This window comes from Martelella alba (genome assembly GCF_005217455.1).
Taxonomy (GTDB): Bacteria; Pseudomonadota; Gammaproteobacteria; order Enterobacterales; family Enterobacteriaceae; genus Acerihabitans.
Map to the genome: position 1 here is coordinate 1 of NZ_SZPQ01000028.1, position 56,993 is coordinate 56,993.

The window sequence follows — 56,993 nt, forward strand, 5'->3', positions numbered from 1 at the left end:
CTCTTCAAGACTTGATTTTGTGAATCTATAGGTCTTGCGAGTGCCCACACAGATTGTCTGATAACTTGTTAAAGAGCTGTGCCGGAACCCGTGAAATCACGACCGGCGCGGGTGGCGTATATTACGTTTTCCCGCTAAAGAGTCAAGAGCTAATTTCAACCTACGGGACATTAACATCATCCGTAGTAGCGCCTCAACGCATTGTTTACCGATCCGGTCCTTTGTACAACGCCGGTCGGTGGAGGCGCATTATAGGGACTTATCACGGCCTGACAAGTTTTTCCCGGTAAAAAAAAACTGATCGCTTCATTTTTCGACAAACAATGCGAAAAATCATGGATCACCGCAGCAATTACAACATTTGTTCCGCCGTCAAGACTGACGAAAGCATAATATGAAGTGAATGAAATCAGCACAGGACAGGCCGCGATGCACTTAACAGCGCAACAACAAGCCGCACAACGCAATCTCTCATACCTTCTTGCTGAGAAACTGGGGCAACGGATATTGGCCGGCGAATACACGGCCGGTGATATTCTGCCCGGCGAAATCGAACTGGGCGATCTCTTCGGCGTAAGCCGAACGGCGGTCAGGGAAGCGGTCAAAATACTTGCCGCAAAGGGCATGCTGTTGCCCAGGCCGCGTATCGGCACTCGGGTGTTGCCTCGGCACCAATGGAATTTCCTTGACCAGGAGTTACTCAGTTGGTGGATCACCCGGGAGAATTTCGATGAGGTACTGGGGCATTTCCTGATTATGCGCACCAGCCTGGAACCCCAGGCCTGCGCGCTGGCCGCGGTCAATGCGGCGGAAGATGAGAAATACCATCTGGTACTGTTAATGGAGGAAATGAGCGCGCTGCGCAAGCGCTTCGATCGGGAGCGCTGGATCAATGTCGACACCAAATTTCACCGACAAATATATGAGATGAGCGGCAACCCATTCCTGTCGTCGTTCGCTAATCTCTTCGGCTCGCTTTACCAAAGCTATTTCCGCGCCATTGTCAGCGATGAAGTCGTCCGACTGGATTTCCATCAAGCCATTGTCGATGCCATCCTTGCCAGCAATCCCGCGACAGCCATGAATGCTTGTCGGAAATTGCTGGCCGAAAATGATTGACGCCACGCATTGGCGGCGCTTTGTCATCCCTGAAATCGTCCGGCATTGAATCAATGATTGCCGGTACATACTCTCGTACTTCAAGTTGCATCGCGACGGCAAACGAGTACAGCCAATAAACAGGCAACGCGAAGCGTGAAGTATGACGAGTATAGTTAAATTTCCACCTGCGTACCGAGTTCAATAACTCGGTTGGGCGGGATGAGATACTGGTCGGGCGCACGGAGGGCATTGCGGCTGAGCGCAATAAACAGCTTGCCGCGAACAAGCAGATACCAAGGCCGTTTGCCCAGGATCAAAGATTCATGGGACATGAAAAACGACGTTTCCATCATTCGGCAAGACAAGCCCTCCAAGCCGCAGCGATGGAAAATTTCCTCCATATCGGGTGTTTCCTTGAAACCGTAACTGGCCACCACCCGCCAGAAAGTCGGTGACAGCTGTTCGATAGTCACCCGGCGGACATTATGCACAAAAGGCGCATCCTCAGTACGTAGGGTCAATAAGACCACCCGTTCGTGAAGCACTTTGTTGTGCTTCAGATTATGCAATAAAGCGAAAGGGATAACGTTCATGGCTCGCGACATGAATACCGCTGTACCCGGCACCCTGACCGGCGGCGATTTTTCCAGCGAGGCGATCATGGCTTCCAAGGAGTTGCCATGTTCATGTAGTCGACGCAATAAACGGAAACGTTCGCTCTTCCAGGTTGTCATCACAATAAACATCAAAAAGCCCAGCAAGAGGGGCAACCAGCCGCCAGAAAAGATCTTCATGGCATTAGCGGAAAACATCGGGACATCCATACACAGTAAAATCGCCAGCAGAACCATCACCAGAAAACGGTTCCAGTGCCAATTTTTTACCGCGACGGTACACGACAGTATGCTGGTCAACACCATAGTGCCAGTGACGGCGATGCCATAAGCCGCCGCCAGGTTGCTTGAATGCTCAAAACTGAGGATAACCAACACCACGGCGCTATAAAGCAGCCAATTAATAAAGGGAATATAGATTTGTCCCGCTTCCATTTCCGAGGTATGGATAATCCGCATGGGCGGCAGATACCCCAGACGAACAGCCTGGCGGGTAAGGGAAAAAACCCCGGAAATGACGGCCTGCGACGCAATAACCGTCGCGAGCGTCGCCAGAATCAGTAAAGGGATTACCGCCCAGTCAGGCGCCAGCAAAAAGAAGGGATTTTTTATCGCCGCCGGATTTTTCAGCAACAACGCGCCCTGACCAAAATAATTCAGCACCAGCGAGGGTAAAACCGTGCTGAACCAGGCGATGCGAATCGGCAATTTGCCGAAGTGCCCCATGTCGGCATACAGGGCCTCAACACCCGTTATCGCCAGCACCACCGCACCCAGAGCGAAAAACGACACTAATTTATATTGGAAAAAAAAGTTGATCGCCCATTTGGGATTCAGGGCATACAACACTTCCGGGTTCAGGATCACCCCTCTAAGACCAAGAACGCCAAGCGAAACAAACCATAGTACCATGACTGGCGCGAACATTTTCCCGATACCGCCGGTGCCCTTTTTCTGTAAAACGAACAATAGGGTCAAAACAGCGACCGACAATGGCATGATATAGGTATCAAGGGCGGGCGCGGCGATCTGCAACCCCTCAATGGCTGAAAGCACCGAGATGGCAGGGGTAATCACCACCTCGCCGTAAAAAAAACTGCCGCCGATCAATCCCAGAATCACCAGGGTCGATGTCAGGCGAGCCGATGTATTACGACCGGCCAACGACATTAGCGTCAAAATGCCGCCTTCACCGGAGTTATCCGCTTTCATTACAAAAGTCAGATACTTAAATGAGACGATCAGTATCAATAACCAAAAAATCAGCGAGAGGAAACCGAATACGGCATCCCGCTCCACGCCGAAGCCATAATGACCCGACAGACATTCCCTGAGGGTATAGAGAGGGCTAGTACCGATATCTCCGTAAACCACACCGATAGCGGCAAGTGTCACTGCCGGCAAGGACTGTTTAATCTCTCTGCTCATAAACTCTTCGCGCTGTTATGTTTCCGTAAGCGTTAGGTGGGCTTGATCCTTAGCTCATCAAAAGGCGCACAGTATGCATGAAACTGGCAAAATACCTAATTTAATCTCATCTTTGAAGACATAAAAATCGTCGGAGCGTTTTCAACACTGCTCGCGGTGGCCTGAAAGGAAAGACGGGGAAGGCTGACGAAAAAACCATCGGCTCCGAACAGCCGCGGCCAAGACCCAGAACCGCCGAAACTATCATTATAAAAATAAGTGGTTTATTGTTTTAAGATTATTATCTGATGGGTTATGCATCTATTATGGCTCATTCCCCTTTGTTGGTTGATAGAATTTACCGCTTAAGCAATGCATTGGAAAGCGGACTGTATGAGCGGCAGCATATCATCCGTCTTTGCCTGCTGGCGGCGTTGTGCGGCGAAAGCGTATTTTTGCTGGGGCCGCCCGGCATAGCTAAAAGCTTGATAGCCCGCCGCATCAAACTGGCTTTTAGTCATGCCAGGGCCTTTGATTATCTTATGACCCGCTTCTCAACCCCCGAAGAAGTGTTCGGTCCGCTATCCTTGCAAGCGTTAAAGGAAGATGGACGCTATCAACGCCTGACCAAAGGCTACTTGCCGGAAGCGGAGATTGTTTTCCTGGATGAAATTTGGAAAGCGGGTCCCGCCATACTTAACACGTTATTAACCGCCATTAACGAACGGCGTTTTCGTAACGGCGATACCGAACAGCAGTTACCGATGCGTTTATTGATCACAGCGTCCAATGAATTGCCGGACGCCGAAAGCGGTCTTGAGGCCCTCTATGATCGTATGCTCATCCGTCTTTGGCTGCAAAAGGTCAAGGACAAATCTAATTTTCACGCTTTGCTGACCAACTCGCGGGAACCCGGAGCGCAAGTGATCCCCGAGGCGATAAAAATCAGTGACGAAGAGTATCTGGCTTGGCAGGCGAAAATCGACCAGGTGGTGCTGTCATCTGACGGCTTTGAGTTGATTTACCAGCTACGGCAACGGCTGGATGCGTTATCCGATGCGCCCTATGTTTCCGACCGGCGATGGAAAAAGGCGCTGCGCTTGTTACAGGCCTGTGCTTTTTTCAGCGATCGGCAAACAATAGCGCCGGTGGATATCATCCTGCTCAGCGAATGCCTTTGGCATGATCCCGACGACCGCAACCTGGTGGAGCGGCAAGTTGAGGGGGTCATCCTCGAAAACGGCTATCAGCAACAGGAGATGTTGCTTAAAATTCAGGATGTTTTAAGAAAAAAACGAGAAATCGACCATTCGAATTATGCCAGAGAAGCGCTGACCGTTACCGTCCATCGCGGTCTGATGACGCGCAAACCACTCTATGCCCTGCCAGAATCAATAAATGATCGATCCCTTCGACTGATATTGTTTTCGCCGCTGGTGTTACATGATATTTCAGTGACCGAGATCGCTATTGAGCGGGATACGCTGCAGCAGTGGTTGGTAAAAGGCGGTATATTAAAGGCGAAGCTGAACGATATCGGCTTTGCCCAGCCGATAGAAGCGCGGATAAACAATCAAGGCCAATTGGAAGTCCTGGATATCAGCCGACAATCTTCGCTGGTATCAGTGAACCGCCCGACGCACCCGGAGGACATGCCCAAAGAACTCAAACAGGTCCTTGATGACATCGAGCGGCAATATCACCAGCAGCGCACTCGTTTCAGTGAGCATCAATCGTGTTTGTTCATCACCAAAGAATGGGTGGCGAAAATCGAGGCCAGTCTACTGGAGGTCTCGCAACAATTACAGAACGCCCGACAGAGCTGAGGCATCATGCTGGCTTTAACGACAATGGAAATGTTCTTGTCGATCAACGACAGCGAGATACTGGATAATTTTATCCTGACGTTGCTCGCCAGTCCGCAGTTGGCCATTTTCATCGAACGATATCCGTCTTTGAGAAAAGCGCTGAACCAACATGCCTCCACCATTAAACGGCAACTGCAACTGACCCTGAAACACACCCGCGTACCTCCGATTCTGGCTGAAGAATTCCATCTTTATCAAGCTTGTCTGTTGTTATCGCCGGAGGAATTCAATGATACGCTGCCGCGGACTTTGGTTGAGCTTGAGCGATTGGCATCGGCGTTTCATGAACAAGCCCGAACGCTCATACGCAATGCCACCTTAAACGATACCCGGCCGGAACACAGTTTCCGGCTACTGTTCCAACAACGCTGGCGGCTAAGCCTGACATTACAGACAACCATGCTGCATCGCCGTATGTTAGAGCAGGAACGGGAAATGCTGTTGGATGAATTGCAGCGGCAGTTAACCGCCAGCGGCGCTCTGGTTCCGTTACTGGCGGAAAACGAGGACTCGGCAATCAGGCTTTGGGATATGGCCGCCGGACAATGGCGACAACAGGATTTAAAGCAACTCGTGCGGTATGGCGAATTTCTAAGCCAGCAGCCTGAATTACAGGCATTGGCCGAGCAACTGGGCCGTAGCCGCCAGGCGACATCGCAAACCGTGGGGGAAACGACTCGACAGTGGGTACGGCTAAAAATTCGCGAACCTGCGGTGCAACCTGAAGAAATCAGCGGCATTCATCAAAGCGATGATCTGTTGCGATTGTTACCTTCGGAACTGGTGGCGCTGGGGATAAACGAACTGGAATTCGATTTTTATCGACGGCTTCTGGAGAAACGGCTGCTTACCTATCGCCTGCAAGGCGATGCCTGGCGGGAACGGGCCAGCCTGCTTCCGGCGCGCGGTGAACGACATGAAACGCAACCCCGTGGACCGTTTATCGTATGTGTGGATACTTCCGGTTCCATGAGCGGTCTCAACGAAGATTACGCCAAGGCCTTATGTTTGGCCTTGATGCGGGTTGCCCTGGCGGACAATCGGCGCTGCTATGTCACGCTTTTTTCCACTGGTATGGTCAGCTATGAGCTAACAGCGCGTTCCGGCTTGGAACAGGCGGTTCGTTTTCTCGGCCAGGGATTTAAGGGCGGGACGGATTTGTCGGCCTGTTTAGGCGCGCTGGCGGATAAACTGGCGACGCCGGACTGGCGGGATGCCGACGCGGTGGTGATTTCCGATTTTATCGCTCAGCGGTTGCCCGAAGATCTGATAGCCAGGATTAAACGCCATCAGCAACGGCAGCAGCAACGTTTTCATGCCGTGGCCCTGTCCGACATGGGAAAACCGGGTATCCTGAAGATCTTTGACCATATCTGGCGATTCGATACCGGTTTGAAAAGCCGGATGGTGCGTTTTTGGCGTCGCCAGTCATGAATAGCCGTTCGCCGGTGACTGCCCGCGGAAGGCCATCGAGAGGAAACCATGCCGGATAACTATCAAATTGACGATCTCGATCGCGCCATTTTGAAAGCCTTAATGGGCAATGCCCGTACTGCCTACGCTGAGCTGGCCAAACAGCTGGCGGTTAGCGCCGGTACGATTCATGTACGGGTTGAAAAGATGAAGCAAGCGGGGATTATCATCGGCGCCAGGGTGGATGTCAGCGCCAAGCAGTTGGGATATGACGTTTGTTGTTTTATCGGCATAATCCTGAAAAGCGCCAAGGATTATCCTTCGGCGTTGAAAAAACTTGAGGCCCTGGAAGAAGTGGTGGAAGCATACTACACCACCGGCCATTACAGCATTTTCATTAAAGTCATGTGCCGTTCCATTGATGCGCTGCAATCAGTGCTGATCAACAAGATTCAAACCATAGACGAGATCCAGTCCACCGAGACGTTGATCTCTTTGCAAAACCCTATCAGTCGAACGATCGTACCCTGAAAATTTGTCGATGGACACGCCATCTCTTTAAATACACCAGTAAATACCCCTATTATCCACAGGTAGATCCCAGGTCATCCACAGCGTACAATAGCGGCTGAATCCACAAGCGGTAAACATATGGCCGAAATTACGATCATTTCCGGTAGTACGTTAGGCGGCGCCGAATATGTCGCCGAACACCTTGGCGATCTTTTGCAGCAACAGGGGCACACTATTGCAATACTGCATGGCCCCGAATTGGACGAACTGACACCGCGGGGCATCTGGCTGATAGTTACCTCTACGCATGGCGCCGGGGATTTACCGGACAATCTGCAACCGCTTTACGAAAACCTTGCGCAACAGCAGCCGACATTGACCGCGGTGACATACGGGGCCATTGGTATCGGCAGCAGTGAATACGATACCTTCTGCGGAGCCATAGATCGCGTTGATCGTTTGCTAAAGGAAAGAGGCGCGCAACGGATTGGCGACATCTTGAAGATCGACATTACCCAACATGAAATACCCGAGGATCCGGCCGGCGAGTGGCTGATGTCCTGGATCAAAAAAATCTCCCACTAAACGGATCTTTTTATGTGGATAAATTAGCGGATAACCCGGTGATATCAGGTATTTATCCACTGAATAACCCTTGCTCAACCTTTAGCCTGTGGGTAACCAGCAAGGTTGATCCCAGTTTATACCGAAGGGGATCACGCTTAATGCACAAGCTATGATCATTTATAATATTCTGTTTTATAAAATGAAACTGATTTTATCCACAGGGATCGCGATCCTAGTAGTTAACATAATAAAAAGATCTTTAAATAAAAAGATCTTTCTTTAATTATCCGCGGATCCTCCAGGTCTTGTATCACAGGCAAAGTCGAGTAGAATCCTCATTCCCGGAAGCGACAGATGATTTTTTGCCCCAACGCGAGGTATCAGCAACATGTTTTATCCCGATCATTTTGACGTCATTATTATCGGCGGCGGCCATGCTGGAACTGAAGCGGCCATGGCGTCAGCGCGCATGGGATGTAAAACGCTGCTGCTAACCCATAACATCGATACATTGGGACAAATGTCCTGCAATCCGGCAATCGGCGGCATCGGCAAGGGTCATTTGGTTAAAGAAATCGACGCCATGGGCGGGTTGATGGCCAGCGCTATTGATCGGGCAGGGATACAGTTTAGGATACTAAACGCCAGCAAAGGGCCCGCCGTTCGGGCTACCCGCGCTCAGGCGGATCGTTTGCTTTACCGCTTGGCGATAAGAACCGCTCTGGAAAACCAGCCGAATCTGACGATCTTTCAGCAACCGGTGGAAGATTTGATTGTTGAAAACGACTGCGTTGCCGGGGCCGTTACCCGAATGGGGCTGAAATTTCGCGCGCGCTCCGTAGTGTTGACGGTTGGGACTTTCCTGGACGGCAAAATACATATCGGCATGGAACACTATAGCGGTGGCCGCGCCGGCGATCCGCCGTCTATCGGCTTGGCCAAACGCTTGCGGGAGCTGCCTTTTCGCGTCAAGCGTCTGAAGACCGGCACACCGCCGCGCATTGACGCCCGCACCATTGATTTTAGTGTCCTGGCCAAGCAACAGGGGGATACGCCGGTACCGGTCTTTTCTTTTCTGGGGTCGGCGGATCAGCACCCACGGCAAGTGCCTTGCCATATTACTTATACCAATGAGCAAACACACGAGACGATCCGCCGAAATCTTGATCGTAGCCCCATGTACGCCGGGATCATTGAAGGTGTGGGTCCACGCTATTGCCCATCCATAGAGGACAAGGTCATGCGATTCGCCGATCGCGATTCACATCAGATCTTCCTTGAACCGGAAGGGTTGAACAGTAATGAAATCTATCCAAACGGGATTTCAACCAGCCTGCCTTTCGATGTGCAGATGCAAATCGTAAATTCGATGAAGGGGCTGGAAAACGCGTTGATCGTCCGTCCGGGATATGCTATCGAATATGATTTCTTCGATCCCCGCGATCTGCATCCTACCCTGGAAAGCAAATATATCGGCGGTTTGTTCTTCGCCGGTCAGATCAACGGCACCACCGGCTATGAAGAAGCCGCTGCGCAGGGGATGCTCGCCGGGATCAACGCCGGCCGATCCGCCAGGGATCTCGAAGGGTGGTTCCCGCGCCGCGATCAGGCCTATCTGGGCGTGCTGGTTGACGATCTGTGTACGCTTGGCACCAAAGAGCCCTACCGGATGTTTACCTCCCGGGCGGAATATCGCCTGCTGCTGCGTGAAGACAACGCCGATATCCGCTTAACTGAAACGGGCCGGAAATTGGGGCTGGTGGATGACAAGCGCTGGGGACGGTTTGCTGAAAAATGCGAGCATATTGAGCAGGAACGGCAACGCCTGCGCGATACCTGGGTTCATCCCCGCGATGATCATGAGACGGAGAAAGTCAATGCGCTATTGAAAGCGCCGTTATCGCGTGAGGCTAACGGCGAGGAATTATTGCGCCGCCCCGAAATGAACTATGATCTGCTGACGGCGTTGCCGATGTTTTCTCCGTCAATGGATGATCGCCAAGCCACCGAGCAGGTGGAAATCCAAATCAAGTACGAAGGGTATATCACCCGTCAGCAGGATGAAGTGGAACGCCAATCGCGCCATGAAAATACGTTGCTGCCAGCGGATATGGATTATGTGGCCGTGTCCGGACTGTCCAACGAAGTGATAGCCAAACTCAATGATCATAAGCCTGGTTCCATAGGGCAGGCGTCGCGGATCTCCGGCGTTACGCCCGCTGCCATTTCTATTTTGCTAATATGGCTGAAAAAACAGGGTTTGTTGCGCCGTAGCGCCTAAGCCGCTGTAAAACCGAGATAAACAATGATTACCCCTTGGGTGAGGACGGATGTATGTTGCGTAAACTGGACGCTTTGTTGAGTCAGGCCGGCATCATGCTGTCCGATCAGCAAAAAGGGCAATTGCTGCTTTATGTCCAATTGCTTGATAAATGGAATAAAGCTTACAACCTCACTTCAGTGCGCGATCCTGAACAAATGCTGGTAAGGCATATTCTGGACAGTATCGTGGTCAATCCTTATCTGTCCGGGAAGCGGTTTATCGATGTGGGGACGGGTGCCGGCTTGCCGGGGATCCCTTTGGCTATTATCCGTCCAGATTCGCACTTTACCTTGTTGGACAGTCTGGGCAAACGTATCCGGTTTTTACGCCAGATACAGCACGAGCTGTCTTTGACCCATATCGAAATTGTTCAATGCCGTGTTGAGGAGTACGCCCCTTCCGTGCCTTACGATGGCGTTTTAAGCCGCGCGTTCGCGTCCGTTAACGATATGCTGTCTTGGTGTAAACATTTGGCGACGCCTGGCCTAGGTCGTTTCTATGCCTTGAAGGGCGCGGTTCCGGAGCCGGAATTGGCCGCGTTGGCAGGGCGGGTTGCCGTGGACGCCGTGATTAAGTTGCAGGTGCCGTCCCTAGCCGAGGAGCGGCACTTGATCATTCTTCGGCTTCAATAAAATTTGTTTTTTATCAATAAAAAGTTGAATAGTATGGATGCGAATTTTCTCTATGACACGGAAGGGTGAGAGTAAGACATTTCAAATACCATTCACTGATATTTCACATTTTCTTAGCATGTCCATGACCAATAATCTCGTTCATGAGCTAATAGTCACTAAGGAAAATATATGTGTCTAAAAATGTCTGCGATATTCCCGAAGTGGCGTGAAAAAATTTTCTTGCTGAATCGCACATTTGAGATGGACTTCGCCCATAAAGCCTGTTTTTTTTAGATTTAAATCTAACTTACTGAAATTTTTCGTTTAATATCATCAATCTTTGTAAAAGACAGCCAACCTTTTTCAATGGGTTAGCGTGAAAATCGGGATTTAATGTGATCATGCGCACAGTTTGATATGTAATAATTGCTCAAGCACTCTCATGTTATGCATGGTATGATTCCCGCGTTTTGCTAAGAAAACGGGACGAAATGAAGGTATTTAATTTATTGTTCACCTTTACGCTACTTATGGATTGAATTCATAGTATTGACCCGTATAATTTGCACGTTTTTAGCTGCTTGACTCATGACGCTAAAGGCAGTTTTATACTCCTTCAGTTTGACCTGAGCGGGTGCGGAGAAAAGCAAAGTCATGTCCTTATCCCTCTACAGCGGGAAAGTTGCCGGAAAGTTGTTGTTTGTCCAGCTCATGACTTTCGTTTTGGTAAGCGCGCTGTTCGCTTTGTGGGATAGGTATTGGGGCATTTCCGCCATTGGCGGAGGACTGGCCGCCTGGTTGCCCAACGTGATGTTTGTGGTGTTTGCCTGGCGCCATCAGGTCAAGGTTCCCGCAGCGGGGCGCGTCGCCTGGTCGTTTGCCATGGGAGAGGCACTCAAAGTGATTTTTGCGATAGCTTTGCTGATCGCGGCGCTTGGCGTGTTCAAGGCAGCGTTCGTACCATTGGGCCTGACCTATTTATCGGTGCTGATTGTGCAGATCCTGGCACCAGCCGTAATCAACAACAAAGGGTAAGAGGCATCATGTCTGCATCAGGAGAAGTTTCCACTCCACAGGAGTACATAGGACACCACCTGAACAACCTTCAGATGAACCTGCGTACTTTCGAACTGGTAAATCCCCATAACGGTCCGGCAACCTTCTGGACGTTGAACATCGACTCCATGTTCTTTTCCTTGCTGCTGGGCGTGATTTTTATTGCGATTTTCGGGCGGGTGGCTAAAGGCGCCACAAGCGGCGTTCCCGGTAAATTGCAGACCGCTGTTGAATTGATAGTGGGTTTCGTCGACAGCAGCGTCAGGGATATGTTCCACGGCAAAAGCAAGCTTATCGCCCCGTTGGCCCTGACCATTTTCGTCTGGGTTTTCCTGATGAATCTGATGGATCTGCTGCCTATCGATTTGCTGCCTTACATCGGCGAACATGTGTTGGGTCTGCCCGCGCTGCGCGTCGTGCCTTCGGCCGACGTGAATATCACGATTTCAATGGCGCTCGGCGTGTTCATCCTGATCTTGTTCTACAGCCTGAAAATGAAAGGTATCGGCGGTTTCGTGAAGGAACTCACCATGCAGCCTTTCAATCATTGGTCGCTGATCCCCATCAACTTCATACTCGAGGCCGTCAGCCTGCTGTCCAAACCAGTGTCGCTCGGCCTTCGGTTGTTCGGCAATATGTATGCGGGCGAATTGATCTTTATTCTGATCGCCGGTCTGCTGCCGTGGTGGTCGCAATGGATTCTGAATGTGCCCTGGGCCATCTTCCATATCCTGATCATCACGCTGCAAGCGTTTATTTTTATGGTGCTGACGATTGTCTATCTCGCGATGGCATCTGAAACACATTGATATTTTTACAATAATGTTGCGTTTAAACTGAAACAAACTGGAGACTGTCATGGAAAACCTGAATCTCGATCTGCTGTACATGGCTGCCGCTGTGATGATGGGTCTGGCGGCAATCGGTGCTGCGATCGGTATCGGCATCCTGGGTGGTAAATTCTTGGAAGGCGCCGCGCGTCAGCCGGACCTGATTCCCCTGCTGCGTACTCAATTCTTTATCGTTATGGGCCTGGTCGACGCCATTCCGATGATCGCCGTGGGTCTGGGACTGTACGTGATGTTTGCTGTGGCGTAGTGTTTACCATTGCGTGATTTTAGTACAACATCATTCCGTTAACTTTATAAGAGGCATTGTGCTGTGAATCTTAACGCAACAATCCTCGGCCAGGCCATCGCGTTTGTCCTGTTTGTCCTGTTCTGCATGAAATATATTTGGCCGCCGTTAATGGCTGCCATTGAGAAGCGTCAGAAAGAAATCGCTGACGGCCTCGCTTCTGCGGATCTTGCCAAGAAAGAAGTGGACATCGCCCAGGCCAATGCGACCGAACACTTGAATAAGGCGCGAGCCGAAGCCCAGACCATTATTGAGCAAGCCAACAAGCGCAAGTCTCAGATTCTGGATGAAGCAAAAGCGGAAGCTGAAGAAGAACGCAATAAAATCGTAGCGCAGGCGCAGGCTGAAATCGAAGCCGAAACCAAGCGTGCTCGCGAGGAGTTGCGCAAGCAAGTCGCGTTGCTGGCTTTGGCGGGTGCCGAGAAAATCATCGAACGTTCCGTGGATGAAGCCGCCAACAGCGATATCGTTGATAAACTGGTCGCTGAACTTTAGGGAGGGAGGGGCCGATGTCTGAATGGGTAACTGTAGCTCGCCCCTACGCCAAAGCGGCTTTTGACTATGCCGTTGAGCATCGGTGCGTCGAACAATGGCAAAACATGCTGGCGTTTACCGCCGAAGTCAGCCGTAACGAACAAATGGCGCAATTGTTGTCCGGCGCCGTGGCTCCTGAAACATTGTCGGAAACGTTTGTCGCCGTATGCGGCGATCAACTCGACCAGGCGGGTCAGAATCTGATCAGGGTCATGGCCGAAAACGGGCGTTTGGCGGGTTTGCCGGATGTGCTGGAACAGTTTGTTCATCTGCGTTCGGCGCAGGAATCGACTGCGGAAGTGGAGGTGGTTTCCGCCACTACGCTGAAAGACGAACAATTGGCGAAAATTTCCGCCGCGATGGAACAACGTCTGTCACGCAAAGTTAAGCTGAATTGCCAAATTGATAAGTCTGTGATTGCCGGCGTCATTATTCGTGCGGGCGATATGGTGATAGACGGCAGCGTACGCGGTCGGATCGAACGCCTGGCAGACGTATTGCAGTCTTAAGGGGACTGGAGCATGCAACTGAATTCCACCGAAATCAGCGAACTGATCAAGCAGCGCATTGCTCAGTTCAATGTGGTGAGCGAAGCTCACAATGAAGGTACCATCGTTTCCGTGAGTGACGGGATTATCCGCATTCATGGTCTGGCCGAGGTCATGCAGGGCGAAATGATTTCTTTGCCCGGCAACCGTTACGCCATAGCCCTTAACCTGGAACGCGACTCGGTCGGCGCCGTGGTGATGGGCCCTTATGGCGATCTGGAAGAAGGCCATAAGGTTAAATGTACCGGCCGTATTCTCGAGGTGCCGGTAGGCCGCGGCTTGTTGGGCCGCGTGGTGAACACCCTGGGCGCGCCCATAGATGGCAAGGGTCCGGTGGAGCATGACGGTTTCTCGCCGGTCGAAGCTATCGCCCCAGGCGTTATCGAACGTCAGTCGGTCGATCAGCCGGTGCAGACCGGCTATAAGTCCGTCGACGCCATGATCCCCATCGGCCGCGGGCAACGTGAATTGATCATCGGCGACCGTCAGACCGGTAAATCCGCGCTGGCAATTGACGCCATCATCAATCAGCGCGATTCCGGCATCAAATGTATTTACGTCGCCATCGGCCAGAAAGCGTCTACCATCGCCAATGTGGTGCGTAAACTGGAAGAACACGGCGCGCTGGCCAATACCATCGTCGTGGTGGCCACCGCATCCGAATCCGCCGCGCTACAATATCTTGCGCCTTATGCCGGTTGCGCCATGGGCGAATACTTCCGCGACCGCGGCGAAGACGCGCTGATCATTTACGATGATTTGTCCAAACAGGCGGTCGCCTATCGGCAAATTTCGCTGCTGCTCCGTCGTCCGCCGGGACGTGAAGCTTATCCAGGGGACGTTTTCTACCTTCACTCCCGTTTGCTGGAACGGGCTTCCCGTGTCAACGCCGAATATGTCGAGGCGTTTACCAAGGGAGAAGTGAAAGGCCAAACCGGTTCACTGACGGCGCTGCCGATCATCGAAACCCAAGCGGGCGACGTATCCGCGTTCGTTCCGACCAACGTGATCTCCATTACCGACGGTCAGATCTTCCTGGAAACGAACCTGTTTAATGCGGGTATCCGTCCGGCGGTCAACCCCGGTATTTCCGTTTCCCGTGTGGGCGGCGCCGCGCAGACGAAAGTCATGAAGAAGCTGTCCGGCGGTATCCGCACGGCATTGGCCCAGTACCGCGAGCTGGCCGCGTTCTCTCAGTTCGCTTCCGATTTGGATGAAGCGACTCGCAAGCAACTGAACCATGGACAGAAAGTCACGGAACTGTTGAAACAGAAACAGTACGCGCCCATGTCTGTGGCCCAGCAATCGCTGGTGTTGTTCGCAGCGGAACGCGGCTATCTGGAAGACGTGACTTTGGCGAAAGTCGGTGATTTCGAAGCCACATTGTTGGCCTACGCCGAGCGCGAGCAAGGTGAACTATTGCAACAAATCAACCAGACCGGCGCGTACAACGATGATATCGAAGGCAAACTGAAAAGCCTGCTCGATAACTTCAAGGCGACCCAGACCTGGTAATGCGATATGGCCTGTTCCGGCAGGCCATAATGCCATGAGGAGAAGCAAAGATGGCCAGCGCGAAAGAGATACGAGGCAAGATCGCCAGCGTCCAGAACACGCAGAAGATCACGAAAGCGATGGAGATGGTGGCCGCTTCCAAAATGCGCAAGTCGCAAGAGCGCATGGCGGCCAGCCGTCCCTATGCGGAAACGATGCGTAATGTGATAGGTCATCTGGCGTTGGGGAATCTGGAATACAAGCATCCTTACCTGGAAGATCGCGACATCAAGCGCGTCGGGTATCTGGTGGTGTCCACCGACCGTGGCCTGGCTGGCGGCCTGAACATTAACCTGTTCAAGAAAGTGCTGGCGGACATGAAGGACTGGAGGGAAAAAGGCGTTGAGGCGGAGTTGGCGTTGATCGGCTCCAAAGGGGTGTCTTTTTTCAATACCATCGGTTGTAAAGTGGTTGCCCAGGTCACTGGCATGGGGGATAACCCCACGCTGTCGGAACTGATCGGTCCGGTAAAAGTCATGCTGCAAGCTTATGACGAAGGCCGCTTGGATAAGCTCTATATCGTCAGCAATAAATTCGTTAATACCATGTCCCAGGTACCGCAACTTTTACAGATTTTACCGCTGCCGCCTGCGGAAGACGATGAAAATCTTAAGAAAAAAACCTGGGATTATCTGTATGAACCTGATCCTAAGTCGCTGCTGGACACATTGTTGCGTCGTTATGTGGAGTCGCAGGTTTATCAGGGCGTTGTCGAAAATCTGGCCAGTGAACAGGCCGCGCGCATGGTAGCGATGAAGGCCGCAACGGAAAACGGTGGCAACCTGATCAAAGAGTTGCAGCTTGTTTACAACAAGGCCCGTCAATTCAGCATTACTCAGGAAATCACCGAAATCGTTTCGGGAGCCGCCGCGGTTTAGGTTTAGGGTTACGAATTACGTAGAGGATTCATGATGGCTACTGGAAATGTTATCCAGGTTATCGGCGCCGTGGTTGACGTCGAGTTCCCTCAAGATGCCGTGCCGAAAGTGTATAGCGCTCTTGAAGTGGAAAACGGTGCCACCAAGTTGGTGCTGGAAGTTGAACAGCAATTAGGCGGCGGCGTGGTACGTTGCATCGCCATGGGCTCATCCGACGGTTTGCGCCGCGGCCTTGAAGTAACCAACCTGGAACGTCCGATTGAAGTTCCGGTGGGCAAGGCCACACTGGGACGCATCATGAACGTCCTGGGCCAGCCGGTGGATATGAAAGGCGATATCGGCGAGGATGAACGCTGGTCCATCCATCGCCAGGCGCCGAATTATGAAGAGTTGTCCAGCGCGCAGGAACTGCTGGAAACGGGCATCAAGGTTATCGACCTGATGTGTCCGTTCGCCAAGGGTGGTAAAGTCGGCCTGTTTGGCGGCGCCGGCGTGGGTAAGACCGTTAATATGATGGAGCTTATCCGCAATATCGCCATTGAACATTCCGGTTATTCAGTCTTTGCCGGCGTGGGCGAGCGTACCCGCGAAGGGAATGACTTCTACCATGAAATGACCGATTCGAACGTTATCGACAAGGTATCGTTGGTGTACGGGCAGATGAACGAGCCGCCGGGAAACCGCCTGCGCGTGGCTCTGACCGGTCTGACCATGGCCGAGAAATTCCGCGATGAAGGTCGCGATGTCTTATTGTTTATCGATAATATCTACCGTTATACCCTGGCCGGTACCGAAGTATCGGCGCTGCTGGGCCGTATGCCCTCGGCCGTGGGTTACCAGCCGACGCTGGCGGAAGAAATGGGCGTTCTCCAGGAACGTATCACGTCCACCAAGACCGGATCCATCACCTCCGTGCAGGCCGTTTATGTTCCCGCGGATGACTTGACCGACCCGTCGCCAGCCACCACCTTCGCCCACCTTGACGCTACCGTGGTATTGAGCCGTCAAATCGCCTCTTTGGGTATCTACCCGGCGGTTGACCCCCTCGACTCCACCAGCCGTCAGTTAGACCCACTGGTCGTCGGGCAAGAGCATTATGACGTGGCCCGTGGCGTGCAGTCTATCCTGCAGCGTTACCAGGAACTGAAGGACATTATTGCCATCCTGGGGATGGACGAGTTGTCGGAAGACGACAAACTGGTGGTGTCCCGCGCCCGTAAGATCCAGCGCTTCTTGTCCCAGCCATTCTTCGTCGCCGAAGTCTTTACCGGTTCGCCGGGTAAATATGTTCCCCTAAAGGATACTATTCGTGGCTTTAAGGGCATCATGGACGGCGAATATGATCACCTGCCGGAGCAGGCGTTCTATATGGTGGGTTCCATTGATGAAGCCGTGGAAAAAGGCAAGAAACTGTAACGCCGCGAGAGGAGGGTGACATGGCTGCACATACTTACCATCTGGACGTCGTCAGCGCGGAACAGAAAATGTTTTCCGGGTTGGTACAGAAAATCCAGGTGACGGGAAGCGAGGGCGAGCTGGGTATCTACCCCGGTCACGCGCCGCTGCTCACTGCCATCAAGCCCGGTATGGTGCGTATCGTTAAAGAGCACAACGAGGAAGAGTATATCTACCTTTCCGGCGGCGTGCTCGAGGTGCAACCCTCCGTTGTTACCGTGTTGGCCGATACCGCCATTAGAGGCAAGGACCTTGATGAAGCGCGCGCCATGGAGTCCAAACGCATGGCGGAAGAGCATATCAATAATTCCCACGGTGATGTGGATTATGCTCAGGCTTCAGCGGAACTGTCCCGGGCTATCGCTAAACTGCGGGTTATTGAGCTGACTAAAAAGGCAATGTAATCAGCAGATTATTAATATTGAAAAACCGGTCATGTCGACCGGTTTTTTTTTGGGGAAATTCGCATATTTATAAATTATAATTACTTGTAAAATAAATTATACACTTAAGAAGATCCTTTCCCGTAGTACAGGCAAATACCATCACACTCTCGTTGTGAGAATTCGGATCATCACCGCACTCGTTAGGTAATTCACCATTCCATGACAAATACAATCGATAATGCCCTGAGAAATCCCGCCCTTATTTTTTGCCTAAAAAAAAGTCTGCCCATTTCCAGGGCTTTACCAGGCCATTTTGACCGGATTTCCGCGCCTTAATCCCCCGCAGGTCGCCATCAATTGCCCATTCCATCAGGTTCGGGGTACTATTTTGATCGGGCCGGGTATTTCGCGACCATAAAGCATTTTTCGGACCAAAATATGTAGTAATCCCGCTTATGAACGGGTTTACTTTCCACTATTGAACGTGATTCATCAGGATGGTTATGTCGAATCGAGCAATGAGCGTGGTCATACTTGCCGCGGGCAAAGGCACCCGCATGTATTCCGATTTGCCCAAAGTCCTGCATCCGCTGGCGGGCAAACCGCTGGTAAGCCATGTCATCGACGCTGTCAAAGGTTTGGATGCCGAACGTATACACCTGGTTTTCGGTCATGGCGGCGAGCTATTACGGGAACGGCTTGCGGGCAGCGATACCCGGCTGAGTTGGGTGTTGCAATCAGAACAACGGGGCACGGGACATGCGGTGCAACAAGCCGCGCCATTTTTGCTTGATGATCAGGATGTGCTGATTCTGTATGGCGATGTGCCGCTAATTACGCCGGATACCCTTAAACGCCTGCTGGCGGCGAAACCGGCCGGCGGCATCGGCCTGCTGACCATCACGCTGGACGATCCCACCGGTTACGGGCGGATTGTCCGGGAAAATGGCCGGGTCACCCGGATTATCGAGCAAAAGGACGCCAGCGAAGCCCAGCGTCGGATTAACGAAATCAATACCGGTATTCTGGTGGCCGGCGGCGGCGATTTGAAGCGCTGGCTGGCTAAGCTGAACAATAACAATGTTCAGGGGGAATATTATCTGACCGACATTATCGCCATGGCCGCCGACGAAGGACGATGGATTGAAACCGTGCAGCCCGGTTATGCCTGGGAAGTGGATGGCATAAACAACCGTCTGCAATTGGCAACGCTGGAACGGATTTATCAACGGCAGCAGGCGGAAAAGCTGCTGTTGGCGGGCGTGATGTTAACGGATCCGGCGCGCTTTGATCTGCGCGGCGAACTGATCTGTGGCAGTGATGTCCTTATTGATACCAATGTGATTATCGAAGGGCGGGTCAGTTTGGGCAAAAACGTCAGCATAGGTACCGGCTGCGTGCTGAAGGATTGTGATATTGGCGAAAACGTCGTGATAAGCCCTTATACGGTTATCGAAAACGCGGTTTTGCGCGCCGACAGCACCGTTGGGCCTTTCGCCCGTTTACGCCCCGGCGCGGAGCTGGATGAAGGCGCCCATGTCGGCAATTTTGTTGAAATGAAGAAAGCCCGGCTGGGCAAGGGATCCAAAGCCGGTCATCTGAGCTATCTCGGTGATGCGGATATCGGCGCCGGCGTGAATATCGGCGCTGGCACCATTACCTGTAACTACGATGGCGCCAACAAACACCGAACCGTGATTGGCGATGATGTGTTCGTCGGTTCCGACACGCAATTGGTCGCCCCGGTTAACGTGGCCCGTGGGGCGACCATCGGCGCCGGCACGACGGTGACCCGTGATGTGGCGGAGAACGAATTGGTGTTGAGCCGGGTGCGGCAAACCCATATTGACGGTTGGCAACGGCCGGTGAAAAAAAAGCGTACTGAATAATTATACCCCCATTCTACAGGCTCGGGGAAAACCGGAAAAACCGGTATTAATAGCCTATTCCGGTAGGCTGGACGTCGGATCAAGGCATCGACATGGCATGATTACACTGAGTGCTTCAAATCGCGGCAAAACCATTGTGGCGCGTTTTGAGAAATGATGAGTATGAAGCCGTTCATTCAGGATAATAAAGATGTGCGGAATAGTGGGTGCGGTCGCTCAACGCGATATCGCCGAAATATTGTTAGAAGGGTTACGCCGGCTCGAATACCGCGGATATGATTCCGCTGGACTGGCTGTGGTGGATAATGAAGGACATTTGCAGCGCCTGCGCAGGGTAGGTAAGGTCGCCGCCCTGACAAGGGCGGTCGAAGCGTCGCCGTTGCCCGGCGGCACGGGGATAGCCCATACCCGTTGGGCCACACATGGCGAACCCTCTGAAGCCAATGCGCATCCCCATGTCTCGGGCCATATTGTGGTGGTGCATAACGGTATTATTGAAAATCATGAAATCCTGCGCGATGAATTGATTGAACAAGGCTATCGCTTTGTCTCCGAAACCGATACCGAAGTCATTGCCCATATGGTGGATTGGGAGCAGCGCCAACGGGGCGGTACTCTGGCCGAGGTGGTTTTGCGGGTGATTCCCCGCCTGCGCGGCGCCTACGGTACCGTGATTCTGGATGCCAAGAACCCGGATGTGCTGGTGGCCGCCCGTTCGGGAAGTCCGCTGGTCATTGGCCGGGGCGTGGGTGAAAACTTCCTGGCGTCCGACCAATTGGCATTATTGCCCGTCACTCGCCGGTTTATCTTCCTTGAGGAAGGCGATATCGCCGAAATTACCCGCCGTACCGTCAGCATTTGGGATAGCCGCGGTAATCCAGTGGAACGGCCGGAAGTCGAGTCGCAGGTAAAATATGATGCCGGCGATAAAGGCATTTACCGGCACTATATGCAAAAAGAGATTTTTGAACAGCCGCAAGCGGTCAAGAATGCACTGGAAGGCCGTTTCAGCCATGGGGAAATTTTGTTGCCGGAATTGGGGGAGGCAGGCGACAGCCTGCTGTCCCAGGTGCAAAATATTCTGATTATCGCCTGCGGCACCTCATTTCATTCCGCCATGGTGGCGCGTTACTGGTTTGAGGCCTTGGCCGGTATCCCCTGCGATGTGGAAATCGCATCGGAGTTTCGTTACCGCAAATCCGCCGTTCGGCCCGGCAGCTTGATCATCACCCTTTCGCAATCGGGCGAAACCGCCGATACATTGGCGGCGTTGCGCCTGACTAAAAATCTCGGTTATCTGGGGTCTCTGGCCATTTGCAATGTGCCGGGCAGTTCTCTGGTACGGGAATCGGATACGGCATTGATGACTAAGGCCGGCACTGAAATCGGTGTGGCCTCCACCAAGGCTTTTACTACTCAGTTAACGGTATTGCTGATGCTGGTGGCCAAAATTGGCCGTCTGCAAGATATGGAGCAGCGTGTCGAACAAGGCATTGTACATGCCCTGCAATCATTGCCGGCGCGAATCGAACAGATGCTGGCGCTGGATAAGGCTATTGAGAGCCTGGCGGAAGGTTTTGCCGAAAAACAGCATGCCTTGTTCCTCGGTCGGGGAGAGTTGTACCCCATCGCCATGGAAGGGGCGCTCAAGCTGAAAGAAATTTCCTATATTCATGCCGAAGCTTATGCGGCGGGGGAATTGAAACACGGGCCGCTGGCGCTTATCGACAGCGAAATGCCGGTTGTCGTTGTTGCGCCGAACAATGAATTGCTGGAAAAACTGAAATCCAATATCGAAGAGGTTCGCGCCAGGGGCGGCTTATTATATGTCTTCGCCGATCAGGACGCCGGTTTTGTCGATGACGACACGATGAAAATCATTCCGTTACCGCATGTGGAAGATATCGTCGCGCCGATTTATTATTGCTTACCATTGCAATTATTAGCTTATCATGTAGCCTTAATAAAGGGTACTGACGTGGATCAGCCGCGTAATTTGGCGAAATCCGTCACTGTCGAATGAGTTCAGTCGCCTTTAGGATGAGTCTCTCTATGGCCCTCGTGCAGGGCCATTTTCGCGGTCTTCCCTTGGGTTCTTTGTCATAAAAACGTCACATTACTGACATGTCGCTGTCACCTGTTTGTCCTATTTTCCTTCCTGCAGCTCTATAATGAAGAAAATCGGCCATTGGCCATTTTTGAATATCCCACAGGAGGGATTATGAAACTGATGCACACCGCTGTTACCAGTCTTGTTGCAGCAACTTTCGCCATGGCGAGTTTCACCGCCTCTGCTGTCAGCGTGACCGGTGCCGGCGGCACATTCCCCGCCCCTGTCTACGCCAAATGGGCTGATACCTATCAAAAAGAAACCGGCAACCAGGTTAACTATCAAGGTATCGGTTCTTCGGGCGGCATTAAGCAGATTGAAGCGAATACCGTGGATTTCGGGGCTTCCGATGCGCCGCTGAAAGACGCTGACCTTAAACAAAACGGCCTTTTTCAGTTTCCCACCGTGATTGGCGGCGTGGTAATGGCGGTTAATTTGCCCGGCATCAAATCCGGTCAGCTAACGCTTGACGGCCACACGTTGGGTGAGATTTATCTGGGTAATATCAAGAAATGGAATGACCCGGCCATCACCAAGTTGAATCCTGGGGTGAAATTGCCGAATCAAAGCATTGCCGTGGTTCGCCGCGCCGACGGTTCGGGTACCTCTTTTGTCTTCACCAGCTACCTGTCCAAAGTGAATGCCGGTTGGAAGGAAAAAGTCGGCGCCGGCACAACGGTTAACTGGCCGGTCGGCCTGGGCGGTAAAGGCAATGATGGCGTGGCCGCTTTCGTACAGCGTCTGCCTGGCGCCATCGGCTATGTTGAATACGCCTATGCCAAACAGAATAACCTGCCTTATACCAAGCTGATTTCCGCTGACGGCAAACCGGTGGAACCGAACCAGACCAATTTCAGCAATGCCGCCAAAGGCGCCAACTGGCAGGAATCGTTCGCGCAGGATCTGACCAACCAGAAGGGTGATAACGTTTGGCCGATTACCTCCACAACGTTTATCATGTTGCACACCGTACAGACCAAGCCGGAACAAGCCAAAGCCGTATTCAAGTTTTTCGACTGGGCTTATAACAAAGGGGGTAGCGAGGCAACTGCTCTTGATTACGCCACTCTGCCTGCGTCAGTGGTTGAGCAGATCCGCGCGGCCTGGAAAGCCAATATCAAAGACAGTAACGGTCACGCGCTTTACCCTGTAAAATAAGTCATAATAATGTGCTAAGTCTGTTGTGTTTCGTCCCTTCCCGTTCCGGGAAGGGATAACGAACCCACTAAAAGAGTATTCTATGGCTGTTAATAAGCCGGCACAACATGCCCCCGGTAAACAAGGCGACTTGATTTTTGGATCACTGGTCAGACTTGCCGCCCTCATCACGCTGTTAATGTTGGGCGGCATTATCGTCTCTTTGATCTTCGCATCCATGCCAAGTATCGAGAAATTCGGCTTTTCGTTTCTCTGGACCAAGGAATGGGACCCGCCCGGCGAACAGTTTGGCGCTCTGGTGCCTATTTACGGTACATTGATGACCTCGCTTATCGCGCTGATCATAGCGGTGCCGGTCAGTTTCGGTATAGCTTTGTTCCTGACCGAGCTGGCGCCTAACTGGCTGAAACGGCCGCTGGGGGTGGCAATCGAATTGTTGGCCGCTATTCCCAGTATTGTTTACGGCATGTGGGGGCTGTTTGTCTTTGCTCCGCTCTTCGCCACATATTTTCAACAACCGCTGGGCGATGTGCTTTCGGCGGTTCCTTTTGTCGGCATGTTTTTCGAAGGACCGGCTTTCGGTATCGGTATCCTGGCCGCCGGCGTGATACTGGCCATTATGATTATCCCCTATATTTCCGCCGTCATGCGGGATGTGTTCGAACAAACGCCGGTGATGATGAAGGAATCGGCCTATGGGATCGGTTGTACCACTTGGGAGGTGATTTGGCACATCGTTCTGCCTTTCACCAAGAATGGCGTTATCGGCGGCGTCATGTTGGGGTTGGGGCGGGCGCTGGGCGAAACCATGGCGGTAACCTTTATCATCGGCAATACCAACCAGTTGACCAGCCTCTCGCTGTTTATGCCCGGTAACAGCATTACCTCGGCGCTGGCGAACGAATTCGCCGAGGCTTCGGCGGGGTTGCATACCGCCGCCCTGATGGAATTGGGCCTGATTCTGTTTGTGATAACCTTTATAGTGCTGGCCTGCTCCAAGTACATGATTATGCGTTTAGCCAAAAATGAGGGGGCGAAATAATGGCGACGTTAGATAATCAATTGCCCCAATCCGCTTCGCAAATGGCGGCGCGGCGTAAACGGCAGGCCTGGCGCCGGCAAAAAAACCGGCTGGCGCTGTTTTTGTCCCTGGTGACCATGGCTTTCGGCCTGTTCTGGTTATGCTGGATATTATTCACCACCATAAACCGCGGCTTTGAAGGGTTTTCCTGGGCGTTATTCACCCAAATGACGCCGCCCCCCAATACTGCCGGCGGCGGCTTGGCCAACGCTATTGTCGGTAGCGGCCTGTTGATACTCTGGGCCACCATATTCGGTACGCCGCTGGGGATCCTGGCGGGAATTTATTTGGCCGAATACGGCCAAAAATCCTGGCTGGCGGAAGTGATTCGTTTTATCAACGATATCCTTTTGTCCGCGCCGTCCATTGTGATCGGCTTGTTCGTATACACGCTGGTGGTGGCCAAGATGGAGCATTTTTCCGGCTGGGCGGGCGTTATCGCGCTGGCGTTGTTGCAAGTGCCTATTGTTATTCGAACCACTGAGAATATGCTGCGGCTGGTGCCCGATACCATGCGGGAAGCGGCTTATGCGCTGGGCACGCCCAAGTGGAAGATGATCTCCGCCATTACGCTTAAAGCGTCCACCTCGGGAATCATCACCGGGGTATTGCTGGCGGTGGCCCGTATCGCCGGCGAAACGGCGCCGCTGCTGTTCACCTCGCTTTCCAACCAGTTCTGGAATACCGATTTGATGCAGCCTATCGCCAACTTGCCTGTCACCATATTCAAATTTGCCATGAGTCCGTTTCCGGAGTGGCAGGAATTGGCATGGGCCGGGGTGTTGCTTATCACCCTTTGCGTGCTGTTCCTGAATATTATCGCACGGATCCTTTTCGCCCAAAAAACCAATTAGCGTTAGGCGCCAGTGCGTCTATGATTGAAAGAGAGAGTGTGCATGAGCAGGATAAACAACGCCACCGACAGTAAAATCCAGGTCCGTGATCTGAATTTTTATTACGGTAAATTCCATGCGCTTAAGAATATCAGCCTGAATATCGCCCGGAATCAGGTAACGGCATTCATAGGTCCGTCCGGTTGCGGTAAATCCACCTTGTTGCGCACTTTCAACAAGATGTACCAGTTATATCCCGATCAGCGCGCGGAAGGAGAAATTTTGCTTGATGGCGAGAATATCTTGGCCGACAAAAGCGATATCTCATTGCTGCGCGCCCGGGTTGGCATGGTTTTCCAGAAGCCGACGCCGTTTCCGATGTCCATTTATGACAATATCGCGTTCGGGGTGCGTTTATTCGAGAAGTTATCCCGAACGGAAATGGAAGAGCGGGTTCAATGGTCGCTGACCAAGGCAGCCTTGTGGAGCGAGACCAAAGACAAGCTACATCAAAGCGGTTACAGTTTATCCGGGGGGCAGCAGCAGCGGTTGTGCATCGCGCGGGGTATCGCTATTCGCCCCGATGTGCTTTTGCTGGATGAACCTTGTTCGGCGCTCGATCCCATTTCGACGGGACGGGTGGAGGAATTGATTTCCGAGCTGAAAGCGGATTATACCGTGGTCATCGTCACGCATAATATGCAACAAGCCGCGCGATGTTCGGATCATACGGCGTTTATGTATCTCGGCGAGCTGATTGAATTCAGCGATACGGACAGTATTTTTACCGCACCGAAGAACAAACAGACTGAAGATTATATTACTGGCCGCTATGGTTAATAACGGGATATATCATGGATAATCTGAATCTCAACAAACACATTTCCGGCCAGTTCAATGCTGAACTGGAGCATATCCGCACCCAGGTCATGGCTATGGGCGGGCTGGTGGAACAACAGCTTACCGATTCTATCAGCGCCATGCATAACCAGGATGAAGAACTGGCCAAGCGGGTGGTAGCCGGCGATAGCAAGGTGAATTTGATGGAAGTGGCTATCGATGAGGCTTGCGTGCGCATCATCGCCAAGCGCCAGCCCACCGCCAGCGATTTACGCCTGGTGATAGCCATTATCAAAACCATTTCCGAACTGGAACGCATTGGCGATGGCGCCGACAAAATTTGCCGCACCGCGCTGGAAAAATATTCACAGCAACACTTGCAAATGCTGGTCAGTCTCGAGTCGCTGGGCCGGCATACCATTCAGATGCTGCACGATGTATTGGATGCTTTTGCCCGCATGGATCTGGATGAAGCCATTCGTATCTATCGCGAGGACAAAAAAGTCGATAAGGAATACGAAGGCATTGTCCGCCAGCTCATGACTTATATGATGGAAGATCCGCGAACCATTCCCAGCGTACTGACCGCATTGTTCTGCGCGCGCTCCCTCGAACGTATCGGCGATCGTTGCCAGAATATTTGCGAGTATATTTTTTATTTCGTTAAGGGGCAGGATTTTCGCCACTTGGGCGGCGACGCATTAGAGACGCTGTTGTCCGGTAAAGACTTGAACCAGGATTTCTCGGCCCAGGAACCGCCGGCGCCCCCTCTTGCCGACTCAACGCCGCCGACGGAGTAACGACGGGCGCGTAAACGCCGGCGACGGTTGTCGTTTAGCATACCGGTGTCTTGTCCGTGTCGGCTGCATCAACGCAGTCGACAAAATGGCAGCTCAAAATATAACAAGGACAGACATTGTCCTTTCTCAGGCGAAGCCCTCCGGCGCCCGCGTCAGAATCCAGCCGCGTTCCCGCCACAACGCCGGCAGTTGCCCCATATCATCGAATCGGGTCACCAGCGGATGGTCTATCGGTGGGTTATGCGGGTCGGCGCAATAATAGAATACTGGAATACCCGCGCCGATGCCGGCCCGGACGCCGGATACCGAATCCTCCACCAGTATGCACTGGTTTGTTTCCACCGCCAGTTCGGTGGCCGCATGGCGAATCAGGGCCGGATCCGGTTTCCATTTGCCAAGATCATAACCGCTGTATAAGCGATCTTGGAAAAAAGGCAGTAACTGGGTCAGTCCGAGTGAATGGCGCATTTTGTTCACCGGTCCGTTGGAGACGACCGCCAGCGGCACGATGATTTGCCGCAATAATTCGCGTATGCCGGCAATGGGTTGCAAACGTTCTTCAAATAACCGGGCCACCTCGTCGCGATAATCCTTTTCCAGTTGATTCACCGGTTGTTCGAGCGTATGGCGCTGCTTGACGGTATCGATAATGGTATAGAGGCTAACGCCTTTGAATTCCTTAATGACCTCTTTCAACGTCATATGAACGCCATATCTGGCCAGCATGATGACATAAGCCTCGCAGCAGAGGATTTCGCTGTCCACCAGCGTACCGTCGCAATCAAATAAAACGCATTTTATTTCTGACATTCTTTCCCTGCCTTAGTGATCGAGCACACCATCCTTACTTTACCGTGGTGTATACGTCAAGTTTCACCCCATCCCCACTTGGGTAATTCTACACAGTGAAGAATTCACATAAAAAAGCGTAAAATCATAAAAATTGTTTAAAAACATATAATTAATAATATGCATTAATTTTACATGGTCATTATTTTCTCACGAAGTGTGTAAAATTACACACTGATCACATTTACTCATTACTTTACATGTTTTAATCATTCCACATCTTCGAATGGGAACCTGATATGAAACATATGATGATCTGCTGCGGCGCCGGCGTGGCCACCAGCACCGTAGCGTTAAAAAAACTGGAAGCCTATCTGCAAAGTGAAAACCTGTTGGATAAAGTCCGTATTTCCTAGGGGACAGTGGCTGAAGCCGCCACCCGCCACGATCTGGACTTTATCGTTTCCACCTCGCCGGTGAAAGTCCCGGTACCCGTCGTCAACGCTTTACCCCTACTGACCGGCATGGGTGCCGATAAAGTCTTCGGTAGCGTAAAAGAACTGATTCTCGCCGAGGGTTGATTCCATGTTTATCATTGATTATATCGTAGGCTTGGGCGCATCGGTTATGATGCCGTTGATTTTCATCCTGCTGGGCCTGATTCTGCGCTTGCCGGTCGCCAAATCCATTAAGGCCGGTTTGATGGTCGGTATCGGATTTATCGGTCTTAGCATTATCGTTAGTCTGATGATCGATTCACTGACGCCTATCAGTAACGCCATCGTGCAACGTTTCGGGCTGCATTTGACGGTACTGGATATGGGGTGGCCCGCCGCCGCCGCGGTGGCCATGGGCACCCGGGTGGGCGCGCTGGTGATTCCCGTGTGCGTAGCTATCAATATACTGATGCTGTATACCAAAACCACCCGGATTCTGAATGTGGATATCTGGAATCTGTGGCATCACGCCTTTGCCGGTTCATTAGTGGCGATTATCACTGACAATTTGTGGCTCGGCGTATTGGCCGCCGGACTCAATTGCATTATCACCATGGTCCTCGCGGACCGGACCGCCAATGATGTGGAAAAGTATCTGAATCTGCCGGGCATCTCGGTACCGCACGGTTTTTCCGTTTCATTCGTGCCCGCCGCCTGGCTGGTGAATTTTATCGTCGATCGAATTCCCGGCGTGCGCGATATCAAAATCGATACCGACGTTATCCAGAAACGGTTGTCCATTTTGGGCGATCCCGCCTGTCTGGGCGCGATTATCGGCGCGATACTGGCGATTATCGCCGGCGTTGACGTCAAAACCATCCTGCAGACCGCCATCACCATGGCCGCGGTCATGACCATCATTCCGCGTATGGCCAAAATGCTGATGGAAGGGGTCTATCCCATTAGCGAACGCATTCAGGAAATCGCCCAGTCGCGCGCCGGTTCGTTCGGCAAAATTTCCACCGGCCTGGATTCGGCGGTCAGCGTTGGTCATCCGGTCACCTTGTCGGTATCCATGCTTATGATACCGGTGATGCTGATCCTGGCGGCCATTATTCCCGGCAACCAGTTCCTGCCTTTCGCCTCCCTGACCGGGCTGCCGTTCGCCTTTGTTCTGGTTACCGCTGTGTGTCGCGGCGACATGTTCCGTACCCTGTTGACCGGACTGATTACCCTGAGCCTCGCTTTGTTAATAGGGACCTCGCTGGCGCCCTTGGTGACCAGCACGGCCGTTAGTACCGGTTTTTCATTGCCCCATGGCGCCACCAGCATCAGCAGTGTGGACTATGCCGGCGCCATGCTGCCGTGGGCCGTGATTAAAGGGTTCAGTTTCAAGACGGCGGGTATCGGCGTGGTCATACTCTGCACGCTGGCTCTGGCGGTCTGGAATCGTAAGAAAATTCAAAGCGAAGATGACGCGCTGGCGCAAACCGGCGCCGTGCAAACGGAGGAGCATCGCTAATGTTGTTCGACGCCAAACGTATTTTTACTCTCGATCAGGTCGACAGCCGCAACGCGCTATTGGCCCGCCTGGCCGACAGCCTTTATCGGGATGGCTGCGTCAGGGAAAGTTTTCTCACCGGCGTGCTGGAACGGGAAGCCGTTTATCCCACAGGCATCGATATGGAGACCCATAGCGTCGCCATACCGCATACTGAATTCGAGCATGTGGTCAGCACCGGTTTCGCCATTGCCATTAATCGCGCCGGCATTCAGTTTCACCGTAGCGACGACCCCGATAGTGTTGTCCAGCCGGCCGTGGTGGTGTTGATGGCCATCGATCCCACTTGTGAAAAAGTGGCGGTCATCCAGTCTTTGTTTGCGTTGTTGGCCGATATTGAGCAGGTTAACAAAATTACGCAAAATACTCCTGAGGAGAATGCAAAATTGTTCACCGCGGCCATCGCTACCCGTTAGAATAAAAACGGACATTCCCGTTGACCGAGCAAGACCCAGAGAGTCGCGATGTTAAGAATAAGCCAGGTGATTGAAATCGCGAGAGTCAGTCGCAAGACAGTGTATAACGCGATCAACAGTGGCCGGTTAAAATATCAGCTGGTGACGCTGGATAACCGTCAGGTACGGATGTTTGACGAAAATGACGTCCTTGACGCGTTTCCCAAAGCCAATCGCACCTCCCTGGAGGTGCAGGCCCTGCAACAAGAAATCGCGGCCCTGAAATTTGCGCTGGCCGAATTGCAAAAGGCGGTGGATGCCATGGATCCCGCCAGTCAGGTGGCCATGATTTCCGCCGAGCCCAAAAAATAGCGTTATCCTCCCTTAATTATCTTAAAAATTATTTTCATCATTAATGATGTAAGATCAAAAAAAATTTTTTATGATCGGTGTAGTTTGTGTTATGAATCCATTTTCCTTTATGCTGGTCGGACAGGACGGTCCAACGGCATGAGCAGATAGAGCTCACATGCTTCTTCAAAAAAAACGCACAAGCAAAAAGGTTGAAAAATGATCCCTTCCCTGTCTTTGCCCACCAGAAGAAAAGCGCTGGTTTTGCTGGTATTGCTGCTGGTTGTCAATCTGGCCGCCTGGCTATGGGCGCTCATGGTTTTCCAGCAAAGCACCGCGTTGGTTGGGGCGGCGTTACTGGCATACAGCTATGGATTGCGCCACGCGGTGGATGCGGATCACATCGCCGCTATCGATAATGTTACGCGCAAGCTGATGCAACAGGGGCAACAGCCGGTGTCTGTAGGCGCCTATTTTTCTTTGGGACATTCCACCATCGTTGTGCTGGCCTGTGCCGCCATTGCGGCGACATCCCTGGCTTTCCAGGGACAAATGGGTTGGATCCATGATTATGGCGGCATTGTCGGCACAGCGGTTTCCGCGCTCTTTCTGCTGATTGTCGCTTTTATCAATCTGATGATTTTGCGAACGGTATACAAGACTTTTCAGCGCGTTAAACGAGGCGGCGCGGCGGGTGGGGATATGGATGCCTTGTCCGAACGCAACGGCGGTTTGATGACCCGGCTTTTCCGTTTCGCCTTCCGGTTCGTTAATAAAAGCTGGCAGATGTATCTGGTGGGGTTTTTATTTGGCTTGGGTTTCGATACCGCCACGGAAGTCGGGCTATTAGGTATTTCTGCCGCTGGGGCGGGTTCGGGCATGTCGATGTGGTCGATTATGATATTTCCGGTATTATTCGCCAGCGGTATGGCGCTTATTGATACGCTGGATAATTTCGTTATGGTGGGCGCCTATGGCTGGGCGTTCGCCAAACCGGTACGAAAGCTTTATTACAATATGACCATAACGGCCACCTCGGTATTCGTCGCCCTGTTTATTGGCGGGCTGGAAGCCCTGGGCCTTATTAGCGATCAATGGAGTTTGCATGGCGGCATCTGGAATATTATCGGAAATCTTAACGATAATATGGGCAATGTCGGTTATTGGATTATTGCGTTGTTTGTGTTGTTCTGGATTATTTCTATTTTGAATTTCCGCTGGCGTCAATACGATAAATTAATCTCCCAATAATCCCTGCGCGCATGGGCCACCGGGTGTCCTGACATCCCTGTGGCCATGGAGTATATGGCCCATGGGCGAACCTCCACGATACCCGTCATAATTCAGTCGTCTCTTGGTTGGCGGCGCTTGCCCGCCCCAGTCGCAAAGTGATCTTTGCTCCTGGGGACGATGACAGACATCTTGTCTTTCACCAAAGGCGCGCCATGGGCGGTTCACATTCGTTCCCGACGAATTTGTCGCGCGCTTGCCGTTGCGGCGCGACTTGACGTATTTAGCCTATAATAATATATTTATTTAGACATCATTGACAGAATGCCCAATATGGCGCTAATAATATTAATCTCTCGGTTGCGGCTTGCAATATCAAGGGTATTGATCTGAGATGGAAGTGTTTTAATCTCGTTAGCGCATTCAATTCTTCTCAGAATAAATACTCTAATTACGTCGAGTTGCATCTCGGCGGCAAGTGGGCGAGTCCCCAGGCACATAGCTGACTTTGTGACTGGGGCGAAACAAGCGCCGCCACCAAAGAGGCGACTTGACGTCCGACGAATCTCTTTATCGGCAGAAATCAGCACGTAACTGAGAGAACACGCATCGCAAAGGAAGTCGTTTATTAAGGAAAAATAATGAATTTCGATGTATTCAATGCCCAGGATGGCGTTCCGGATCCGTCTCGTGCGCTGGCCATGTTTCCCCGGCTGGTATCGTTTTACGATGGTCTTGGCAATACGCCGTTGGAGGCGGTGCCAGGGCCCGCGGATGGCGCTCGCATCATGGCGAAAATGGAGTTCAACAACCCGTTCGGTTCCGTCAAGGATCGCACCGCTTTCGGCATCTTCTGCGATGCCGTCAATCGTCATGATTTTCACAGGCAACCGCTAAAATTGCTGGATGCGTCCGGCGGCAACATGGGACGGGCATTGGCCAAAATATGCCAGCTCTGCGAGATTCCCGTGCATCTGGTCATCCCGGATTCGTCGCCGGATACGTTGATTGCCATGTTGCGTGACGCAGGCGCTGAGCTTACGCTGGTTGATCGCCGGTATTTTTTATTGGGTATGATTGCCCGCGCCCAGGAAATCAAACAGCAAAACCCGGAATGGACGCTGCTGTCCCAGCATTTGAATCTGGCCAATGTGGCGGTTCATCAGTATCAGACCGGCCGGGAGATCATTTGCCAATTAGGGGATAACAAGGCTGATGGCTGGGTGGCGGCGGTGGGGACGGGAGGGACCCTGTCTGGCGTATTCGCGGCGCTGTCCGCGGAAAATCCCGCTTTGCGCGTTCAGGGGACCACGCCTAAAGAAATGCCTTACGCTACCTTGTCTCCCCCTGACGGACGGGATAAATTCGCCGGCGCGGGCGGAATGGGCTTCGGTTTCCGTCAGCCGTTCATCGACCGTATGAATCGGAAAAATATCCCTTTTTGTCACGTAAGCTGGCAAGAATCCCTAAGCGGGATGTATGAGTTCTACCGATTGACCGGCGTTCGAATCGGCGCTTCGGCAGCGGCCAACTGGAAAAGCGCTTATCAACTGGCGCAAACAATGGACCCCGACCACGTAGTGGTGACATTGTTTGCCGATGCCGGCAGCGACAGCGACCGCGAAAAAGGCAAGGCGTTTTTTTCCCAGTTGGAACCTGTGCATACCTGACGCCGGAAGGCTTCCTTTATACACGGGATGTGATGGGCGACATCGCGGGGCTTGCGCCATTCCAGGTATGACAATCTTTCGCAAGGATCAGCAATGAAAATCATGAAGGAAAATGCTATCGCTTCCGTCGCCGCGCCGGTTGCGCCGAATCCACCCGATAACGCTCGCCCCGACGATTTTATCCAGCGGCTTAGCTATGCCGGTCAATCTCTGACGCCTATTTTCAACCGTGTATATCGCGTCGGCGGGGATTGGTTGCAGAGCGTAAATCGACTGGTTGCGATGGCGATGGTCGGCGCCCTGATCGCCATCAATAACGGCATACAGTGTGTTAGCGAGTATTTGTACAGAAAGTTTATCGATTCCGATGAATGTCAGACGGGGTCTATTCATGGAAAGTTGATGACGAGGGCGGCTTATATTGTAGATGAATTGGCCATTCCCCTGGAAACGGAATCCGAACGTCGGCAAGGCATTGGCGGCACGCTGGAACAACTGGTCTACCGTATCGGTTGCGCTGTCCATCAATTGGCGAGGTTTTCGCCGGCGGGGCCGATAAGTCCAGCGGAAACGGAGGCGAAAACATTGCTGGTAACCGACTACGCCAGCCCTGGATTACAGGCACTGTTTCATCTTTATGATAACCGGACGGGCGAGGGTATTTATGAAAGCGCGGTATTGATCCTGGCGGCCAATATTGGGGCGCGGCTGGGTGATCGACGAGCGTGCGCCGAAGAGCGGCGCGACATTCAATCGCTGAAAGTGCTTTGGGATATTGTTATTGCCGCACGCTACCTGTCTGATTGATTACCCGCCGGTTATGCGCGGCGATGACCGGAAGGATTTATGGCGTTCGCCGCGCGTAATGACGGGTGGCACGGCAAAGCCGATAACGTTATTATCTGATAAGCAGTAAAGCAGTATCGAGAGTCTAAGTTTTTAACGCAAAGATGCCGATAACGAGGAATTACCTTTGCCGGTTGCCTGTCGGAGTTTTACATGCGATACCGTCGTTCCAACCATTTCCCCCGTCCTGTCGGCAAGCTCTGGCTGGCAATGGCGCTTATCCTGCTGTCTGCTTGCAGTACCGATATGCCTACCCGGCAAAGCGGTTTTCTAAGCGATTATCATCATTTATCGCCGATGACAGTGGCGGGAGGACAGGCTTTAAAGAGTGATGTTCCGGTGGATCCCGCCCATATCACCATTACAGATATTCAATGGCGGGTAAAAGACGATCATTTAACGCCGACAGAGCGAAACGATCTGCTCAATACGCTGCGTAGTGAATTGCAAACGCAGTTGAATCATCTACCCGCGAATCCCGGCGGCCGGTCGGCGGATGTGCGCGCCGCAATCACTAACGTCGTCACCGTATCCCCCTCCTTGAACGTATTAAGTACGGCGTTAATCGCCGCGCCGCTCGATAGGGGCGGCGCGGCGGTGGAAATTGAAGCTATCGACAGTCAAACCCGCCAGCAATTGGCCGCATTGAATCTGGGATATTACTCGCCGATGTCCGATATCAAGGCGCGATTCAGTAAGCTTGCCTCAGCGCGCATTGCCTTGGATCACGCATCGGAAGATTTTGGGCAGTTGTTGCGACCTTGATGGGGCGGCATGATGCTCAGTCCTGTGGTGGAAAAGCGCTGCAGGCGATGGCCGGACTCGTTCTATCGGCCGGCATCGCTTGAAGGCTGACCCCAAGGCGGCATTGACTTGATAAGTCACGCCCATAAGCCTTAATGGCTGTGATGCTGTAAAGCGCCCACTTTGGGTATAAAGGTTAACGCATACAAGGCGCAGATGCCGACAATGGTGTAAATGATTCTGGAAACGATGGCTTCCTGTCCGCCAAATAACGCGCCGACCAAATCATAACGGAACAGGCCAACCAGTAACCAGTTCAGACCGCCGACGATCAATAAGACTAATGCGACAATACTTAACGTTTTCATAATACCTCCGGCCATAGAACAAGGATTTACTGCTGATGATGCCCAGTGATCAGTCTGTTCGCTAAAAAAATTATTTTAACACCGCCCATAAAACGCGCATGTCAGTCAGACAGTTATGCTGCCAATACGGGCCTATGGGAAATTAAAAAGACATCCTGTCTTTAACGAAAATGGCCGCCATTGAAGGTTGACGGTGGCCGAAAAGAGTACCGCTCACGGACCATCACTTTGCAATTCAAATTATTAAAACTATATTTTTAGTATATCTGAATTAATGACTTAGATATTGATTGTCAGGACATAACAAGTTAGCTTTAACCACGCCTGGCGGCGAGCGAGCATCTGCGGTGCGTCATTTTCAGCGCCATCCTTTAAGGAATTAGGTCAGTCATGTTGGATTGTAACGAAAAGTGAGTCTGGCATGCCGCCGGCCCGCCGGTCATCACGGCCGGCGCGAAAAGACGGGTTTTGCTCACATCCCATGACGCTTTTTGTCATAATTTCTAACAAAATTTCGTTAATTATTTTTTGGCATCCGATGCGATAATAATGTCTATCCATATGTTTTATAATGTTTTTTTTGAAAATTCTTAATGAACTGTCATCAAGCCATTTGCCGGATGATATAAGAAACATAAACGGCGCTACAACATACCGCGGGAATAATCCTCGCCTTTTCACTTTCCAGATATAATCAGTTTCACTGAACATAATTAGTCACATTGCTAAGGTTTTTTTTCTTGGCCGGAGATGTAATGCCATGACGCTTGTTGAAGCCCGGATGTTGGAAGACGAAGCAAAATATTGTTCATTCGGAGATACGGTTCATTATGTGAATCCACCTAAAATCTTTGAAAGATGTCAGGGAAGCTTCATATTTGATGGGGAAGGCACACCCTATCTTGATTTGCAAATGTGGTATTCCGCGGTCAATTTCGGTTATGCTAATCCCCGTTTAAATGAAGCATTAAAGAAACAAATTGATTTGCTTCCGCAAGTCGCCAGCCAATATCTTCACCCGACCAAAATCGAATTAAGCAAGATCATCGCTCAGGATATGGAACGCAAATTCGGTTTGCCGGGGCGTGTGCATTACAATGTCGGCGGTTCGCAGTCTATTGATGATTCCTTAAAGCTGGTACGCAATTACTGCAATGGTAAAAGCCGTATGTTCGCATTTGAGGGCGGTTACCATGGGCGTACCCTTGGCGCGTCGTCGATTACTTCAAGTTACCGCTATCGTCGCCGTTTCGGTCATTTCGGCGAAAGAGCCCAGTTTATCCCCTTCCCCTATCCGTTCCGTCGCCAGAAAGGCATGACGCCGGAAGAGTATGCCGATAAATTGGTCGCCGATTTCGCCCGCCTGTTCGAGAATGAATACCATGGGGTGTGGGATCCCAAGGTGCAGCAATCTGAATTCGCGGCTTTTTATATCGAACCTATTCAGGGTACCGGCGGTTATGTTATTCCGCCGCGCAATTTTTATAAAGGCCTGAAAAAAGTTCTCGATGACCACGGTATCTTGCTGGTGGTGGATGAAATCCAAATGGGCTTTTATCGTACCGGCAAGCTATGGTCGGTCGAGCACTTTGGCATTACCCCGGATGTGCTGGTATTCGGTAAGGCGCTGACCAATGGCTTGAACCCATTGGCCGGTATCTGGGCCCGTGAAGAAATGATCAACCCGGAAACATTCCCGGTCGGCTCCACGCATTCGACTTTCGCCTCTAATCCCTTGGGGACTGCGGTCGGTCTCGAAGTCATGCATATGCTGGCTGAAAAAGATTATGAATCCCAGGTCATGAAGAGCGGCGCTTATTTCCTTGAAGGATTGAAAACCCTGCAATCCCACCATCCGGAAATCGGCGATGTGGACGGTTTGGGGCTGGCGTTGCGCGCCGAACTTTGCCAAGCTGATGGTTTTACCCCCAATAAAGCGTTACTTGATAAAATGGTGGATATCGGTTTGTCCGGAACACTGGAATATCGGGGACAGAAGACCGGTCTGGTCTTAGATGTGGGCGGTTACTACAAGAATGTCATCACATTTGCGCCGTCACTGGAAATCAGCCGGGCGGAAATCGATCAAGCCATCGAATTGCTGGAACAATTGATCGTTCGCGCAAAACGGGAAATCTGACTGAGTCTGAACAGCTTTTTCATTGAATGAGCGTCACACAGTTGGCAAACTGATTTGGCGTTAAAATTCAGCGCACTTCGAGTGCGCTTTTTTTATTTAGGGTGGGGAAAGCGGGTAATGACCGACCATAGTCAAACTGAAACGCTGTATATCAATGATATAGAGCCACACAGTCTGGTGCTGAATTTTCTTCGGTTCCCGCCCGCCGGTTTTGAGGTGGGGATGTCGGAAAGTGGGTTGCCCTGTTTTTATACCCGCTTCGATTTAACCACCACCATGGACACCGCTGCGCGTCAGAGGCTTTTGCGCTGGCCAGGCGCCGGCTTATTACGGCGGTTGCTGACTATGGACGCCTGGTTTATCGGTACCACGGTCAATGAATACTCGATTTTTCCTATGGACATGTCGCCGCAGCGATTGGCCGAATGGATTTTAAAGAAATGCGCCGCGGAAAAGAAGTTCACTATTATCAAAGATCTGCCGCAGGACTCGCCGTTACTTTCGCCACGCGATAATCAATATTCCCACCAGCTCATCATCGAATGCCTTCAACGAGGATTTATTCAGGTGGAAGGACAGGCGCTCGCCTACGTGCCTATCGATTTCACCGACCTCGACGGGTATCTGTCGCGGCTGTCCCATAGCCGGCGGCGGAATATCCGGCGTAAATTACGCAGCCGCCGGGATCTGCGCGTTGAGATTTTACATACCGGCGATGCGCGGTTATGCGATACAAATCGCCAGCAGGAAATGTACCGGCTTTATCGGGAGGTTTACGATCAGAGCGAAATCCATTTCGATTTGCACAGTCCGGAGTTCTTTGCCGGATTGCTGACGGATAGCGAAAGCGCCGGGCGGATTTTCTGTTATTGGCGGGAAGGGGAATTGATCGGTTTTAACCTGTGCTATGTGCAAAACGACAAATTGATTGATAAATATATTGGCCTGCATTACCCGCAGGCACTGGAATACAATCTCTATGTCGTCAGTTGGTTCGTCAATCTGGAATATGCGCTCAGCCAGGGATTGCGCTTTTATGTGGCGGGTTGGACCGATCCACAGGTCAAGGCCGATCTCGGCGCGCAATTTACGTTTACCACCCACTTGGCCTGGATAAGCCAGCCCTTGCTGCGGCGAATACTGATTCGCTTCCGGCATCATTTTGAAAGCGATGCCCGTTGGCAGCGGGAGCAGCGGCCATGATGCGTCCTCGCGCGCCTCTGGTGTTAAATTTCGACGATTCGGTCGCGGCACGGGATTTCCCTGATGCCGTGAGTATCCCGCTACAAGGCTGGCAGGAACTTGTTCGTTTCGGTTGCCGCCACGGGCGTTTGCGGCAACTGGCCGACGCGCTGGCGCCCCTTTGGCCGTCGGATTACGGTTGTGTGTTCACCGGCAGCGGTGATTTTCACCATCTGTCTTATCTGCTGCTAGGGCGTATGGCGACAAAACCGGCGTTCGAGCTGGTGATTTGCGATAACCATCCCGACAATATGCGTTATCCGTTCGGGATACATTGTGGTTCCTGGGTGTACTGGGCCAGTCGGTTGCCGCAGGTAAAACATATTCATGTCCTGGGGATCTGTTCGGCGGATATCGGGCTGGGGCATGCCTGGGAAAATCATTGGGCGCCATTGGTCGGCAAGAAGCTGACTTACTGGCACCTTAATCGCGCCAATACCCGTTGGCTTGATTGGCTGGGGCCGGCCGGGCGGGGATACGGGGATGCGGACGCTTTGCTGACCGATTTTCTCGCCGTGTTCACCGGCGGCGATCGCTCGCCGGCCTACCTTTCCATTGATAAGGACGTATTGAGTCCGCGCGTTGTGACCACCAACTGGGACCAGGGCATATTCGAAGAGCGCCATCTCAATCAAGTTATAGATGCCTGCCACGGCCGCCTTATTGGGGCTGATATCACCGGCGAAGGGTCCGTCTACCGCTATCAAAGTCGTTTCAAACGGTGGCTCAGCGCCATTGACGGGCAACAGGAGGCGACATCGGACCAGGCGGCGGCCTGGCAACAACGGCAAAATGCCCTTAACCGGCGTCTGGCGGCCCGGATAGCCACTGTCTGGCGTTAAGCCAGTACGGTTCTCAATTGCTCGACGATGTCATTAAACAATTTATCGGTAAGCCAAGGGCTGTTGCTGATGGATAGGCTGCGCGCGGCGAAATCGTCCGCATGGGGGCAGGGCGGGGTCAGGCCTAACAGCGGGGCAACCGCTGGATAGCCGTACAGCGTATGGATAAAGAGCCGGGTGACGCCCAGGCCGGCAGTCCACAAGCTATCCATCGCCGCATCCCGGGCGGATGGGTTTGGCATGAGCAACAAGATAAACGGCCAGACGCCTTCCCGACCCGCAGTGTCCGTTAACACCCCCACGCCCGGCAGTTCCCGTAAGGCGGCGATGCGACGCAATGCCCGTTCACGCCCGCTCTCCAGAAAGGCGGGCAGGCGTTTCAACGCCCCCGCGGCCACGCGCCGGCGGTATCCGCCCAGACGGTGCAGGGGAATATCCCGTCGGGAAAAATCGTCGCCTACCGCCTGGATGCGATCGCCGCGCGCCAGCGCCCGGCGCAGTGGCCTGCCGTAGACATAATACAGTCCCCGTGGATGGTAAAATAAAGCATATCCCGCCAGTTCGGCGATTCGGCGTATCTCCCAACCCAAACGAAAAGGCAGGTCTTGCCGGCATTGTTGATGCAACGCCCGGTGCAGTTCGGGATCGCGGCTAAACAGAACGCCGCCTTCGGCGGAGGTCAGGCCTTTGCCGAAAGCCATACTGAAAAATGCCGCATCTCCTTTGAGGCCAACGCTTTGTCCATCGTCCCGGGCACCCATGGCTTGGGCGGCATCTTCGATAACGGCGGCGCCGCATGCCGCGGCAACCGCCTTTGCGCTGTCGACATCCACAACCCGCCCGGCCAGGTGGGTGACCACAACCGCCAGAGTGCGGTGATCGCATAATTGGGCCAGATGCTGAGAGTCAAGATCGATGCCGTTGGGGGCCAAGTCGCAGGGAACAACGGTTAACGGCGGACAAAAACCGGCGGCCAGCGCCACCAGCGGACAGGTAAAGGCGGGAACGATAAGTACGCAACGGTGTGGATGGCGTTGTCGTAAAACCCGCAGGATCATGATCAGGGCCGCTGTGCCGGAACACGTCAGCGCCGGTTCGGGAATCGATAGGCGGTCCGCCAGTCGGGCCGCCAGATTGCCCGACAACGCGGACAGCTCGCGCCAACGAACCGGCAAGCCGGCTGTGGGCGGGATTTCTTGCGGCAACGAATAAAGTTTCACGATTCGGCGGTCTCGCCCCTGGCCAAACAAAGGATGCCGGAGAGTATCAACAGTCCGCCCAAGGCTTTCATCAGGGTCAGTTGATCGTCAAACAGCCACACGGAAACCAGGGTCACGCTGATGATTTCCAGATGAGACGCGGCGAAAGCCGGTCCCACCGGCGCATATTTCAGTAATGTCATCCAGGTGAAGAACGCGCCGAGGTAGCCGATGAACGCCCCGTAAATCCAGGGGTGGCCGAATACCCGCATCAGCCAGTCAATATTCAGCATCAAGGGGGCGGCGTGCAACGAGGCGTATTTGAAACTGACCTGCGCCAGGGTGTCGAATAACATGAGGACCAGAAAGCCAACCAGATAAAAACGCTTCATGATTCGATACCCACGATTAAGACGCCGCAAGCCACCAGCAAAATGCCGATAAGCCGCCATTTACTGATTTTTTCCTTAAACCAGAGACGGCCGGCCACCATGATCGCCACAATATTGATTGACCCCAGCATGACGCCTACCGATAGCGGCACCAGCGACAAAAACGCCAGCCATAGCACAAACTCGAAAACATAGCTGAATATGCCGATCCAGATCCATTTGCCCGCAAGCATATGGCGCCAATGGGCCCGGCCGGCATAAGGCGCGGCGGATGAGGCAGCGGCTTTGAACGCCAACTGGCCCAATGTGTCAATCAGGACATTCAGTATCCAAAGAAAAACCGTTAATTGGCTCATGGCGTGCTGTGCGGTCCTTGCGTCATGCGCCCTGTATTGAGGAATTCAGCCCGGGACGCCGGTTTGCGGCCGCGGCGGACTGGCCGCCCGCCATGCCGCCGGCGGGCACATGTTGTTGCATAAACGCGATGGAACGGGAAACCACCTCGCGCCGATCGTTATCGATTGTGATCATGTGGTAGCTGTTCTTGAGCAGCACCAAATTTACCGGCCCGCTCACCCTGTCGCGCACCAGCTCGCCATTGCGGCGATGGGCGATATCGTCGTTCTCCGCGTGCATAACCAGACAAGGCGAGGTGATTTTCGGCAACGCTTGCCGGACATGTCTGGTCAGATAAACCAACTGGCTTAATGACGGCCAGGGATTGCCCGCCAGACCGGCCGCGCCGCTATCGCCGCTGAGCATGCTTTGGGCGATTTTTCGCCGCAGTTGTTCGTTGCGGATACCGTAAGGCGGTTCTTCATTGAAGATCCGCCGGCGCCCCAGGCGAAGCCGGTCCATCAGCGTCAGAAACCACGGTCCCACTATTTTGGAAAATGTGGGAATGGTCCAGCCGTCGAAACGGAAAGTCGCGCCATATACCAACACGCCCTGGACGCGTTCGGGATAGTCGGCGGCGTAATTTAACGCCAGCACGGCGCCCATGGACAATCCCCCGACATACAGATAGTCCACTTGCCGGCGCAGCTTATCGGCGCACTCCTCCACACTGTGATACCAGTCCCGCCAGTTGGTGGCGATCAGATCATCCACATCGCCGCAATGCCCGGCCAGTTGCATGCCGTATACGGTCAAACCCGCCCGATGGAATTCCCGTCCGATGCCGCGCATTTCGGTGGGAGTACCGGTCAGACCGTGAATCAGCAGGACGCCGATCCGGCCGCCTTCAAACAGAAAATCATGATGGCTGATCATAAATTCCCCTGATTATCAGCTGATCGACCGGCACGGGATAATTCCACTCCCGCCGCGCCAATAACCGATCCAGTTCGGCGCAAGCCCCGGAAAAATCCCTTATGGCGGTATGGGGCACTCCCGCCTGCCGACACTCGCCAATCAGACTGCTCTTGGCGAACACATAGTCGGCGATGCGCGATACACAGAAATCGGAACGACCGTCTCCGATCATCAAAACTCTTTCGCCGGCCACGGACTTGGCAATGCCGCATTTACAAACGCCGCTGGCTTTCAGGCAATTAACGTTATTGTAGGGGAAATCCAGCGCCCATCGGCATTCGGCCACTTGGCGGAGCTGGTTGGCGACAACCGGAATACCGTTGATGCCGTGGGCCTGCAATATGTATTTGATAGCGTAATCAAGCCCATCACTGACGATATGCAGCGCGATCTGTCGCCGACGGGTATAGCGGACGAAATCGGCGAAATCAGGGTCGATATCCAGCGTGGCGAGGCAGGCGTTGAGATCTTGCCGTGATGCGTCCAGCAAGGCGATTTGGCCGGCCATGCATTCCCGGGAACCGATTTCACCCTTTTCCCACTGCTCTTCAAGTTGTTGCCAGCCGGGCATGCCAAAGGCATCCAGCAATGTATCGGTGACGTCTTTGAAGCTGATGGTGCCGTCGAAATCGCATAAAACAGTCCAGGACGGCGACGAAGGGGAAACCGGGATGGAATTGATTGCCATATATACAGCTACAAGCTCTGAAAAGGGGCTGGGAAAACGAACGGCTGCCCGGCCCCTAAAAGGTCATGCGACCGAATCCAAATACATTCAGCGGATGCCGGTTATTCTACCTTGTGTATATTAAATGATTATTAAACGAAATGATTCATACCCAAGATGATTTGAAGCGCGTTCCGGCAAGCGATCGATGCATGCGACACACTCCATGTGAATCGCCGACGGCGAGCCTTCAGTGAGCGGTAATATATCAATTCACGGTATTACCGGAATAATCACTTTAAATTCAGCACATGGGCGGGGTTATTCCGTCAAAAATTGTAATTGATTCCCACCGAAAAGGCGTAAGTCCGATTGCGGTTGACCATTGGACTGTTTCGTACTTCGGCGGGTAGGAAGTTGCTGCGCGCGCTGGCATAGGTATCCCAGAGGGGTGTGAACTGATAATCGGCGGTTAGGGAAATATAAGGGGTGGCGTTGGCCGAAGGGCGGTAGGTATCCAGTCCGCTACGGCGGGATTCGGCGGAAGAGATACCGTAATAATATCGGGATTGCTGGGCATTGGCGCCGTCCAGGCCGATTTCAGGGATCATGGTGAGCATGCCCCACTTCATCAGATTCAAATAGGCGATATTGGCCGTTATGCCTTGACTGTTGTTAAGGATATCCCCCGCCACCTGGATATGGAATGCGCCCAAAAAAGTGGTGCGCTGATAGCTCATTCCGGCCATGGCTGTGGCCCGGCGATCGTTCAGGCGGCGCAGGGCCGCATTGTTCCCCCGGGAGGCCTTGAAGCTCTGATCGAAATAAAAAACTTTCAGTTTCAGCTCGTTGCGGTCGTCATTGATCAGATAGCGGCCGGCATCATCACCCTGTATATACCAGTGATCATCATCATAATTGAGCACCGGCCAAACCGAACGATCGCCGCGGGTCACCGCATAAGGAGAGACGGAGGCAAAGCCGGCAGCCCCCAGCGAAATATCCGCCGCCATACCGTAAAGCGGTAGAAGCGCAAGCAAGCAAAGCAGTAAGCGGGTAAGAAATTTCATGGTTCGTCGCCGACAAGGGGGTGGAAATCGATGATGGCAAGCACTCTACCGTGGGATAAAGTCATTGCCCGTGAATTTACACTTCTATGCAAATCTGCCTTTGACCCTGCCCCAAGGGGAAGGTGTAGCGTTCAAGCTAGTCTTTCTAAACCCATGCCCGTCATTTTATAAACCGTCGCGTTGTCGGCGTCGCGGTTGAATGGCGTGAACTGTAACGCAATCCGCACTTCCATCCGGTAATGAGTGCTTATTTATAGCATAAGGAAAATCCACCTTGAAAACTTCTTCGGCGCATATCATGAAAACGGCCTTAGTGGCGTTATCGCTAATCCTGTCCGGTCAGGCGGCTTACGCCGGAACCCAGGATTTTCTCGCGCAAAATGGCCTGATCGGGAAAACGCCGCGCCAAATAATTGACGAGATCAACCAACCGAATACGACGCAGCCTTTGAACTTTTCGGCATCCGTCACCAGTACCGAGCTCAGGTTGACGGACGGTAAAGACAGCGTAAGTTATCCCTTGGGCGATAAATTCTACTTATCGTTCGCGCCCTATCTCAACCAGACCCATCCCTGTTTCAACCATAGTTTGACCTCCTGCCGGGGAGAACTGGGCAATACCGCTTTTAACGTCAATATTACCGATCAAACAGGTAAAGTCATCCTTAACCGGACGATGACCAGCTATCGAAACGGTTTTGTCGGCGTCTGGCTGCCCCGGAATATCACCGGCACGCTCAAAGTGACTTATAACGGCATGACAGCGTCGACGCCTATCGCCACAACGTCGGACAGCCAGACCTGTGTGACCGGCTTACAGCTGGTTAAATCGGCTTAAGGCCTTCTCGCCTTCCTTCTTTATTGCATTAGCCGCGGCTTTCGCCGCTCTATTTCACCGCCGGTTCTATTGCTGGGGGCATTGAGAAAACCCAGTCTCTGACCCAAAGCCGCCGATGGCGGCTTAATAGGTTTTCGGCGCGTTGTCGCGGGCCCAAAGCAGGAAAGGACTTTACCAGTTATTCCGATAGATTATAAATATATAATGAATTTATATTTTAAATTTCGAAATGTTAATGTTGTCGACTGATGTTATCGGAATGGGGCTTTATCATGTCGACACAAATTTCGCATTCGGTAGTACCTAAGCGGCGCGTTTTTACACAGGAAACACGGCGTCTCTTGCCGGGTTTACTCCTTACCGGCGGATTGACCGCCATCGCCATCTGGGCCGGCAATATCCCCCAAGTGGTCAATTTGGGACTGGGCGCGCTGACGCTGGCCATCATTTTCGGCATCATCGTCGGTAACACGGTTTATCCCCGTATCCAGCTGGTCAGCCACGGTGGGGTGATGTTCGCCAAACAGCGTTTATTGCGGTTGGGCATCATTTTGTACGGTTTTCGCTTAACCTTTCAGCAAATCGCCGATGTCGGCGCTACGGGTATCATCATCGACCTGCTGACGCTGAGCAGCACGTTTTTGCTGGCCTGCTGGCTGGGCAAAAAGGTTTTCGGCATGGATACGCAAACCGCCATGCTGATTGGCGCCGGCAGCAGTATTTGCGGCGCGGCGGCGGTTATGGCCACCGAACCGGTGCTTAAAGCCGAGGCCAGCAAGGTCACGGTTGCCGTTGCCACCGTGGTGGTATTCGGTACGCTGGCCATTTTCGTTTATCCCTGGCTGTATGATCTCAATCAGCAATACCAATGGCTGACATTCAGCCCGTTGTCTTTTGGTATTTATGCCGGCTCCACTATTCATGAAGTGGCTCAGGTGGTTGCCGCCGCCCATTCCATCAGTCCGACTACGGAGAATGCCGCCGTCATCACCAAAATGATCCGGGTTATGATGCTGGCGCCCTTTCTATTATTGGTATCCAGTTATCTCAATCGTAGTCGTGTGCGCAAAGACGATGGCGCAACCGGGAAAAGCGCTATTACCATTCCTTGGTTCGCGGTGATTTTTATTTTGGTGGCCGCTTTTAATTCATTTCATTGGCTACCCCATGTTTTGGTCAGTCACCTCATCACGTTGGACACGGTAATGCTGGCCATGGCCATGGCGGCGCTGGGCCTGACCACCCATTCCAGCGCGATACGCCAGGCCGGCCTAAAGCCCATATTGCTGGCCAGCTTGCTGTTTGTCTGGCTTATTGTCGGCGGCGGCGCCATCAATCAGGCGGTTCAGCATATCATCTAAGCCGTGACCGGAGTGATTACCGGCTTGCCGGCTAAAAACGAGGCAATGTTTTCGAACACCAAATCGGACATGGCTTGGCGAGTCTTATGCGTGGCGCTGGACATATGGGGCGTCAACACGACATTGGGCCGGTTGAATAAAGTGGCGGGCACATGCGGCTCCTGACTGAAGACGTCAAGTCCCGCGCCGCCAAGAAGGCCCTTGTCCAGCGCCGCGATCAGATCCCCTTCGTCCACCACCGTGCCACGGGCGATGTTTATCAAGATACCCGTTGGCCCCAGCGCGGCCATGATGGGCCCATTAATGAGCGAACGGGTTTTTTCGCCGCCGTTGACGCAGACCATCAAGAAGTCGCTGGCGGCGGCCAGTTCGGCAATATCGGCATAGTAACGCCACGGATTATCGACTTGCGGGCGGTAATCATTGTAGCTGATGTCCATATCGAATGCCGCGGCGCGTTTGGCGATGGCATGACCGATACGCCCCATGCCGACGATGCCGAGCCGTCCGCCGGAGACTTTTTGGGTCCAGGGATAGCCGGCGGATAGCCAGCCGCCGTTTTCAATAAAACGTTGCGCGCCGACAATCTGACGCGAGGTGGCCAATAGCAGCCCCATCGCCATATCGGCCACATCGTCGGTAAGCACGCCCGGCGTGTTGGTGACCTGTATGCCGCGCCGTTGTGCCGCCGCCACGTCGACGCCGTCATAGCCGACGCCGAAAACCGCTATCAGCGCCAGTTCGGGAAATTGCGCAATAAATTCGCCAGGTACCACGGATTCACCGTTGACCACCAGTACCCGGGTTTGGCGCGCCAGTGCCGAACGTTCCGGTTCGGTCAACAGCGCGTAATCCGCCAACTGAAAATGCTCCGCCAACCGGCGCGTTAACGCATCGGGCAGCATGGCGGCTTTCATTACGGAATATGTCATGTTTGTACCTGCTGTTATTGGGTCAATCGCTAACGAAGTTTTCTTTTGCCGCCGGCCAGTACCGGATCGTTATCACCATTCGGCCACCGATCCATCCGGATAGCGCCAAACGGGATTGCGCCAATCAGGGGGATTTTTACTGCGCTCGATCACCAGTTCTTCGTTGATTTCCACCCCCAGGCCCGGTTTATGCAATGGATAGAAATAGCCGTCATTCATGGCGAAATCATCTTTATTGACGACATAGTCCAACAATTCAGCACCCTGGTTATAATGGATACCCATACTTTGTTCTTGCAACACCGCGTTATAGGATGCGAAATCCACATGCAGGCAGGAAGCCAGCGCGATGGGACCCAGGGGGCAATGGGGCGCCAGGGTGATGTCGTAGGCTTCGGCCATGGAGGCGATTTTCATGCATTCGGTAATGCCGCCGGCATGGGATAAATCCGGTTGGGCGATGGATAATCCGCCGTTAGCCAGAATGCGCTTGAAATCGAAACGCGAGAACATGCGTTCGCCGGCGGCGATGGGAATGGTCGTCTGGGCCGCCAGGCGCGGATAATATTCCGCCTGTTCCGCCAACACGGGTTCTTCGATAAAGAGCGGGCGATATGGCTCCAGCTCTTTGATAAGCAGTTTAGCCATCGGGGCGTTCACCCGGCCGTGAAAATCCAGGCCGAATTCAATGGTCTTACCCAATTCCTCCCGCACCTGGGCCGCCACGGCCACCGCGGCATCCACTTTCCGGGCGTTGTCCAATAAGCCCATCTCCTCGCAGCCATTGAGCTTAAAGGTGTCAAAACCGATGTTAATGAGTTTTTTCATGCCGGCGATGACATCGGCAGGCCGGTCGCCGCCAACCCAGCTGTAGGCTTTGATACGATCGCGCACCAGTCCACCCAGCAATTGGTAGACCGGCGCATTTAACGCCTTGCCCTTGATATCCCACAGCGCTTGGTCGATGCCGGCAATGGCGCTCATCAGTATCGGACCGCCGCGGTAAAAACCGGCACGGTACAGGGTTTGCCAAATGTCATTGATTCGGGCCGGATCTTTGCCGATCACATATTCGGACAATTCGCGTACCGCGGCTTCAACACTTTTCGCGCGTCCTTCGATGACCGGTTCGCCCCAACCGACGATGCCTTCATCGGTATCGATTTTGAGAAACATCCAACGCGGCGGAAGCCGAAAGGTGGTCAGTTTGGTGACTTTCATGCTGAATTTCCTATAAAACCGGACAAATGTAAGCGCCTGGAAATGGGCCGTAACCGGACGGGCATCACAGACCGCCCAGGGAGGCGAACAGGCTTTGATAGGGCTTATTGTAGCACTATTTATTATTATTGTACTACAATAAAGATCACACTTTCATTTCCCGATCCCCGGTTGCCGCTTACGTTATGTTCTTTAATCGTTGGGTTGAGCTGGCTATCATGGTTAATGCCGCCTGCTCGGCCGCGTCGCCATCTTGATGCCGGATGGCATCAAAAAGATCCTGGTGTTCTTTCAGGGTGCGCGGCATATTGCCTTCATCCGGCATATAGGTTCGCTCGAACACCGCCCGCTGTAGGGAACTGATCGCAACGCCCAACTGCTGTAGCAAAGGATTGTGTACCGCATTCAATACTGCTTCATGGTAGCGGATATCCGCTTCATTGAACGCGCTGCGCTGGTCGTGGTTGACCACCATGTCGTTAAGCGCCGCCTCGATTTCCGCCAGTTCGCTTGATGTGGCGCGCTCCGCCGCCCAGCGGGCGACGGTGGGCTCCACCAGATGACGCACATCGCTCATGGCGGCGATAAGCCTGGGGTCGTCGTCGCGAGCCAAAGCCCATTGCAGGACGTCGCTATCGAGATAATTCCATTGGTTGCGCGCGGTCACGAAAGCGCCCCGATAGCGGATAATCTCTATCAGCCGTTTGGCGGTCAGCGAACGCAGCGCTTCACGGATGATGTTGCGGGAGGTGTCGAACTCCTCGCACAGTTCCGTTTCCGAAGGCAGTCCACTGCCGGGCGTATACTTTCCGCTGATAATCTGCTGGCCCAGTTCATGAGTAATACGGTCGGTTTTGCTTAACGCCTGCTCGTCCATTTCGGCTCCGGAAAATGATAAAGTTTGCGCTACTTTACCAGCTCCCGCGAAGCAATGAGGGGGTTAGGGCGCAATTTTAGCCGCGGGAAAAAGGTTAAAGGCCGATTTGGCGGTCGCGACCGGCCATAAACCCGAAGACGGCCATCAGTAGGGCGGATACCGTGCAAATCAGCAATGGCCAATCCCATCCGCCGGTCGCATCACGCAAGGCGCCGATCAAGGCGGGTCCCAAGGCGGCCAGCAAATAGCCGATGCATTGCGCCATACCGGATAACGCGGCGGCCTGGCGGGACCCCGTCACCCGCATACTGATCAAGGCCAGACCGAGGATCATCGCCGCGCCGGTACCGATTCCGAACAATAATACCCAGATGAGCGCGCCCGACGGCCATAACACCAGCCCCAGCATGCCCAGGGCCGACATCAGCGAAACGGCCGCTCCCACCCCTCGCTGATCCCTTATGCGGGCGATCAACGGCGCCAGCAGCAAACCGGGAACGGCGGTGGAAAATTGCATGGCGCCATCTAGCGCTCCGGCCTGCGCGGCGCTGAAACCGCTGTCGGTCAGTACCGCCGGCAGCCAGCCGATTACGATGTAGTAGATAAAGGAGTTGAGGCCGAGGAACAGGGTCACCTGCCAGGCCAACCCCGAACGCAGCATATTGGCGCCATGGGGCACGCTTGCGGCCGGCGCCGAAACATTGGCGACGGCCGGGCCGAGCCGCGGCAGCCAGCTCGCCGCGGCCAGCAGCGGCAATAGGATAAACATCGCCAGTGAAAGACGCCAGCGCCCGCCGGTCAGGTGTACCAGCGGTACCATGATCGCCGAGCCGAGTGCGGCGGCCATCCCCATGGTCAGCGCATAAGCGCCGGTGAGTGCGGTAACGCGCTCCGGGAAATCGCGTTTGAGCAAACTGGGCAACAGGACATTGCCCACGGCGATACCGGCGCCAACGATTACTGTTCCGGCGTACAGGCACCAGGCGGCGTCCAGTGAGCGCAGCGCAATACCGGCAGCCATGACCAGTAAAGCGGCGAACAGGGCCCGTTCAATGCCGAAACGGCGTGATAGCGACGCGGCGAAGGGGGAAACGACGGCGAAAGCCAGCAAAGGCAATGTCGTTAAAGCGCCGGCCTGGGCGGTGGTCAGGTGAAAGCCGTCGCGGATCAATGTCAAAATCGGCGCCAGACTGGTAATGGGCGCGCGCAGATTGGCGGCGATCAGAAGAATACCGAAAACGGTCATCCCGGCGACCGCGCCGCGCCGACTGGCTGGGACGGTTTTCATCTCTCGATAAGGACCTCTTTGGAAAATCGGGAAAGTCACTTTAACGGATTATCTGATCGGAGAATTTCGCTATAATGACTAAATATCGTTAAAAACGGTCATTCCATCATGCCATTTAGCATCCGCCTGAGCGATTACGACCCCGACCAGGATCCTAGCCTGGCGACGGCAATGCACATTGACATGCCGCAAAATGGCCGGGAAGCGCCTTTCCATCGTCACCGTAAAGGCCAACTGATTATGGCGTTGCGCGGCGGCATCACCTGCGAGCTGGCCGATGCCCTATGGATGGTCCCGCCGCATTGCGCGGTATGGATCCCCGGTGATACGCCGCACAGCAATCGGGTAACCGCTAACGCCCGTTTCTGCTTTGTATTTGTGGAGCCCGGTTTCCCGGGTTTACCCGACAAAAGCTGTACCCTGCTTATCTCTCCTTTATTACGGGAATTGATTCTGGCCTTGACGCGACAACCGGAGCGTTATGCACTGGATTCGGTCACCGGCCGTATGGCTATCGTGATGCTGGAGCAGCTTTGCCAAATGCCGGTGGAAAATCTTTATCTGCCTTTCTCCAACCACCCCAAAATCCGCCTGCTTGCCGAGATATTGCATCAATCGCCTGACGATCGACGCACCCTGCCGCAGTGGGCCGCTTATTTGGCCGTGAGTGAACGGACCTTGGCCAGATTGCTTATCAGGGAAACCGGCATGACATTTGGCCGCTGGCGCCAGCGATTGCAACTGATCATCGCCAGCCGCCAACTGGCATCGGGCGTGAGCGTACAGCGGGTGGCGGAAAATCTGGGGTACGATTCGCCTTCGGCGTTTATCACCATGTTCAAGAAAGCGCTGGGCAAATCCCCGGGGCACTATTTTTCCGCGATAACGGCTGTTGGGGAAGCTTATCGTTGATAACACGGTATTTTGCCCTTTCGATGAAAGGGATGAATAACCGCGCTTACCGCCGCGAGGCAACGTGAATCATTCAGCGGAATCAGCGGTGGTCTTGTCGGCGAAGCGGTCGCATAGATAATCGATAAACAACCGCGTTTTCAACGGAAGATACGGTCCCGAAGGCCATAACAGCCATAATGACTCCGTGCGGATGGCGTATTCGTCCAATACACTCACCAGTGAGCCGTCCGCCAGCGCGCAACGGACAACATAATTCGGCAACCACGCCAGGCCAACGCCCCGTAAGGCGAAATCCAGCCGTCCCTGGCTATTATTACAGATCAGGGTGGCCGGTAGAGCGCCGGCGATTGACTCTATGCCGCGCAATTGCCAGGGTTCCAGTTTACCGTTATGGGGAAAACGGTAATGCAGACAGGCGTGCCGCTCGAGATCCTGCGGCGTTTGCGGTATTCCCGCTCGGGCCAGATAGTCGGGTGAGGCGACGACTTTGGAGCCGAATGTCGCCAGTTTTCTGGCTGCCAGCCGGGAGTCCGCTATATGGCCGCTTCGGATCACCACATCAAAACTTTCTTCGATCACATTCACCATGCGATCGGAAAAGTCCAGCTCAATGTCGATCTCCGGCCAGGCCAGGGCAAAATCGGCCAGAAAGGGCGCGGCCATGCTCTCTTCCGCCAGACTAATTTTTAATTTGCCTCTGGGATATTCCCGGATTTGGCGCAATTGGTTTTCGGCATCCTGCACCGCCCGCAAAATAGCCACACTGTTGCGATAGAACCGGATTCCTTCTTCAGTTAAAGCGATACTGCGGGTACTCCGGTTTAGCAAGCGCACCTGCAACCGAGCTTCGAGGCGCGCTATCCCCTTACTGACCGCCGATGGCGAAATAGCGGCTAACCGAGCCGCTTCGACAAAACTGCCCGCTTTCGCCACTTGTACGAATAATTCCAGTCCGCCCAAATGGTCCATAATCACTCCATTCATGACAACATTGTCATGAGAGAAATGAATACTAGCGTATTTTTCTTTAATTGATTAACTAATATTGTTATCTCGACCCGTCCGCCGGAGAAGGGTAAGTCACGCCAAGGGATAATTCGCTGATGATAAAAGTCTTACTGGTATTGATGTTGGGGGCGTTTGTATCGCAAACCACCGAATATTTGCCTATCGGCCTGCTAACCCGCATCGCCGACGACCTTCAGGTCAATCCGGCAGAGGTGGGCATTCTGGTGACCGGTTATGCCTGGATCATCACCCTGACGGTAATTCCCATTACCTTGCTGACCAACCACATCGACCGTCGCCCATTGTTCCTTGTTTTGTTGGGGATCATTACCCTGTGCAACGGTCTGGCGTTATTTACCCATACCTGGGGCTTGCTGATGGCGTTGCGGATCGTGGCGGCGCTGGGACACGGCGTGTTCTGGTCCAGCCTGGCGTCCTATGCGGTTCGCATCGCGCCGGATATGCCGGCCAGCCGGGCGACCGCCTGGGTATTTTCCGGCATCTCGCTGTCCATTGTGGGCGGCGTACCGTTGGCCACCGCATTGGGGCAGGCCTTTGACTGGCAGCAGGGATTTGCGGTTTTTGGCGCGTGCGGTTTGCTGATTTTAATCATGGGCTATTTCTGGTTGCCGTCGGTTAAGATCAACGCTCGCGGCGGTGCCAGCTTTCCTCGCCGCAATTGGCCGCTTTACGGCGCGGCCCTGGCGACGCTGCTGATAATCACCGCCCACTTTAACGGCTATACCTATATTACGCCGCTGGCGGCCAATACCCTGGGATTGCACGGCGTCTTGTTGCCGCTGGCGCTATTGGTGTTCGGCCTGGCGGGCGCCGCGGGCACCTTGCTGGCCGGCTGGCTAAGCCCTCGTCCCATCCGTCTCGCGGCCGGTTCCGCGGCGGCTATCGTCGTCAGCCAATTGCTGATGTTGTGGTTGGCTCGTTATCCGGGGGTGCCCTGGCTGGTGATGGCGATGTGGGGAGCGGCGATCGCCATGCTTATCATTGGGTTACAAAGCTGGGTCATCGAATTGGCGCCGGAACAGGCCGAAGCGGCCTCGGCGTTGTATGTGATGACATTCAATATCGGCATCGGCGCGGGGGCCATGTCGGGTGGCGTGTGGATGGATCATTTCGGCGCCGGTATGCTATTGCGAATGGGTTCCGGATTGGGCGTGGTCGCCTTATGCAGTTTCCTCTTGCCGGCTTATTTACAACGTAGGCGAAAAGCGCGTTCGTCCCGGCGCTTAATGCGTTAACCATCGCGAAAACGTTTCGTCAAAGCAGGCATCGGCGCCAGGGGATTATCAATATCGCGGAGGTAAGCGCCATAAACAGGCCGATATCTTGACCCCCTGGCGCATATCCCCGTTACGGCACAGTCTGTGCGCCCGGCCCGCTAATCAAACCAGCAGCCGCCGTGATGGGTAATACTCTCCAGGCTGGCCAATATCTCTTCCGGCACGATTCGCGTCAACGATAATGGCGGCAGTCGATGCGGATCGAAAAAATCCAATTCCAGGGAATCTTCGCATAACCGTAATTGACCGCCGCGTTCTGTGCAATGGAATATTAATTTATAGACATGCCAGGGATAAGGCGGATGGCCATGGAGGTTCCGATCCCAGACGCCCAGCAAACGCTCCGCGCCCACCAGCAATCCGGTCTCTTCGCGAACCTCGCGGCAAACGGCGTTGGATGGCGTATCGCCCACATCGGCCCAGCCGCCGGGCAGGCTCCACAATTTATCATCCGCCTCCCTGACCATCAGGACTTTGCCGTCCCGAACGATAACCGCCCGGGTATCCACTTTGGGTGTGGCATAGCCTTGCTGGTTTTCAAATAACGCCCGCAGCGGCGCCGTTGGCGTCGACAGTTGGCCGGCCATCAATTGCGCCGCTATTTCGCGTAATTCCGCATAACGTTCAATATCATATCGGTCCCGGGTAAACGTCAGCCCGGTTTGCGCCAATGCCTGTATTTTTTGCGCAATGGCGTAAAGCGATAATTCTGCGGCCCCTTCAGTTTTGTTTCCCGGATATGACGCGGTCATGACGTTCTCTTCAGCTAGGGTGGTAAATGAGGATAGTATAGAGAATGCTAAACCCATCATACCCCACGTTGCCGCTTTGTCGGCGGCGTGCATTGTTTTAGGTGGGATGAATGATGACAGGAGATTGATCAGATGATTGCCGGCGACCCGTTTTCCCGCGAAGGACTGATTTGCGGTCTATGTATTGAGGAATGGGATCCGCTGTTTGGTATGCTGGCGGATAAGTCAACGCAACAACTGCCGCCGGCGTTGTCTTCGCTGTTATAGATTGACCCATCCTGTCCGGCGGGGAACACACTATCGGCCCTGTTCAGGTAGGGCTATCCAGGCGGAATGCTTAATCGGGAGGCGTTATGCCACCATTCGAGATATTGAAATCGCTTTGGGCATTAGCGAACTTGCCCGCCGAGGCGTTGGATTGGGCGACGTTGACGGGCGCCGACCCGGTATTTCCTTCCTCTTTCGCCGTAGGCGCCGCGGCGCAAAGCGCTATCGCCGCCGCGGCGCTGGCCGCCTGCGAACTGGGGCATGCCCGGGGGGCATCCCGTCAGCGCCTGGCCGTCGATATGCGGCACGCGGCCATCGAATGCACCGGCTCGTTTCGGCTGGACGGCCGGGAACCTTCATTATGGGATCCGTTTTCCGGCCTTTACCGCTGCGCTGACGGTTATGTGCGTGTTCACGCCAATTTCGCCCATCATCGCGAAGGGGCATTAAAATTGCTAAGGCTCGATCCGGCGACGGCGACACGTGCGGACGCCGAGCAGGCATTGCTGGCCTGGCGGGCGATGGATTATGAGCAGGCCGCCGCGCAACAAGGTTTGGTGGCGACCGCGCTCCGGCGTTTCGATGAATGGGACGCCACGCCGCAGGGACAAGCGATTGCCGGACAGCCGCTGTTGACCATCAGTCGTATCGGCGATGCGCCGCCGCTGACTCTGCCGGTCCTCGGCGCGGATCAACCCCCGTTGACCCGGTTGCGGGTATTGGATCTTACCCGAATTTTGGCCGGTCCGGTGGGCGGACGGGCCTTGGCGGCGTTGGGCGCCGACGTGATGCTGGTGAATTCGCCCTTCTTGCCCAACATTGATGCCATTGCCGATACCAGCCGCGGCAAACGCTCCGCGCACATCGATCTGTTAACCGAAACCGGGCGCGCCAAGCTTTGGCAATTGATCGCCCAAGCTCACGTTTTTTCGCAGGGCTATCGTCCTGGTGGATTGGCTGAACGGGGCTTTTCGCCTGAAGCGCTGGCTGAACGCCGGCCGGGAATAGTCTGTGTTTCCCTGACTGCCTACGGAACTCAGGGACCTTGGGCGGACCGGCGCGGTTTCGATTCGCTGGTGCAAACCGCCATGGGCTTCAATCATGCCGAGGGGGAAGCCGCGGGCGATGGCCGACCGCGAGCGCTGCCCATGCAGATTCTCGATCAGGCTACCGGTTACCTGATGGCTTTCGGCGCGGCGGCGGCGCTTTATCGCCAGCGCCGTGAAGGCGGCAGCTGGCTGGTGGACGTCTCTTTGGCCCAGACAGGCCAATGGCTGCGCGGCCTGGGCAGGATAGCGGGCGGGTTGCGCATGGCCCGCCCCGATGCTGGCCCTTATTGCATCACTGAACTGTCCGGTTTCGGCGAGCTGTACGCCGTGCGCCCCAGCGCGCAACTCGCCCGCACTCCCGCCGGGTATGCCCGGCCTTCAATGCCGCCGGGCAGCCATGCGGCGGCCTGGTGATAAAGACTCTTGTCCGGCGGCGGGCGAGAGTCTTGCGCGGCAATCCTCGACCTGGCGGTAAAAAACGCCAATGCGCGCGTGAAAAGCGCGAGGCGCTGCGCACTTTCTGCGTTGGGTATGACCCGAGGACGCGTCAGGCGTGTTATTTCCCTGTCAGGCGGTCCTGATTTACAGCGTCGGAGAACGTTTTTGTCATGGCGGCGATAACAGCCTGAACGCGCCCTGCCGACCAGACATCCGGGTTGATGACCAACCAGATATCGGCGGATCCGCTTCGGTCGGGCATGATATTTATCAGTTCGGGACAGTATTTTTGTACGATTTCCCGGGCCATCATACCGATACCCAGACCCTGGCGAAGCGCTTCGAAATACACCCATTGCGATGTGGTTTCCAGCGCGATACGACCATTGGTCAAGGGCTCTTCGCACAGGGCCTGCCAATATTGCGGCACGGCTTCTTCAGGAAACATCACCAGATCGTGGCCCTGAAAAGCGGTGCCCGGCTTTGGCCGGCCTCGCCGGCGCACATAATTTTCAGCGGCGTACAAACCCAGCCGGAACGTCGCCAGACGACGGATAATCACGTTGTCGTCAGTAGGACGGGCGCTGCGTATGGCAATATCGGCCTCGCCGCGCCGTATGTCGACAACGGCGGGGGCGGTGGATAACGTCACGCCGATATGGGGCGCGGTGCGTTGCAGCTCCTCCAGCGCGGCCAGGAGAAAATACCGGGCCAGCGCGTCGGTGGAGGCAATACGCACCTTCCCCGTCAACGTTCCATCCATTCCCACGCTTTTTCGCTCTATGGAGGCGGCCATTGCCTCCATTTGCTCCA

The 56,993-nt window shown here is 53.7% G+C and carries 58 protein-coding genes (1 of these 58 running past the window's edge); 41 read left to right on the forward strand and 17 right to left on the reverse strand.

The genetic code is table 11. The annotated features are described in order from the left end of the window. Window positions 1-429 precede the first annotated feature (429 nt). Window positions 430-1,119, forward strand: coding sequence for a FadR/GntR family transcriptional regulator (locus FCN80_RS17595; RefSeq protein ID WP_136991482.1), 690 nt, complete (start codon window positions 430-432; stop codon window positions 1,117-1,119). 155 nt (window positions 1,120-1,274) lie between these two features. Here FCN80_RS17595 and kup read toward each other — a convergent pair whose 3' ends face one another. Then, complete coding sequence (gene kup / locus FCN80_RS17600; protein ID WP_136991483.1) at window positions 1,275-3,143, reverse strand: low affinity potassium transporter Kup; 1,869 nt, start codon at window positions 3,141-3,143, stop codon at window positions 1,275-1,277. A 305-nt stretch (window positions 3,144-3,448) separates the two neighbouring features. On the opposite strand from kup, the gene ravA reads away from it, so the two are divergent. The 22 genes from ravA (at window position 3,449) to phoU (ending at window position 26,679) form a co-directional block, all read left to right on the forward strand. Next, window positions 3,449-4,948, forward strand: a complete 1,500-nt coding sequence (gene ravA, locus FCN80_RS17605) for an ATPase RavA (RefSeq protein WP_136991484.1) — start codon at window positions 3,449-3,451, stop codon at window positions 4,946-4,948. A 6-nt stretch (window positions 4,949-4,954) separates the two neighbouring features. Further along, window positions 4,955-6,424 (forward strand): ATPase RavA stimulator ViaA, encoded by a 1,470-nt coding sequence (gene viaA / locus FCN80_RS17610; RefSeq protein ID WP_136991485.1) that lies wholly within the window; start codon window positions 4,955-4,957, stop codon window positions 6,422-6,424. 48 nt (window positions 6,425-6,472) lie between these two features. Continuing rightward, window positions 6,473-6,934: a transcriptional regulator AsnC gene (gene asnC, locus FCN80_RS17615; protein WP_136991486.1), complete on the forward strand. Its 462-nt coding sequence runs from the start codon at window positions 6,473-6,475 to the stop codon at window positions 6,932-6,934. Between the two features lie 120 nt (window positions 6,935-7,054). Beyond that, window positions 7,055-7,501 (forward strand): FMN-binding protein MioC, encoded by a 447-nt coding sequence (gene mioC, locus FCN80_RS17620; RefSeq protein WP_136991487.1) that lies wholly within the window; start codon window positions 7,055-7,057, stop codon window positions 7,499-7,501. Window positions 7,502-7,871: 370 nt separating this feature from the next. After that, window positions 7,872-9,764, forward strand: a complete 1,893-nt coding sequence (gene mnmG, locus FCN80_RS17625) for a tRNA uridine-5-carboxymethylaminomethyl(34) synthesis enzyme MnmG (RefSeq protein WP_136991488.1) — start codon at window positions 7,872-7,874, stop codon at window positions 9,762-9,764. A 53-nt stretch (window positions 9,765-9,817) separates the two neighbouring features. After that, complete coding sequence (gene rsmG, locus FCN80_RS17630) at window positions 9,818-10,438, forward strand: 16S rRNA (guanine(527)-N(7))-methyltransferase RsmG (RefSeq protein WP_136991489.1); 621 nt, start codon at window positions 9,818-9,820, stop codon at window positions 10,436-10,438. Window positions 10,439-11,074: 636 nt separating this feature from the next. Further along, window positions 11,075-11,455 carry a F0F1 ATP synthase subunit I gene (gene atpI, locus FCN80_RS17635; protein WP_136991490.1) on the forward strand — a complete coding sequence of 127 codons (381 nt, stop codon included), beginning with the start codon at window positions 11,075-11,077 and terminating at the stop codon, window positions 11,453-11,455. Between the two features lie 8 nt (window positions 11,456-11,463). Next, window positions 11,464-12,285 carry a F0F1 ATP synthase subunit A gene (atpB, locus tag FCN80_RS17640; RefSeq protein WP_136991491.1) on the forward strand — a complete coding sequence of 274 codons (822 nt, stop codon included), beginning with the start codon at window positions 11,464-11,466 and terminating at the stop codon, window positions 12,283-12,285. A 49-nt stretch (window positions 12,286-12,334) separates the two neighbouring features. Next, the gene (gene atpE / locus FCN80_RS17645) at window positions 12,335-12,574 is read left to right on the forward strand and encodes a F0F1 ATP synthase subunit C (protein ID WP_132924133.1); all 240 of its coding nucleotides are present in this window, start codon (window positions 12,335-12,337) and stop codon (window positions 12,572-12,574) included. Between the two features lie 63 nt (window positions 12,575-12,637). Then, entirely contained in the window at window positions 12,638-13,108 is a 471-nt protein-coding gene (atpF, locus tag FCN80_RS17650; protein WP_136991492.1) for a F0F1 ATP synthase subunit B, read from the forward strand. 14 nt (window positions 13,109-13,122) lie between these two features. Further along, window positions 13,123-13,656, forward strand: a complete 534-nt coding sequence (gene atpH, locus FCN80_RS17655; protein ID WP_136991493.1) for a F0F1 ATP synthase subunit delta — start codon at window positions 13,123-13,125, stop codon at window positions 13,654-13,656. 12 nt (window positions 13,657-13,668) lie between these two features. Next, window positions 13,669-15,210 (forward strand): F0F1 ATP synthase subunit alpha, encoded by a 1,542-nt coding sequence (gene atpA, locus FCN80_RS17660; protein WP_136991494.1) that lies wholly within the window; start codon window positions 13,669-13,671, stop codon window positions 15,208-15,210. 50 nt (window positions 15,211-15,260) lie between these two features. Next, complete coding sequence (atpG, locus tag FCN80_RS17665) at window positions 15,261-16,127, forward strand: F0F1 ATP synthase subunit gamma (protein WP_136991495.1); 867 nt, start codon at window positions 15,261-15,263, stop codon at window positions 16,125-16,127. Window positions 16,128-16,157: 30 nt separating this feature from the next. Continuing rightward, window positions 16,158-17,543, forward strand: coding sequence for a F0F1 ATP synthase subunit beta (atpD, locus tag FCN80_RS17670; RefSeq protein WP_230492750.1), 1,386 nt, complete (start codon window positions 16,158-16,160; stop codon window positions 17,541-17,543). Window positions 17,544-17,563: 20 nt separating this feature from the next. Then, on the forward strand, window positions 17,564-17,986 hold the full coding sequence (locus FCN80_RS17675; RefSeq protein ID WP_136991497.1) for a F0F1 ATP synthase subunit epsilon: 423 nt from the start codon (window positions 17,564-17,566) through the stop codon (window positions 17,984-17,986). A 485-nt stretch (window positions 17,987-18,471) separates the two neighbouring features. After that, window positions 18,472-19,857: a bifunctional UDP-N-acetylglucosamine diphosphorylase/glucosamine-1-phosphate N-acetyltransferase GlmU gene (glmU, locus tag FCN80_RS17680; protein ID WP_136991498.1), complete on the forward strand. Its 1,386-nt coding sequence runs from the start codon at window positions 18,472-18,474 to the stop codon at window positions 19,855-19,857. A gap of 190 nt (window positions 19,858-20,047) precedes the next feature. After that, a complete protein-coding gene (gene glmS, locus FCN80_RS17685; protein WP_136991499.1) occupies window positions 20,048-21,880 on the forward strand; it encodes a glutamine--fructose-6-phosphate transaminase (isomerizing) in 1,833 nt (610 codons plus the stop codon). Window positions 21,881-22,078: 198 nt separating this feature from the next. Beyond that, window positions 22,079-23,125, forward strand: coding sequence for a phosphate ABC transporter substrate-binding protein PstS (gene pstS, locus FCN80_RS17690; RefSeq protein WP_136991500.1), 1,047 nt, complete (start codon window positions 22,079-22,081; stop codon window positions 23,123-23,125). 82 nt (window positions 23,126-23,207) lie between these two features. After that, window positions 23,208-24,167: a phosphate ABC transporter permease PstC gene (pstC, locus tag FCN80_RS17695; RefSeq protein ID WP_136991501.1), complete on the forward strand. Its 960-nt coding sequence runs from the start codon at window positions 23,208-23,210 to the stop codon at window positions 24,165-24,167. Next, on the forward strand, window positions 24,167-25,060 hold the full coding sequence (gene pstA / locus FCN80_RS17700; protein WP_136991502.1) for a phosphate ABC transporter permease PstA: 894 nt from the start codon (window positions 24,167-24,169) through the stop codon (window positions 25,058-25,060). The genes pstC and pstA overlap by 1 nt, the downstream gene beginning before the upstream one ends. Before the next feature lie 42 nt (window positions 25,061-25,102). Further along, complete coding sequence (pstB, locus tag FCN80_RS17705; protein WP_136991503.1) at window positions 25,103-25,879, forward strand: phosphate ABC transporter ATP-binding protein PstB; 777 nt, start codon at window positions 25,103-25,105, stop codon at window positions 25,877-25,879. Between the two features lie 14 nt (window positions 25,880-25,893). Beyond that, complete coding sequence (gene phoU, locus FCN80_RS17710; RefSeq protein ID WP_136991504.1) at window positions 25,894-26,679, forward strand: phosphate signaling complex protein PhoU; 786 nt, start codon at window positions 25,894-25,896, stop codon at window positions 26,677-26,679. A gap of 126 nt (window positions 26,680-26,805) precedes the next feature. Here the strand turns inward: phoU and yieH are convergent, their stop codons facing one another. Beyond that, window positions 26,806-27,489 carry a 6-phosphogluconate phosphatase gene (yieH, locus tag FCN80_RS17715; RefSeq protein WP_136991505.1) on the reverse strand — a complete coding sequence of 228 codons (684 nt, stop codon included), beginning with the start codon at window positions 27,487-27,489 and terminating at the stop codon, window positions 26,806-26,808. Between the two features lie 278 nt (window positions 27,490-27,767). On the opposite strand from yieH, the gene FCN80_RS26905 reads away from it, so the two are divergent. The 9 genes from FCN80_RS26905 to FCN80_RS17755 all read left to right on the forward strand — a co-directional run bounded on the left by FCN80_RS26905 (window position 27,768) and on the right by FCN80_RS17755 (window position 34,723). Beyond that, window positions 27,768-27,884 carry a PTS sugar transporter subunit IIB gene (locus tag FCN80_RS26905; RefSeq protein ID WP_230492751.1) on the forward strand — a complete coding sequence of 39 codons (117 nt, stop codon included), beginning with the start codon at window positions 27,768-27,770 and terminating at the stop codon, window positions 27,882-27,884. Window positions 27,885-27,890: 6 nt separating this feature from the next. Beyond that, a complete protein-coding gene (locus tag FCN80_RS26910) occupies window positions 27,891-28,049 on the forward strand; it encodes a PTS sugar transporter subunit IIB (RefSeq protein WP_230492752.1) in 159 nt (52 codons plus the stop codon). Window positions 28,050-28,053: 4 nt separating this feature from the next. Beyond that, on the forward strand, window positions 28,054-29,427 hold the full coding sequence (locus FCN80_RS17725; RefSeq protein WP_136991506.1) for a PTS galactitol transporter subunit IIC: 1,374 nt from the start codon (window positions 28,054-28,056) through the stop codon (window positions 29,425-29,427). Further along, window positions 29,427-29,882, forward strand: a complete 456-nt coding sequence (locus FCN80_RS17730) for a PTS sugar transporter subunit IIA (RefSeq protein WP_136991507.1) — start codon at window positions 29,427-29,429, stop codon at window positions 29,880-29,882. Before FCN80_RS17725 ends, FCN80_RS17730 begins: the two co-directional genes overlap by 1 nt. Window positions 29,883-29,930: 48 nt before the next feature. Further along, on the forward strand, window positions 29,931-30,233 hold the full coding sequence (locus tag FCN80_RS17735; RefSeq protein ID WP_136991508.1) for a helix-turn-helix domain-containing protein: 303 nt from the start codon (window positions 29,931-29,933) through the stop codon (window positions 30,231-30,233). 198 nt (window positions 30,234-30,431) lie between these two features. Further along, window positions 30,432-31,463 (forward strand): HoxN/HupN/NixA family nickel/cobalt transporter, encoded by a 1,032-nt coding sequence (locus FCN80_RS17740; protein ID WP_136991509.1) that lies wholly within the window; start codon window positions 30,432-30,434, stop codon window positions 31,461-31,463. A gap of 620 nt (window positions 31,464-32,083) precedes the next feature. Continuing rightward, complete coding sequence (locus FCN80_RS17745) at window positions 32,084-33,112, forward strand: pyridoxal-phosphate dependent enzyme (protein ID WP_136991510.1); 1,029 nt, start codon at window positions 32,084-32,086, stop codon at window positions 33,110-33,112. Window positions 33,113-33,205: 93 nt separating this feature from the next. Next, a complete protein-coding gene (locus tag FCN80_RS17750) occupies window positions 33,206-33,919 on the forward strand; it encodes a hypothetical protein (protein WP_136991511.1) in 714 nt (237 codons plus the stop codon). A gap of 192 nt (window positions 33,920-34,111) precedes the next feature. Continuing rightward, window positions 34,112-34,723 (forward strand): DUF3313 family protein, encoded by a 612-nt coding sequence (locus FCN80_RS17755; RefSeq protein WP_136991512.1) that lies wholly within the window; start codon window positions 34,112-34,114, stop codon window positions 34,721-34,723. Window positions 34,724-34,854: 131 nt separating this feature from the next. Here FCN80_RS17755 and FCN80_RS17760 read toward each other — a convergent pair whose 3' ends face one another. Further along, complete coding sequence (locus FCN80_RS17760; RefSeq protein WP_136991513.1) at window positions 34,855-35,070, reverse strand: DUF378 domain-containing protein; 216 nt, start codon at window positions 35,068-35,070, stop codon at window positions 34,855-34,857. A 384-nt stretch (window positions 35,071-35,454) separates the two neighbouring features. Then, window positions 35,455-35,781: a hypothetical protein gene (locus tag FCN80_RS17765; protein WP_136991514.1), complete on the reverse strand. Its 327-nt coding sequence runs from the start codon at window positions 35,779-35,781 to the stop codon at window positions 35,455-35,457. Window positions 35,782-35,830: 49 nt separating this feature from the next. Between FCN80_RS17765 and FCN80_RS17770 the strand changes: the two genes are divergently transcribed. The 3 genes from FCN80_RS17770 to FCN80_RS17780 all read left to right on the forward strand — a co-directional run bounded on the left by FCN80_RS17770 (window position 35,831) and on the right by FCN80_RS17780 (window position 39,294). After that, window positions 35,831-37,210 (forward strand): aspartate aminotransferase family protein, encoded by a 1,380-nt coding sequence (locus tag FCN80_RS17770; RefSeq protein ID WP_136991515.1) that lies wholly within the window; start codon window positions 35,831-35,833, stop codon window positions 37,208-37,210. A 117-nt stretch (window positions 37,211-37,327) separates the two neighbouring features. Beyond that, on the forward strand, window positions 37,328-38,413 hold the full coding sequence (locus FCN80_RS17775; protein WP_136991516.1) for a GNAT family N-acetyltransferase: 1,086 nt from the start codon (window positions 37,328-37,330) through the stop codon (window positions 38,411-38,413). After that, window positions 38,410-39,294, forward strand: a complete 885-nt coding sequence (locus tag FCN80_RS17780) for a hypothetical protein (RefSeq protein WP_136991517.1) — start codon at window positions 38,410-38,412, stop codon at window positions 39,292-39,294. Before FCN80_RS17775 ends, FCN80_RS17780 begins: the two co-directional genes overlap by 4 nt. Here the strand turns inward: FCN80_RS17780 and FCN80_RS17785 are convergent. The 6 genes from FCN80_RS17785 to FCN80_RS17810 form a co-directional block, all read right to left on the reverse strand. Further along, complete coding sequence (locus FCN80_RS17785) at window positions 39,291-40,514, reverse strand: DegT/DnrJ/EryC1/StrS family aminotransferase (RefSeq protein WP_230492753.1); 1,224 nt, start codon at window positions 40,512-40,514, stop codon at window positions 39,291-39,293. The two genes, FCN80_RS17780 and FCN80_RS17785, sit on opposite strands and share 4 nt — an antisense overlap. Then, window positions 40,511-40,885 (reverse strand): DMT family transporter, encoded by a 375-nt coding sequence (locus FCN80_RS17790; RefSeq protein WP_136991518.1) that lies wholly within the window; start codon window positions 40,883-40,885, stop codon window positions 40,511-40,513. Before FCN80_RS17790 ends, FCN80_RS17785 begins: the two co-directional genes overlap by 4 nt. Further along, window positions 40,882-41,241: an EamA family transporter gene (locus FCN80_RS17795; protein ID WP_136991519.1), complete on the reverse strand. Its 360-nt coding sequence runs from the start codon at window positions 41,239-41,241 to the stop codon at window positions 40,882-40,884. The genes FCN80_RS17790 and FCN80_RS17795 overlap by 4 nt, the downstream gene beginning before the upstream one ends. Window positions 41,242-41,263: 22 nt before the next feature. Beyond that, the gene (locus FCN80_RS17800) at window positions 41,264-42,157 is read right to left on the reverse strand and encodes an alpha/beta hydrolase (RefSeq protein WP_136991520.1); all 894 of its coding nucleotides are present in this window, start codon (window positions 42,155-42,157) and stop codon (window positions 41,264-41,266) included. Beyond that, window positions 42,141-42,887, reverse strand: coding sequence for an MtnX-like HAD-IB family phosphatase (locus tag FCN80_RS17805; RefSeq protein WP_136991521.1), 747 nt, complete (start codon window positions 42,885-42,887; stop codon window positions 42,141-42,143). The genes FCN80_RS17800 and FCN80_RS17805 overlap by 17 nt, the downstream gene beginning before the upstream one ends. Before the next feature lie 308 nt (window positions 42,888-43,195). After that, window positions 43,196-43,936 carry a MipA/OmpV family protein gene (locus tag FCN80_RS17810; protein WP_136991522.1) on the reverse strand — a complete coding sequence of 247 codons (741 nt, stop codon included), beginning with the start codon at window positions 43,934-43,936 and terminating at the stop codon, window positions 43,196-43,198. Between the two features lie 274 nt (window positions 43,937-44,210). Here FCN80_RS17810 and cueP point away from each other — a divergent pair, with 274 nt between their 5' ends. Together cueP and FCN80_RS17820 are read left to right on the forward strand one after the other, a co-directional pair. Further along, window positions 44,211-44,774 (forward strand): copper-binding periplasmic metallochaperone CueP, encoded by a 564-nt coding sequence (gene cueP, locus FCN80_RS17815; protein ID WP_230492754.1) that lies wholly within the window; start codon window positions 44,211-44,213, stop codon window positions 44,772-44,774. A 341-nt stretch (window positions 44,775-45,115) separates the two neighbouring features. Then, entirely contained in the window at window positions 45,116-46,135 is a 1,020-nt protein-coding gene (locus FCN80_RS17820) for a YeiH family putative sulfate export transporter (RefSeq protein ID WP_230492755.1), read from the forward strand. On the opposite strand, the gene FCN80_RS17825 is transcribed toward FCN80_RS17820, so the two are convergent. The 4 genes from FCN80_RS17825 to FCN80_RS17840 form a co-directional block, all read right to left on the reverse strand. Next, complete coding sequence (locus FCN80_RS17825) at window positions 46,132-47,067, reverse strand: 2-hydroxyacid dehydrogenase (protein ID WP_136991524.1); 936 nt, start codon at window positions 47,065-47,067, stop codon at window positions 46,132-46,134. The two genes, FCN80_RS17820 and FCN80_RS17825, sit on opposite strands and share 4 nt — an antisense overlap. Window positions 47,068-47,139: 72 nt before the next feature. Further along, the gene (gene dgoD, locus FCN80_RS17830; protein WP_136991525.1) at window positions 47,140-48,288 is read right to left on the reverse strand and encodes a galactonate dehydratase; all 1,149 of its coding nucleotides are present in this window, start codon (window positions 48,286-48,288) and stop codon (window positions 47,140-47,142) included. Between the two features lie 178 nt (window positions 48,289-48,466). Then, window positions 48,467-49,165, reverse strand: a complete 699-nt coding sequence (locus FCN80_RS17835) for a FadR/GntR family transcriptional regulator (protein ID WP_136991526.1) — start codon at window positions 49,163-49,165, stop codon at window positions 48,467-48,469. A gap of 94 nt (window positions 49,166-49,259) precedes the next feature. Continuing rightward, window positions 49,260-50,453, reverse strand: coding sequence for an MFS transporter (locus tag FCN80_RS17840; protein WP_136991527.1), 1,194 nt, complete (start codon window positions 50,451-50,453; stop codon window positions 49,260-49,262). 108 nt (window positions 50,454-50,561) lie between these two features. On the opposite strand from FCN80_RS17840, the gene FCN80_RS17845 reads away from it, so the two are divergent. Beyond that, window positions 50,562-51,365 (forward strand): AraC family transcriptional regulator, encoded by an 804-nt coding sequence (locus FCN80_RS17845; protein WP_136991528.1) that lies wholly within the window; start codon window positions 50,562-50,564, stop codon window positions 51,363-51,365. A gap of 69 nt (window positions 51,366-51,434) precedes the next feature. Here FCN80_RS17845 and FCN80_RS17850 read toward each other — a convergent pair whose 3' ends face one another. Then, window positions 51,435-52,337 (reverse strand): LysR family transcriptional regulator, encoded by a 903-nt coding sequence (locus FCN80_RS17850; RefSeq protein ID WP_136991529.1) that lies wholly within the window; start codon window positions 52,335-52,337, stop codon window positions 51,435-51,437. A 134-nt stretch (window positions 52,338-52,471) separates the two neighbouring features. Between FCN80_RS17850 and FCN80_RS17855 the strand changes: the two genes are divergently transcribed. Then, window positions 52,472-53,632 carry an MFS transporter gene (locus FCN80_RS17855; protein WP_136991530.1) on the forward strand — a complete coding sequence of 387 codons (1,161 nt, stop codon included), beginning with the start codon at window positions 52,472-52,474 and terminating at the stop codon, window positions 53,630-53,632. Between the two features lie 140 nt (window positions 53,633-53,772). Here FCN80_RS17855 and FCN80_RS17860 read toward each other — a convergent pair whose 3' ends face one another. Continuing rightward, window positions 53,773-54,426, reverse strand: coding sequence for an NUDIX hydrolase (locus FCN80_RS17860; RefSeq protein WP_136991531.1), 654 nt, complete (start codon window positions 54,424-54,426; stop codon window positions 53,773-53,775). A gap of 132 nt (window positions 54,427-54,558) precedes the next feature. On the opposite strand from FCN80_RS17860, the gene FCN80_RS27270 reads away from it, so the two are divergent. Beyond that, window positions 54,559-54,693: a hypothetical protein gene (locus tag FCN80_RS27270; RefSeq protein ID WP_306767895.1), complete on the forward strand. Its 135-nt coding sequence runs from the start codon at window positions 54,559-54,561 to the stop codon at window positions 54,691-54,693. Between the two features lie 86 nt (window positions 54,694-54,779). After that, window positions 54,780-56,156, forward strand: coding sequence for a CoA transferase (locus tag FCN80_RS17865; protein WP_136991532.1), 1,377 nt, complete (start codon window positions 54,780-54,782; stop codon window positions 56,154-56,156). 142 nt (window positions 56,157-56,298) lie between these two features. Here FCN80_RS17865 and FCN80_RS17870 read toward each other — a convergent pair whose 3' ends face one another. Continuing rightward, a protein-coding gene (locus tag FCN80_RS17870) for a LysR family transcriptional regulator (RefSeq protein ID WP_230492756.1) crosses the window boundary here: on the reverse strand, window positions 56,299-56,993 show its 3' portion. The gene runs 205 nt beyond the window's last position; the window shows 695 of its 900 coding nt (coding positions 206-900); its start codon lies off the right edge, out of view; its stop codon occupies window positions 56,299-56,301.

Excerpts from the sequence above, each read along its gene's own strand:
- FCN80_RS17780 (WP_136991517.1), top strand. The coding sequence starts at position 38,410 with ATGATGCGTCCTCGCGCGCCTCTGGTGTTAAATTTCGACGATTCGGTC.
- rsmG (WP_136991489.1), top strand. The coding sequence starts at position 9,818 with ATGTTGCGTAAACTGGACGCTTTGTTGAGTCAGGCCGGCATCATGCTG.
- pstS (WP_136991500.1), top strand. The coding sequence starts at position 22,079 with ATGAAACTGATGCACACCGCTGTTACCAGTCTTGTTGCAGCAACTTTC.
- pstB (WP_136991503.1), top strand. The coding sequence starts at position 25,103 with ATGAGCAGGATAAACAACGCCACCGACAGTAAAATCCAGGTCCGTGAT.
- FCN80_RS17810 (WP_136991522.1), bottom strand. The coding sequence starts at position 43,936 with ATGAAATTTCTTACCCGCTTACTGCTTTGCTTGCTTGCGCTTCTACCG.
- FCN80_RS17750 (WP_136991511.1), top strand. The coding sequence starts at position 33,206 with ATGAAAATCATGAAGGAAAATGCTATCGCTTCCGTCGCCGCGCCGGTT.
- yieH (WP_136991505.1), bottom strand. The coding sequence starts at position 27,489 with ATGTCAGAAATAAAATGCGTTTTATTTGATTGCGACGGTACGCTGGTG.
- mnmG (WP_136991488.1), top strand. The coding sequence starts at position 7,872 with ATGTTTTATCCCGATCATTTTGACGTCATTATTATCGGCGGCGGCCAT.
- FCN80_RS17675 (WP_136991497.1), top strand. The coding sequence starts at position 17,564 with ATGGCTGCACATACTTACCATCTGGACGTCGTCAGCGCGGAACAGAAA.
- FCN80_RS17765 (WP_136991514.1), bottom strand. The coding sequence starts at position 35,781 with ATGTTCAGTGAAACTGATTATATCTGGAAAGTGAAAAGGCGAGGATTA.
- atpA (WP_136991494.1), top strand. The coding sequence starts at position 13,669 with ATGCAACTGAATTCCACCGAAATCAGCGAACTGATCAAGCAGCGCATT.
- FCN80_RS17795 (WP_136991519.1), bottom strand. The coding sequence starts at position 41,241 with ATGAGCCAATTAACGGTTTTTCTTTGGATACTGAATGTCCTGATTGAC.
- atpI (WP_136991490.1), top strand. The coding sequence starts at position 11,075 with ATGTCCTTATCCCTCTACAGCGGGAAAGTTGCCGGAAAGTTGTTGTTT.
- FCN80_RS17760 (WP_136991513.1), bottom strand. The coding sequence starts at position 35,070 with ATGAAAACGTTAAGTATTGTCGCATTAGTCTTATTGATCGTCGGCGGT.
- FCN80_RS17825 (WP_136991524.1), bottom strand. The coding sequence starts at position 47,067 with ATGACATATTCCGTAATGAAAGCCGCCATGCTGCCCGATGCGTTAACG.
- FCN80_RS27270 (WP_306767895.1), top strand. The coding sequence starts at position 54,559 with ATGATTGCCGGCGACCCGTTTTCCCGCGAAGGACTGATTTGCGGTCTA.
- FCN80_RS17730 (WP_136991507.1), top strand. The coding sequence starts at position 29,427 with ATGTTGTTCGACGCCAAACGTATTTTTACTCTCGATCAGGTCGACAGC.
- FCN80_RS17770 (WP_136991515.1), top strand. The coding sequence starts at position 35,831 with ATGACGCTTGTTGAAGCCCGGATGTTGGAAGACGAAGCAAAATATTGT.
- mioC (WP_136991487.1), top strand. The coding sequence starts at position 7,055 with ATGGCCGAAATTACGATCATTTCCGGTAGTACGTTAGGCGGCGCCGAA.
- FCN80_RS17865 (WP_136991532.1), top strand. The coding sequence starts at position 54,780 with ATGCCACCATTCGAGATATTGAAATCGCTTTGGGCATTAGCGAACTTG.
- FCN80_RS17740 (WP_136991509.1), top strand. The coding sequence starts at position 30,432 with ATGATCCCTTCCCTGTCTTTGCCCACCAGAAGAAAAGCGCTGGTTTTG.
- FCN80_RS26905 (WP_230492751.1), top strand. The coding sequence starts at position 27,768 with ATGAAACATATGATGATCTGCTGCGGCGCCGGCGTGGCCACCAGCACC.
- atpH (WP_136991493.1), top strand. The coding sequence starts at position 13,123 with ATGTCTGAATGGGTAACTGTAGCTCGCCCCTACGCCAAAGCGGCTTTT.
- FCN80_RS17745 (WP_136991510.1), top strand. The coding sequence starts at position 32,084 with ATGAATTTCGATGTATTCAATGCCCAGGATGGCGTTCCGGATCCGTCT.
- phoU (WP_136991504.1), top strand. The coding sequence starts at position 25,894 with ATGGATAATCTGAATCTCAACAAACACATTTCCGGCCAGTTCAATGCT.
- FCN80_RS17850 (WP_136991529.1), bottom strand. The coding sequence starts at position 52,337 with ATGGACCATTTGGGCGGACTGGAATTATTCGTACAAGTGGCGAAAGCG.
- dgoD (WP_136991525.1), bottom strand. The coding sequence starts at position 48,288 with ATGAAAGTCACCAAACTGACCACCTTTCGGCTTCCGCCGCGTTGGATG.
- FCN80_RS17775 (WP_136991516.1), top strand. The coding sequence starts at position 37,328 with ATGACCGACCATAGTCAAACTGAAACGCTGTATATCAATGATATAGAG.
- ravA (WP_136991484.1), top strand. The coding sequence starts at position 3,449 with ATGGCTCATTCCCCTTTGTTGGTTGATAGAATTTACCGCTTAAGCAAT.
- kup (WP_136991483.1), bottom strand. The coding sequence starts at position 3,143 with ATGAGCAGAGAGATTAAACAGTCCTTGCCGGCAGTGACACTTGCCGCT.
- atpE (WP_132924133.1), top strand. The coding sequence starts at position 12,335 with ATGGAAAACCTGAATCTCGATCTGCTGTACATGGCTGCCGCTGTGATG.
- FCN80_RS17855 (WP_136991530.1), top strand. The coding sequence starts at position 52,472 with ATGATAAAAGTCTTACTGGTATTGATGTTGGGGGCGTTTGTATCGCAA.
- asnC (WP_136991486.1), top strand. The coding sequence starts at position 6,473 with ATGCCGGATAACTATCAAATTGACGATCTCGATCGCGCCATTTTGAAA.
- atpG (WP_136991495.1), top strand. The coding sequence starts at position 15,261 with ATGGCCAGCGCGAAAGAGATACGAGGCAAGATCGCCAGCGTCCAGAAC.
- pstC (WP_136991501.1), top strand. The coding sequence starts at position 23,208 with ATGGCTGTTAATAAGCCGGCACAACATGCCCCCGGTAAACAAGGCGAC.
- FCN80_RS17835 (WP_136991526.1), bottom strand. The coding sequence starts at position 49,165 with ATGGACGAGCAGGCGTTAAGCAAAACCGACCGTATTACTCATGAACTG.
- FCN80_RS17735 (WP_136991508.1), top strand. The coding sequence starts at position 29,931 with ATGTTAAGAATAAGCCAGGTGATTGAAATCGCGAGAGTCAGTCGCAAG.
- atpB (WP_136991491.1), top strand. The coding sequence starts at position 11,464 with ATGTCTGCATCAGGAGAAGTTTCCACTCCACAGGAGTACATAGGACAC.
- atpD (WP_230492750.1), top strand. The coding sequence starts at position 16,158 with ATGATGGCTACTGGAAATGTTATCCAGGTTATCGGCGCCGTGGTTGAC.
- viaA (WP_136991485.1), top strand. The coding sequence starts at position 4,955 with ATGCTGGCTTTAACGACAATGGAAATGTTCTTGTCGATCAACGACAGC.
- FCN80_RS17755 (WP_136991512.1), top strand. The coding sequence starts at position 34,112 with ATGCGATACCGTCGTTCCAACCATTTCCCCCGTCCTGTCGGCAAGCTC.
- FCN80_RS17800 (WP_136991520.1), bottom strand. The coding sequence starts at position 42,157 with ATGATCAGCCATCATGATTTTCTGTTTGAAGGCGGCCGGATCGGCGTC.
- glmU (WP_136991498.1), top strand. The coding sequence starts at position 18,472 with ATGTCGAATCGAGCAATGAGCGTGGTCATACTTGCCGCGGGCAAAGGC.
- FCN80_RS17790 (WP_136991518.1), bottom strand. The coding sequence starts at position 40,885 with ATGAAGCGTTTTTATCTGGTTGGCTTTCTGGTCCTCATGTTATTCGAC.
- pstA (WP_136991502.1), top strand. The coding sequence starts at position 24,167 with ATGGCGACGTTAGATAATCAATTGCCCCAATCCGCTTCGCAAATGGCG.
- FCN80_RS17805 (WP_136991521.1), bottom strand. The coding sequence starts at position 42,887 with ATGGCAATCAATTCCATCCCGGTTTCCCCTTCGTCGCCGTCCTGGACT.
- FCN80_RS17725 (WP_136991506.1), top strand. The coding sequence starts at position 28,054 with ATGTTTATCATTGATTATATCGTAGGCTTGGGCGCATCGGTTATGATG.
- FCN80_RS17845 (WP_136991528.1), top strand. The coding sequence starts at position 50,562 with ATGCCATTTAGCATCCGCCTGAGCGATTACGACCCCGACCAGGATCCT.
- FCN80_RS17840 (WP_136991527.1), bottom strand. The coding sequence starts at position 50,453 with ATGAAAACCGTCCCAGCCAGTCGGCGCGGCGCGGTCGCCGGGATGACC.
- FCN80_RS17860 (WP_136991531.1), bottom strand. The coding sequence starts at position 54,426 with ATGACCGCGTCATATCCGGGAAACAAAACTGAAGGGGCCGCAGAATTA.
- FCN80_RS17595 (WP_136991482.1), top strand. The coding sequence starts at position 430 with ATGCACTTAACAGCGCAACAACAAGCCGCACAACGCAATCTCTCATAC.
- glmS (WP_136991499.1), top strand. The coding sequence starts at position 20,048 with ATGTGCGGAATAGTGGGTGCGGTCGCTCAACGCGATATCGCCGAAATA.